Annotated in this window: 26 protein-coding genes, 1 tRNA gene and 3 pseudogenes; 10 read left to right on the top strand and 20 right to left on the bottom strand. The window is 56.8% G+C overall.

Annotation, left to right across the window (positions count from 1 at the left end):
• Positions 1 to 302: pseudogene (locus Tam1G_RS07830) on the top strand (integrase catalytic domain-containing protein); the annotation flags it as partial.
• A 145-nt stretch (positions 303 to 447) separates the two neighbouring features.
• Here Tam1G_RS07830 and hypBA2 read toward each other — a convergent pair.
• The 5 genes and pseudogenes from hypBA2 to Tam1G_RS07805 form a co-directional block, all read right to left on the bottom strand.
• Entirely contained in the window at positions 448 to 6,204 is a 5,757-nt protein-coding gene (gene hypBA2 / locus Tam1G_RS07825) for a beta-L-arabinobiosidase HypBA2 (RefSeq protein ID WP_101626102.1), read from the bottom strand.
• Between the two features lie 580 nt (positions 6,205 to 6,784).
• Positions 6,785 to 8,761, bottom strand: a complete 1,977-nt coding sequence (locus Tam1G_RS07820; protein WP_101626101.1) for a glycoside hydrolase family 127 protein — start codon at positions 8,759 to 8,761, stop codon at positions 6,785 to 6,787.
• A 2-nt stretch (positions 8,762 to 8,763) separates the two neighbouring features.
• Positions 8,764 to 9,582 carry a carbohydrate ABC transporter permease gene (locus Tam1G_RS07815; RefSeq protein WP_033890669.1) on the bottom strand — a complete coding sequence of 273 codons (819 nt, stop codon included), beginning with the start codon at positions 9,580 to 9,582 and terminating at the stop codon, positions 8,764 to 8,766.
• Positions 9,583 to 9,602: 20 nt separating this feature from the next.
• Positions 9,603 to 10,529: a carbohydrate ABC transporter permease gene (locus tag Tam1G_RS07810; RefSeq protein ID WP_101626100.1), complete on the bottom strand. Its 927-nt coding sequence runs from the start codon at positions 10,527 to 10,529 to the stop codon at positions 9,603 to 9,605.
• A gap of 354 nt (positions 10,530 to 10,883) precedes the next feature.
• Positions 10,884 to 12,203: pseudogene (locus Tam1G_RS07805) on the bottom strand (ABC transporter substrate-binding protein).
• A gap of 563 nt (positions 12,204 to 12,766) precedes the next feature.
• On the opposite strand from Tam1G_RS07805, the gene Tam1G_RS07800 reads away from it, so the two are divergent.
• Together Tam1G_RS07800 and Tam1G_RS07795 are read left to right on the top strand one after the other, a co-directional pair.
• Positions 12,767 to 13,789 (top strand): LacI family DNA-binding transcriptional regulator, encoded by a 1,023-nt coding sequence (locus tag Tam1G_RS07800; protein ID WP_101626099.1) that lies wholly within the window; start codon positions 12,767 to 12,769, stop codon positions 13,787 to 13,789.
• Between the two features lie 228 nt (positions 13,790 to 14,017).
• Positions 14,018 to 16,234 carry an alpha-galactosidase gene (locus Tam1G_RS07795; protein ID WP_242689698.1) on the top strand — a complete coding sequence of 739 codons (2,217 nt, stop codon included), beginning with the start codon at positions 14,018 to 14,020 and terminating at the stop codon, positions 16,232 to 16,234.
• 1 nt (position 16,235) lies between these two features.
• Here the strand turns inward: Tam1G_RS07795 and Tam1G_RS07790 are convergent, their stop codons facing one another.
• From Tam1G_RS07790 to dnaB, 7 genes are all read right to left on the bottom strand, one after another.
• Positions 16,236 to 17,270 carry a LacI family DNA-binding transcriptional regulator gene (locus Tam1G_RS07790; RefSeq protein WP_165781955.1) on the bottom strand — a complete coding sequence of 345 codons (1,035 nt, stop codon included), beginning with the start codon at positions 17,268 to 17,270 and terminating at the stop codon, positions 16,236 to 16,238.
• A 203-nt stretch (positions 17,271 to 17,473) separates the two neighbouring features.
• A complete protein-coding gene (locus Tam1G_RS07785; protein ID WP_101626097.1) occupies positions 17,474 to 18,691 on the bottom strand; it encodes an MFS transporter in 1,218 nt (405 codons plus the stop codon).
• A gap of 309 nt (positions 18,692 to 19,000) precedes the next feature.
• On the bottom strand, positions 19,001 to 20,818 hold the full coding sequence (locus Tam1G_RS07780) for an ABC1 kinase family protein (RefSeq protein WP_101626096.1): 1,818 nt from the start codon (positions 20,816 to 20,818) through the stop codon (positions 19,001 to 19,003).
• 59 nt (positions 20,819 to 20,877) lie between these two features.
• Complete coding sequence (locus tag Tam1G_RS07775; protein WP_101626095.1) at positions 20,878 to 21,147, bottom strand: hypothetical protein; 270 nt, start codon at positions 21,145 to 21,147, stop codon at positions 20,878 to 20,880.
• Between the two features lie 119 nt (positions 21,148 to 21,266).
• Positions 21,267 to 22,019, bottom strand: a complete 753-nt coding sequence (locus tag Tam1G_RS07770) for a type 1 glutamine amidotransferase (protein ID WP_101626094.1) — start codon at positions 22,017 to 22,019, stop codon at positions 21,267 to 21,269.
• Positions 22,016 to 23,386 carry a Mur ligase family protein gene (locus tag Tam1G_RS07765; protein WP_101626104.1) on the bottom strand — a complete coding sequence of 457 codons (1,371 nt, stop codon included), beginning with the start codon at positions 23,384 to 23,386 and terminating at the stop codon, positions 22,016 to 22,018. Before Tam1G_RS07765 ends, Tam1G_RS07770 begins: the two co-directional genes overlap by 4 nt.
• A gap of 2 nt (positions 23,387 to 23,388) precedes the next feature.
• The gene (gene dnaB, locus Tam1G_RS07760; protein WP_242689697.1) at positions 23,389 to 24,840 is read right to left on the bottom strand and encodes a replicative DNA helicase; all 1,452 of its coding nucleotides are present in this window, start codon (positions 24,838 to 24,840) and stop codon (positions 23,389 to 23,391) included.
• 622 nt (positions 24,841 to 25,462) lie between these two features.
• Here dnaB and Tam1G_RS07755 point away from each other — a divergent pair.
• Positions 25,463 to 26,812: an MATE family efflux transporter gene (locus tag Tam1G_RS07755; protein ID WP_165781956.1), complete on the top strand. Its 1,350-nt coding sequence runs from the start codon at positions 25,463 to 25,465 to the stop codon at positions 26,810 to 26,812.
• 167 nt (positions 26,813 to 26,979) lie between these two features.
• Here the strand turns inward: Tam1G_RS07755 and Tam1G_RS07750 are convergent, their stop codons facing one another.
• The 4 genes from Tam1G_RS07750 to ftsY all read right to left on the bottom strand — a co-directional run bounded on the left by Tam1G_RS07750 (position 26,980) and on the right by ftsY (position 32,361).
• Positions 26,980 to 28,806 (bottom strand): [protein-PII] uridylyltransferase family protein, encoded by a 1,827-nt coding sequence (locus tag Tam1G_RS07750; protein ID WP_101626091.1) that lies wholly within the window; start codon positions 28,804 to 28,806, stop codon positions 26,980 to 26,982.
• Between the two features lie 312 nt (positions 28,807 to 29,118).
• On the bottom strand, positions 29,119 to 29,457 hold the full coding sequence (locus Tam1G_RS07745) for a P-II family nitrogen regulator (protein WP_003828096.1): 339 nt from the start codon (positions 29,455 to 29,457) through the stop codon (positions 29,119 to 29,121).
• A 1-nt stretch (position 29,458) separates the two neighbouring features.
• Positions 29,459 to 30,754 carry an ammonium transporter gene (locus tag Tam1G_RS07740; RefSeq protein WP_101626090.1) on the bottom strand — a complete coding sequence of 432 codons (1,296 nt, stop codon included), beginning with the start codon at positions 30,752 to 30,754 and terminating at the stop codon, positions 29,459 to 29,461.
• A gap of 305 nt (positions 30,755 to 31,059) precedes the next feature.
• Positions 31,060 to 32,361: a signal recognition particle-docking protein FtsY gene (gene ftsY / locus Tam1G_RS07735; protein WP_101626089.1), complete on the bottom strand. Its 1,302-nt coding sequence runs from the start codon at positions 32,359 to 32,361 to the stop codon at positions 31,060 to 31,062.
• A 119-nt stretch (positions 32,362 to 32,480) separates the two neighbouring features.
• Here ftsY and Tam1G_RS07730 point away from each other — a divergent pair, with 119 nt between their 5' ends.
• Both Tam1G_RS07730 and Tam1G_RS07725 read left to right on the top strand, forming a co-directional pair.
• Complete coding sequence (locus Tam1G_RS07730) at positions 32,481 to 33,314, top strand: TetR/AcrR family transcriptional regulator (protein WP_207553110.1); 834 nt, start codon at positions 32,481 to 32,483, stop codon at positions 33,312 to 33,314.
• Between the two features lie 127 nt (positions 33,315 to 33,441).
• Complete coding sequence (locus Tam1G_RS07725) at positions 33,442 to 34,485, top strand: glycosyltransferase family 2 protein (protein WP_101626087.1); 1,044 nt, start codon at positions 33,442 to 33,444, stop codon at positions 34,483 to 34,485.
• Positions 34,486 to 34,489: 4 nt separating this feature from the next.
• Here Tam1G_RS07725 and Tam1G_RS07720 read toward each other — a convergent pair whose 3' ends face one another.
• On the bottom strand, positions 34,490 to 36,196 hold the full coding sequence (locus Tam1G_RS07720; RefSeq protein ID WP_101626086.1) for a C69 family dipeptidase: 1,707 nt from the start codon (positions 36,194 to 36,196) through the stop codon (positions 34,490 to 34,492).
• Between the two features lie 99 nt (positions 36,197 to 36,295).
• On the opposite strand from Tam1G_RS07720, the gene Tam1G_RS07715 reads away from it, so the two are divergent.
• A tRNA-Lys gene (locus tag Tam1G_RS07715) sits at positions 36,296 to 36,368 on the top strand.
• A gap of 47 nt (positions 36,369 to 36,415) precedes the next feature.
• On the opposite strand, the gene Tam1G_RS07710 is transcribed toward Tam1G_RS07715, so the two are convergent.
• Positions 36,416 to 38,260: a serine hydrolase gene (locus tag Tam1G_RS07710; RefSeq protein WP_101626103.1), complete on the bottom strand. Its 1,845-nt coding sequence runs from the start codon at positions 38,258 to 38,260 to the stop codon at positions 36,416 to 36,418.
• A gap of 449 nt (positions 38,261 to 38,709) precedes the next feature.
• Between Tam1G_RS07710 and zwf the strand changes: the two genes are divergently transcribed.
• The 3 genes from zwf (at position 38,710) to pgl (ending at position 42,276) form a co-directional block, all read left to right on the top strand.
• Complete coding sequence (gene zwf / locus Tam1G_RS07705; RefSeq protein ID WP_101626085.1) at positions 38,710 to 40,248, top strand: glucose-6-phosphate dehydrogenase; 1,539 nt, start codon at positions 38,710 to 38,712, stop codon at positions 40,246 to 40,248.
• Positions 40,245 to 41,273, top strand: coding sequence for a glucose-6-phosphate dehydrogenase assembly protein OpcA (locus Tam1G_RS07700; protein ID WP_101626084.1), 1,029 nt, complete (start codon positions 40,245 to 40,247; stop codon positions 41,271 to 41,273). The genes zwf and Tam1G_RS07700 overlap by 4 nt, the downstream gene beginning before the upstream one ends.
• 130 nt (positions 41,274 to 41,403) lie before the next feature.
• A complete protein-coding gene (gene pgl / locus Tam1G_RS07695) occupies positions 41,404 to 42,276 on the top strand; it encodes a 6-phosphogluconolactonase (RefSeq protein ID WP_101626083.1) in 873 nt (290 codons plus the stop codon).
• 106 nt (positions 42,277 to 42,382) lie between these two features.
• On the opposite strand, the gene Tam1G_RS07690 is transcribed toward pgl, so the two are convergent.
• Positions 42,383 to 42,802 (bottom strand): hypothetical protein, encoded by a 420-nt coding sequence (locus Tam1G_RS07690; RefSeq protein WP_165781954.1) that lies wholly within the window; start codon positions 42,800 to 42,802, stop codon positions 42,383 to 42,385.
• A 77-nt stretch (positions 42,803 to 42,879) separates the two neighbouring features.
• A pseudogene (locus tag Tam1G_RS07685) lies at positions 42,880 to 43,319 on the bottom strand (integrase catalytic domain-containing protein); the annotation flags it as partial.

Genomic DNA, 43,319 nt, shown 5'->3' with positions numbered 1-43,319 from the left:
CACGCACCCCGTGGGAGCGGCTCAAGGAGTTCGACGAGGCGGACAGGGCCGCCGGCGGCCCCGGCTTCATACCCGACGACAAGCGAGAGGAGATCGAACACACGCTCGCGACCGTGAACCCGGCCGAGCTCGTCCGCCGCATCCACGACATCCAGGACCGGCTCGAAGCACTGGCGGCACCGCGCACCGCGCGGCTGGCCAGACGCATGGGCCCGGACATGGCATACTTGAACAAGACGCTCGCCCGGATCGCGGGCGTCGAACCGGAAGACGACGAAACCCCACAAGCCGACGCGGACTAGGATTTCACGCTCACCACAGGTGAGGCACCACTCCGGATTACGCGCTCATTTTCAAATGAGGCACCTCGATTATCAAGCAAAAGACAGCCCCCGCGCTGGCGAGGGCTGTACTGATACTATGGCCGACTAAACCAAATGGATTGGATTATCGGGTACCGGATTGGCGGCGCTTCAGGATGGTCACACCTGCTGCGGCGAGCAGCACCGCTGCAGCTGCCACTGCGGATACCGCAGCACCAGTGTCGGTCAAGCCACCCTTCTTCTTGCCGTCAGTCACACCGGGCTGCTGAGAACCTGGCTTCTGCTCACCCTTGATGTTGTAGTAGGCCTTGTCAAGTGCGTCCTGAGCGGCATCGACTTCCGACTGCGTGGCATCAGCATTGTCGAAGACCGTCTGCGCAGCCTTGATGGCATCCTGCAACGCATTCCAAGCCTTCTCGGTGTACTTCGACTTGTCAGCCTTGCTAGCACGATCAATCGAAGTCTGGAGATTGTCCTTGACGACCTTCTTGACCAAGGTCTTCAGAGCAGTCTTCAGACCGGCAGTAGCACCGGAAACCTCAGTGGCCAGAGCCTGATCGCCCTTGGCAAGCGCGGCTTCACCAGCCTCGATAGCCTCATCCAGCTTGGCGGCCTTGAATGAATCATCTGTGTATTTGGAGGAATCAGCCTTGGCTTGCTTGGCCTGATCAACCAAAGTCTGCAGATCGCTCTTAGCCTGTGCGTCGGCCAGAGTGTAGCCCTTGAGCTTGTCTTGAGCGGCATTCAGCGCTTCGACAGCCTTGGCAACATCTTCGGCAGTAGCATCGGCAGCATCGTAGACAGCCTGCGCAGAGGCGATAGCCTGCTGGAACTCGGCATATGCATCGGCGGCGAACTTGGTGCCGTCGAGACTGTTGGCTGCCTCGAGAGCGGACTGGAGCGCGGTCTTATCCACCTGCTCGGGCTCAGGCTCGGTCTTATCGACAGCGTGCACGCCCCATTCGGCCACTGCCGCACCGAAAGTACCGGTGCCGGTGTGCGGGGTGAGTACGAGTCGCAGCGACTTGGTGGTGACTGGCTTGAAGGTCACGGTGCTCCAACCATCGTTCTCGGTGGCGCGAGCGGCAGGCGAGTTGCGCACGGTCTGGTACGCACCATCGTCAGTGGACTCAACATCCTTCCAGGAACCGTCCTCAGCGAGGTACTGAATCTTCCAAGCGTCTGGAATTTCCAGACCGCCCTTGGCATCATCAGTTTCGGCGAAGTTTGCCCAGAACTGGGCGCGGCTGGAATCCACGGTCACGTTCTGGCCGAAGTCATACTGAGCGTACATGCCATCAACGGCAGCACCCCAGGATCCCCAGACCTTGGCGTTCACGTCCTGATCGTCGGTATCGGGCCAAGTGTCATCAACGACTACGCCGTCGTTGAGCTTGCCTTCGGCCTTGGACCAGCTGGCTTCAGCAGAAGCCGAGGTGTTCGTAGCCTTGCCTTCAATCCAACCGGTCAGCGGTTCGGGTTCCGGCTCCGGCTCGGAGGAACCGTTCGGATCGGTAACCACATGTACAGTCAGTGTTGCGGCCGCATCAGAGGAACCGTCCTTGACGGTGCCGCTTACCGTGTAGTCACCAACCTTGGTCAGATCGATGGCCTTGACGTCGGCGGTCTTCCAAGTGACTTCGCGGTCATCGTTCACACCGTTCGGGAACTTTACCGGAACCGTGGCAGGCAGATCGATGGACTTGGAGTTCTGGTAGACGGTTTGTTCAACCGGCTGAGCGTTGCCCTTGGTCTGCGCGTTGGCATCGGAGCGAACGGAAACATGTGCCACTGAACCACTCAGAGCACCGGCAACCGTACCCTTCACATCGATGTTGGCGCCATCGACCAGCTGAGCATCGGTTACATTGCCCCAAGTGACTGCGAGGTCACGGCGGGAACCATCGGTGTAAGTGGCGCTTACCGTCTTCGGCAGGTTGAGATCGGCGGCCTTGGTGCCGGTCTGCACCATGCGGCTCACCTCGTCCACGGACTGCGGCTCGATGGCGTATGTCTCAAACTCGGAGGCACCCACAATCGCACCCTTCGGGAAGACCACACGCAACTTGTCGGTTTCGATGGTTTCGGCGAACTTCACCTCGTTGCCCTGATTCTGGTTCGTGGTGTAGGACTGACCGTCAGCCAGCTTCACATCCTGCCAGTTGCCGTCAGCGTCGGCATACTGCAACTTCCAGGAGCTGACCATCGGCACGCCGCCGCCGTCAGTCCAGAAGTACAGCTTGGCCTTCTTCAACGGCACCTTGCCGGACCACTGCAGTTGCAGCCACGGCTCAACGCCAGTGTTGTCTCCCCAGTTGTTCCAGGTCTCGTTCGGAGTGTTGGTATACACCACCTGACCATCGACGACCTTCTTGGCATTATCCTTTGGCTGGTAGCCGTTGGTGTAGCTGGCGGAGGCGGAGGACTGCGGGGCCACGTTCACGGTCCCGTCAGACGGGATGCCATGCACGGTGATCTGCTTGTCAGTGCTCAGTTCACCATCGGATGCGGTGAGCTTCAGCACATAGTCGCCTTCCTTATTGAAGGTGACGGTGGTGCTGGCAGCCGTATCGTCCACGAACTTGGCGGTGCCGCCTTCCGGACCGGAGACGAGTTCCCACTTGGTGGAGATCTCACCATCGGCCGGCAAACCGTCATCCTTCACGGTACCGACGAGGGTGGCGCCGGATGCTGTGCTGGAGGAAACATAGGCGTCAACTTCAGGTGCCTGATTCTCAGAAGCACCGGTCGGCTTGATACCAGTGTTGTAGGCCTCGATTTCCTTAATGCCTACAGCCATGCCAGCTTGCGGCGTGAAGGTGGCGCGAATGGCCTTGGCCTTCACTGGTGTGAATTGGATACGGTTGTAGTTGGCGCTGGCGTAATTCGGCGTGCGCACTTGGCCCTCAATCGGGACCCATGTGCCGTCTTCCTTCTGATACTCCAGCTTGTAGTTGGCGGGTTCTGCGTAACCGGAAATCGTCTGGCTGGACGAAGTCTGGTAGTAGTAGAGGCGGATATCATCAATATCCTGAGCGCCATTCTTGAATGTGACAGTCAAGGAATCGGTCTTATTCTTAGAGCCCTTGGTACCCCAGAACGATTCCATCACGGTCTTGCCGTCAACGGCGTTCTCCTTTTCATAGCCCTTGGCATCGTTGTAGGTGGCTTCGGTGCTGCCGCCTTCAGCAACGTTGGTGGTGGACTTGGAAGCGGAGTCGACGTTCGTGCCAGCCTTGGCGAACAAATCGGTCACGCGCTGGTCAGCAGTGAAGGCAACCTGGTTGGCAGCCTTGAGGTCGGAGCCGGTGGCGCTGGTGATGGTCACGCCTGCCTTATCAGCGTCCTCAACAGTACCTGCGGATGGATCGTAGATAAGGTGAGCGAGCTTGTCGGAAGTAAAGGCGAGCTTGCCTCCCACATACAGGCTGTAGCCTGCGGGACCACCGTAGTGGCTACCATCCTTATCCCACACGATGGAAACATCCTGACCGTGGTAGCTCAGGTTGTTGACGGTGAAGTAGTTCCAGCCGGGGATTTCAATCGGGTTGAGCTCGATCTTGTTGTCCTCGCGCGGCACCATGCCGGCCACGTCCTCAATCATCGTCCAGTTCGTAGTGCCGAGCTGGGTGTGGTGAATCCAGGAGCGATAAGTGATTTTGCCACCATTCTGTGCAGCATCCAGGTTCTTATCCTGGTTGTTGACTTTGCCATCACCGTTCAGATCGCCAACATTGTTATTGTCCTCGTTCCAGAATTCGTTCTGGTCCGGGTACTCGTTGTTGCCGCCCTGATAGTGGGCGAATGCCACCCAGTACAGCAGTTTCTTGAATTGTTCGTTGGTGATGTAGCCGTTCTTGTTGGCATCGTAGTTGCGAATGCCAGAGGAGTACACCTGCAGCAACGGCTGAGCATTGATGATGGAGAAGTTGTTGGAACCTGGGAAGTTCAGGGCCGCCTTATCCGCCTGGTTGGCGGTGAAGAACGGGAAGATCGGGAACTCGTCGGAATCGGCGAACAGGCGCAGCGCCTGGTTGTAGTCACTGTTGCCGGTTGGCATCAGCCCTTCGGAGTACGGGTAGTAATTGTTGATTTCCTTGTACTTGGCGAAGGCACCATCGCTGAGCCACTTGTGCTTGATCAGATTGTCGGAGGAATCCCACAGGTTGTCAAGAACATCCTGCTTGATGTTGTCGGCAATCTTCTGCATCTTCTCAGCGTTGGCGGTATCGCCTGCGGCCTTGTATGCCTGGGCTGCGGCGTTGGCGTTGGCCCACATGTTGGCGGAGCCGTCAGCTCGATCCATACGCTGCCCGGAGCGTCCCGGTTCGGAGAAGGAGACTGCGTCGGCATCATTACCGGTCATCGACCACCAGGACCAGTCGATCAGGCTGTTCTTGTTGTTGTTCTGGTTGTCGTTGTTGTCCGACTCGGTGTTGGAGTTGAGCAGACCTTGCACATCTTCGGCGCCCTGATCGGCGAGCTTCTCGGCCACGGTGGATGGACCGCCATGCACCTTGTAGGAATCCCAGCCGGCGCGCGTGATGTACTGCGTGTAGCTGTGGTTCCAGTTGGCTGGATCGCCCGGGTTGTCGTGGTAGTAGTAATAGCCGGACTTGCCCTTCTTGGCGGTATCGCCGGCGGAAAGCCATGTGCCGTAGGAGTACTCCGGGTTGCGGAACCACTTGGTGTCCATCATGAACATGCCGGAGGTGAGCACGATCTGGTTGTTGTAGCCGAGCACGCCTTCGATGGAGGTTGGGTACTGGAAGGTGTTGCCGGGCATGTTGGCGTCGAGCATGTTGAATCGGCTCAGCCACCAGCGGTAGACCACGGTTTTGTCGATGTTGTCTTCCGGGGTATCCACATAGGGAGCGTTGTCGACCCACCATTGGTTGTAGGTGGTGACGGAATCCTTGTAGGAAGCGGCCGGATCCTTGAGATCACCGGTGTAACGAGCTTCGTACTCGGTGGTGGAATCCGGCAGTTCGTTGGCGATCAGACCGAGCTGCAGCTTGGTGGTCTGTGCTTCGCCTGACTTAAGGCTCAGCGTGGAGGTGAGCTTGCCACTGGAAACGGTGAAATCGTTGCCGGAGAAGCGTGGGTAGATGGTGGTCAGATTGTTCTTGACGTTGAAGCGACCGGTCAGTTCGGCAGCGCCATCATCGCCGGTGGTGGCGAACGGCGAGGCTGCGGTAATGGTTACGTCACGGTCAGCGGTGCTTTCCACAGTCAGGTTGGTCACCATGACGTTGTTGTTGGTGATGTATTTGACTTCGGTGATTTTCAGCGTCTTGCCGCTGGTCTGGAATACCGTCTTGAAGTAGCTTGGGGTCTGCTTGCGCTGTGACGTGTCTTCGTTGAGCGTCTGGGTCTTGCCGTCCGCTTCCACCGTAATGGTATAGCCGTTCTGGCTGGTCTGGTCCCAGTATGCGGTATCGCCCACGAAGCCCAGACGGCCTGGGGTGTGCGTGTACATGTAGGCGGCGCGGCCACGAGTGAACAGATAGTTGTTGCCATCGGAGCCCTCATAGGTGTAATCGCCCTTGCTGTTGGAGCTCTTGCCGTTCGGCTGCGCGCCGGTGCGGGCCAGAATCGAATCAATCCAGAAATCATGGTCTGTATCAGTGCCGGCACCGTTGGCTTGATCCTTGGCGAAGGTTTCGGCCAGATAGCTGGTGGTCGGATTGTAGGAGACCGTGTTTTCGGCCGTTTTCATCGGATCGCTGGAACCGGTAAATGTTGGATAGGCCACATCCGCATTGGGATGGCTCATTGTGTCCGCCGCATTTGCGGTGAACGCGCCGCCAGTGGCCAGCGTGGCGACTGCGGCGACTGCGCCCACTGACGCGAGCCACCGCTTTCGTGCTGATTGATGCATTCCTGCTTGAACCTCTCTGCCCCGGCCTCTCGCCTATGTGCTTGAGGATTGAGCCGCAGCCGTGCGGCCGGAACTTATACCGTGGAACGTCAGACTACGCAGTCTGTATTGTTCGCCGGTTTTGCCTTCATTGGTTATAGGGGTTTGGAATGAGGATTCAGTAGGTCTGATTTCAGTATCCTGCTTTGGATGCCGAGGTTGGAGCGACCCGCTAGAACTGATTTCATATCATAATCAAGCGAATACGGTTTCGCAAATTTTCCCCATTGATTACAAGGCTCAAACGAACAAAATCCTTGTTACTTCACCATTTTCGCATTTATTTTCGCAATTGTGCACAGGATTCCCACTACAATAAGGAGATATAAAAATCTCCCGTGCAGGCATGTACCTACACGGGAGACCTCATTCCCCAGATGCGCTTCTCGGCTCCAATCGATTCGCACAACTGGCCTATGTGATTGCAGCTTTCACAAGCCTCAATCGCATAAGAATCTATTCAAGAGTTGCTCTACCGACTGATTGCCGGCAGAGCAGCTCTTTTTTATTGCATTCCGAGGCAATCCTCGGAAATGATGGACTAGCGACGCTGGAAAACGCGCATTTCGCCGATTTCGCGGTTGGCCCACGAGTAGTACGGCACCAATTTCAGCGTGGCCGGCTCACCGGCACGCACTTCATCGGCATCCACGTAGAGCGGAGCATCGTCATCGTCTTCGGTCTCACGTACCGCCGGCAGCTCGATGGCATCCACACCACCCAGCAGGTCAGGCTGGAACGCAACAGTGGCATCCTTACCGGTCACGCCATCGGCAAGGCGATAGGTCCACAGATCGCCGGGGTTATCCACCTGCTCGGAGCAGTAGACCAGCGGGCCACGGGTCACGGCCACCTGACCGGCATCGGAGCGCACATGGGAATTGGCACGCACGAACTTCACGCTCATGTCCAAATCGAGAGCAATCTCCAACGCGTCGCCGGCGTTGACCGTCAGGTAGACGAACCCGTCTTCCACATCGGCAGCAGCAGGCTTACCGTTCACCGTCAGCGCGTACTTGCCCAGCGACCAGCCAGGAATACGCAGGCCGAAACGCACGGAGCTGAGTTGTGCGGAGGCAGGCAGCGCGACCGTGTATTCCACATGACCATCCCACGGGAAGTTGGAACGCTGTTCCACGGTCAGGCCGGATGCAAACTCAGCATTGTTGGCGATGAACTGGTGGCTGAGTACGGTCTTGCCGCCATCGCGCTCGGTGTAGATGTAACGATCTACGGATGCGATGAGTCGGGCGATGTTGGCGGGGCAGCAGGCGCAACCGAACCAGTCCACGCGATGAGAGAGCACATGGTGGCGATCCGGGTTGGCCAGACCATCCGGCGTGGTTTCCAAAGCGTTGACATAGTAGTACTGCTTGCCGTCGAGGCTGATGCCAGCAATGGAACCATTGAACAGTTCCTTCTCCAACACGTCGGCGTACTCGCCCTTGGCTTCGATGTCCAACATTTGCAGGGCGAACATGCTCATAGCCACAGAGGCGCAGGTTTCGCCGTACATCGTGTCGTTCGGCAGATCGTAATCGTAAGTGAACGATTCGCCCACATGGGTGGAGCCGATGGCACCAGTGACATACATGCGCTTGGTGACGATGTTCTTCCAGAAATGCTTTGCAGTTTCAATCAGACCCTCATCGCCAAGCAAGCGGCCGACATGTGCCACGCCAGTGCACAGGTAGCCAACGCGTACGGCGTGGCCATCGGCAGTCTGCTGGTCACGCACGGGCTTGGCTGCCTGGAAATAGCTCGGCTTGTAGAAGCCCAGATCCGGGAAGATATTGTCGCCGTTCATGGCCTTGAGCTGCTTGGTGTAGAACTCAGGGTCCTGGCCACGCACGTCGATGAGGTATTGGGCGAGCGTCAGATAACGCTCCTCATGTGTCTCCTCATACAGCTTGGCGAGAGCGAGCTCGATTTCCGGGTGGCCATCGGCACCATGAATCTTGCCCTCTTCCGGACCGAAGTTCGCGTCCAGGCAGTCAGCCATCTTCTTGGCCACATCAAGCGCCTGCTCATTGCCGGTCACCTGATGGTATGCCACAGCAGCCTCGATGTAGTGGCCCATCACATACATTTCATGGCTCTGCTGAATCAAGCTGAAGCGCGGACGGTTGGCCCACACACCTGACTTAATCTGATACGGCGTATCGAGATAACCATCATCCTGCTGGGCACGGGCGATGAGATCAACCGTCTTATCGCACAGTGCCTGCAGTTCAGGATCCGGATGATAAGCCAGCGCGTAGGCGGCTTCCTCAAGCCACTTGTAGACGTCGGAATCCTGGAAGACCATACCGTGAAATTCGTCGTCAAGCTCACCGGCAGCCACCTTCAGGTTGGCTACGGCATGGCTTTTGTTATCGGATAGCTGGTTGCCAGCAGGATCGTCGGGAACGACAGTGTCGATTTCGTCGTTCATCACACCCCACTGGTACGGGATCACCGATTCGACGATCTGGTCGCGACGCTGCTTCCAGAACGGTGATGTAATCGTTACTTTCATAATCAGCCCTTGACCGCTCCGGCCATGAAACCTTTCACGTAGTACTTCTGGAGTGCGAGGAAGAGGATGGCGCATGGGATGAGCAGAACCACAACGCCGGCTTCGGTGGCACCGTAGTCGATGACGCCCATCGTCTGCTGGCGCATGTTCACCATAGCGAGCGGCAGGGTGGACTTGGCGGAAGAGCTCAAGTACAGCGGAATCATGAAGTTGTTCCATGCCTCGAGGAAGGCCAGCAGGCCAACGGTCACCATAGAAGGCTTGACCACCGGAACCAGAATCTTGAACAGTGCCTGGAAGGAGTTGCAGCCATCAACCATAGCGGCCTCTTCCATATCCTTCGGGATGGCATCGAATGCGTTACGCATGATGAAGGTGCTCATAGGCAGCTGGAACAGCGTGATCACGAGACCGACACCGAGCAGGGTGTCGTTGAGGCCGATATCCTTGAACCACACCATCAGCGGGATCAGCAGGGATGCGTACGGCACCATCAGGATGGACAGGGTCACCATGAAGCCGAGGTTACGACCCGGGTAGTCAAAGCGGGAGAAGGAGTAGCCGGCCAGAGTGCAGACCACAACGGAGAACACCACGGCGACGAGGCTAACGATGATGGAGTTGAACAGGTACTTCGGCAGACCTTCCTGGTAACCGAACAGGGTCAAGTAGTTGGCCACACCCCAGCCCTTGGACTGGGCGGAACCGGGCTGCGGGCTGAAGGAGCTGATCACAACCCAGATCAGCGGGCTGATGAAGATCAAGGCCAGTAAGGCTTCAAGAATTCGAGCGATAACGCGCTTCCACAATGGGGTAGTCATAATGAATTACCTCCCCTTTCTCACTTGGTGTTGTCGCGCATACCGCGCATCTGAATGGAGTTGATAATCACCAGGGCGATGAGCACAACCAGCGAGAGAGCTGCTGCCATGCCGAGGTCCTTCTTGGAATCGAAGGCGAAGTTGTAGATGAGCTGCACCACGGTCATCGTGGAGTTGTTCGGGCCGCCCTTGGTCAGAATGAAGAACTGGTCGAAGGCGAGGATGGAACCAGTTACGCAGTAGACCAGGCACATCACGATGGTGGGCTTCATCAGCGGCAAGGTGATGGAGCGGAAGATACGCCAGGTGCCGGCGCCATCCATGCGAGCGGCTTCGTACAGGTCACCGGGGATGGCCTGCAGGCCGATCATCATGAGCAGCATGTAGTAGCCGGAGAAGCGCCAGACGATGACGATGATTGTGGCCCACAGGGCGGACTGGCCAGTGGCGAGCACCGAGCCGCCTTCCTGCATCAGACCCAGCGTGGAGAGAATCTTGGTCACAGGGCCAACCTGCGGGGAGTACAGTGCGTAGAACAGCAGGGATGCGGAGGCCAGACCGGTTGCGGACGGCAGCAGGAAGCAGGTACGCAGCACATTGTTCCACTTGGTGGATTCCTGCACGATCAGAGCCATGCCGAGGCCGAGCACCAGCAGGAAAATCGTCACAATCACGGTGTATTCAAGCGTGAAGCCGATGGACGGCCAGAATAGCTTGTGTTCGAATACCTTGGCGAAATTGTCCGGGAAGTTGGTGCCACGGTTGCCGCCGAGCAGGCTCCAGCGGGAGCATGCCATGATGACGAGCAGCACGATCGGTACAAAGAACAGGACGATAATCATTACCCAGTCCGGAAGCGCGTACAGGATACCGCGCTTGAACGCCTGGGCCTTTGCCGTGGACTTGTGCTCAGGCACGGCCGCGGCGGACTTGGAAACATTCGACATGTTTCACTCCTTTGTGGGGAAATGGATGTGATCAGACGATCGAACTTTGATCGAATTTCGGATCGAAATGCAATCCGTTATCAAGGTCGATTCCTGTACGAAGGAGAAAAGGAAGGAGAGTACAACAGGAAGCTGGAATCGGCCTTGGCAACAGAACACAGTCGAATGATGTGTTTTGTGAGTATGTTTTGGACATAGAAATGCTCCCCTCAGTCACCTGTGGTGACAGCTCCCCTCGAGGAGGGGAGCCAGATGGTTATGCTCAGTTCCTTTGAAAGGAACTATCGCGTAAGCGATTGAGGGGAGCGATATTCAGTTATTGGTAGCTAGTTCAGCTGATTGCTGATCTCAAGCTCACTGAGCAGACAGGACGTCGGTCACAGCCTGGTTGTCGGACTTGAGGTTGCCGTCGCCCCAGACAGCGTTCTGGACGAGTAGCTGCCACGGAGAACCAGCGGCGTTGAAGGCTTCGTTGAAGGCTGCGGACTTCGGGGTCTGACCGTTGCCATCGATGATGGTGGAGTTGATGGTCTGGATACGAGGATCAGCATCCTTGTAAGCGGTCTTCAGGGTCTGGATGTTGGAAGCGGTGTAGCCGTTGTCAGCGAAGACTTCCTTCTGAGTGTCGGACTGCATCAGCCAGTAGAGGAAGTTCCAGGCCTGAGCAACATGCTTGGAGTCCTTGGAGATGCCCATTGCATCGCCACCGAGGAAGGTGGAGGTCTTGCCAGAAGTGCCAGCGATTGGGGTCACGCCGACCTGGAAGCCGCCGTCCTTCTCAGCATCGAAGATGTCGTTGAGGGAGGTGTTCGGGTAAGGCATCACACCAATCTTGCCGTTGGCGAACGGAGCGGTCCAGGTGGCACCGGTCTCTTCCTTGGAGCCTGCGCCGAGGCCGTTGGTGGTGTTGGCGAGTTCCTTGTAGGAGTCGAGCACGGCCTTCATGGAGTCGTTGTTCAGGGTGGCTTCGGTGCCGTCGTCGTTCATGACGGATTCGCCATCAGCCTACACGGACGGGAAGAGGTCGAAGACCAGTGCGCCACCGGACTGACCAGCGAGGTAGGAGCCGGCAACGCCGTCCTTGTTCAGAGCGGCGACCTTCTTGGCCTGCTCGGTGAAGGTCTTGATGTCGGTCGGGCCCTGCTCAGGATCCAGGCCGGCTTCCTTGTAGAGGTCCTTGTTCCAGACCCACACGGAAACATCGGTGATGAATGGCAGGGTGTACTCGGCACCATCCACGGTGCCAGCCTTGATGTGGCCCTGCTGAATGTCCTTCAGGTTGTCGAGACCGTTGATCTGATCGGTGATTTCGGTGAAGATGCCTTCAGAGGCCCAGTACGGAATACGAACAACGTCGCCGGCGAGAATATCCGGCAGGGAGTCGGTCTGGGAAGCGCCGCCGACCTTGCCTTCCATATCATCGTTCGGGATGATCTCCAGCTTGACCTGGTTCTTGTGGCTCTTGTTGTAAGCCTCAACAGCAGCCTTGGCCTGACGCTCCAGCGGGGAACGGGTCCACAGGGTGATTTCGGTGCCATCATCGGTACCCTTGGCCGGGATGCCTTCGGCGGTAGCAGAACCACCATTGCCGGAACCGCCGCAGGCGGCCAGCGGGATCAGCATTGCAGCGGCAGCGATGCCTGCGAGTGCACGAGTGACCTTGTTGAAGGACATATTCGCTTCTTTCTCTAAAATGTTCCGCTCATCTCTGAGAGGCGGTGGCGGAGTTTCCGCCTCCGGTCCTTCGAGGTTCCATCCTTCTTCTTCGGTAGAACGAAACTCTGCGAAAGCCTTTTCTCAATATAAACGAACGGGACTTATTTTGCAAAACCGCTTTCGCACTTTCGCTTTCTTTCGCATATCAAACCGGTTCAAGCCACCATCCTCAGCACATCACCCACTAAATTATTGGCTTATTTTCAGCGTTTTCACGGCGTGTCGTATTAATCGAACAAAAACAAACACAAACCAAACGCTTTCATGCACTTTCTGCAAAAATGAACATTTCTGTTATCGCTTTGTTATAAAACATACCCAGTGAAACACACCTTGCGAAAATTTTTCGCACTTTCGCGCTACAATACGATGCAGCACAGCGACGTACTCTACTGGCAACTTCGCCGCGCATTGGTTTCTCGGTGATACGCCCTCCAGGCACCCGACGAAAACAGAGCGTGGCGGCAAGCGCAAACGCGCATACTAGAACTACAACATATATGAATAAAAGGAATCGAGGCATGATGTCCCAGACCCCGACCGGACGTTCGGCACGACTCGAAGATGTAGCCGCGCTGGCCGGAGTGTCTCTGGCCACCGCATCCAAGGCGCTGCACAACAAGCCACGCATCAGCGACGACACCAAACAGCGCGTACTCGATGCCGCCCGTCAATTGAACTACTCCCCCAACAAATTGGCGCAATCTCTCGCCCGCGGCACTTCCGGATTAATCGGCTTGGTCACCTCCGACCTCCAAGGCCGTTTCTCCACCCCTATTCTTATCGGCGCAGAAAATGAGCTGCGCGCACAATCCACTTCCGTACTGCTGGCCAACGCACGCGGCGATGTTGCACTCGAACGCCAACATGTGGAAAAGCTGCTGTCGCTGAAAGTCGATGGTCTGCTGATTGTGCAGCGTGAAACCAACCCTCGCCCCTCACTTGGCCAGGACTGGGGTGTGCCGTTGGTGTATGTATACGGCCCTTCTACCAATACTGATGACTGCTCAGTCACCTGCGACAATGTGGACGCCGGCCGCATGGCAGTCAATCATCTGATTTCCTGCGGGCGTCGGCATATCGCCATTATTGGCGGCGATGAAACCTATACGGCAGCCACCGATCGCACCAAAGGTGCGCTCGAAGCGCTGGCCGAGCTCGGCATTCAGCCGGCTGGCCCGGTTCGTTATGGCAAGTGGGAAGAAGGCTGGGGCCGCGCGGCCACTCGCCTTCTGCTTGATCAAGGCGTGAAATTCGATGCCGTGGTATGTCAGAGCGATCAGCTCGCTCGCGGCTGCATTGATGTGCTCAAGCAGCAGGGTTTGGCCATTCCGGATGATGTTGCCGTTATCGGTCACGATAATTGGTCGGTGTTGACTTCCGGTTCTCGCCCGTCGCTGACTTCGATTGATAATGAAACTGAGGCCATCGGTCGCCGAGCAGCACGGTATTTGATGGATGCCATCGACGGCAATCCGCATCATGGTGTGGATTATGTGCCCTGCCGCCTGATTCAGCGCGAATCCACGCTGCCGTTGGACTGAAGTACAGTACAGCATATCTCCCAAGAGCCCGGACCAGAATCGAATTTGATCCGGGCTTTCGCATATTCCGCTGCAGACTCCCGCGGCGGAGCGTCATATGCTCACAAAATTATATCGGTATCATTATTTATCTATTTATAGGCAGATTTACTGCGTTTTTAAATTGTTATACCGGTATAAATCTTATATGATATTCTTCGTTATCACCCATAACAACGAGGTATGCACATGCAGATGACCACCATCGCCATCAACCAGCCGACGCAGGCTCCTGATGGCACCACCACTATCCCACCAACCAGCAAGCTGACCCATGTGACCATCGGGCTTAGCGAAAGCAGATTCCCGCGTATCGTTGCCATCACGCGCGGCGCGGCCACATCAACGCTTGCCCATGCACCAGCTCCGGCAGCGGCAAACGAGCCCACTGCCATACAACCGGACCCACAGTTCCCACAGACGCTTGACGCAGGTCTTCAAATCGGTGAAATGCCTTCCTTGCTACCCACGCAGGCTGAAGGCTGGACCGGAACACCTGCCATCCAAGTGGCACGCAATGGCGTGGAACTGTTCCCTGAGTTGAACGTGTCCCACGTCACCACCACTGAAAGTTCCATTACCATCGAGGCGGCAGACAATACCGCTAAGCTCGCTCTGCATATGACTGTTGCCATCGGCGCAGAAGGACTTATTCGCGTAGACACCGATCTGACCAACACCGGCGAATCACCATTGACCGTTCAACGCCTGGCACCGGTTGTACCGCTGCCGCCTCAGGTATCGGAAGTCGAATCCTGCACCGGTCACCATCTTCGCGAACGTGCGCTGCAACGTCAGCCCCTTACTGAAGGCGTGTTCGCTAAGGAATCGCGCATGGGTCGCCCGAATTTCAACGCCACTACCCTGCTCACCGCTGGCGAGCGCGGCTTCGGCTTCGAACATGGGCTGGTTATCTCCGCTCACGTGGCATTCAGCGGCAATTCCACCACGTTCATTGAGCGCACACCCTATACGCATGGTGTTATCGGCGGCGGCGAACTGCCGTACATGGGCGAAATCGAATTGACACCAAGCGCCACGTATCATGCGCCACGTCTACTTGTTGGCGTCGGTGATGGCCTGAACGAGGTTTCGTCGAAATTCCACGCGTACTTGCGCGCGCTGCATCCAGAACTTGCAAAGCCTCGCCCGGTGATGCTCAACACGTGGGAAGCCATGTACTTTGCGCAAAGTGAAGGCAAGGTCATTGCCTTGGCTGATCGCGCCGCTGAGATTGGCGTGGAGCGATTCGTTATTGATGATGGTTGGTTCAAAGGCCGCCGCGACGATACCAAGGCACTTGGTGATTGGCAGGTCGATTCCACGCTGTGGCCGGAAGGTCTTGGAACCGTAGCCCATCATGTGCACGATTTGGGCATGGAATTCGGCTTGTGGTTTGAGCCGGAGATGATCAGCCCTGATTCTGATGTGGCGCGCGCTCACCCTGATTGGATGCTCGCTCCGAACAATGAGCGTCTGCCGATGGCATCGCGCGCACAGCAGGTTATTGATCTGACGAATCCTGCAGCCGCTGCCTATGTGGAGCATGCCATCGACACTTTGGTGGGTGAATACCATATCGATTACATCAAATGGGATCACAACCGCTTCCTCACCGAGCCCATCTCTCCTGCATCCGGTCATCCTGCCGTGCATAAGCAGACCGAAGCGTTTTATGCGATTGTCGATCATCTGCGCGAACGCCATCCTGGATTGGAAATCGAATCCTGCTCGTCTGGCGGCGGCCGTATTGACGCCGGCGTTTTGGCACGTTGCAGCCGCGTCTGGGCTTCTGATTGCACCGATCCCGTGGAGCGCGCCGACATTCAGCGTGGCACATCATTGTTGGTTCCGCCGGAGATGATCGGCGAGCATATTTCCGAGTCTCCGAATCATGCGACCCGCCGCGCTACGTCGCTTACTATGCGTGCGTCGATGGCGTTCTTCGGCCATCTCGGCATCGAATGGAACATTATGAAGCTCAATGATGCTGATTTGCAGCAGCTCAAGAGTTGGGTGGATTTGTATAAGCAGCGTCGGCAGGATATTCCTCAAGGCGTTATGGTGCATGCCGATGTTCCCGATCCGGCCATTCGCGTCGATGGACTTATTGCGCCGGATCGTTCGCGCGCGGTTTTCCGATTCGCCGCAGTCTCATCATCCCAGGATTACCCGTATGGTTTGGTTCGGCTGCCCGGCTTGGACGATACGGCACGTTACCGTATTCGCCCACTTGGCGGCATCACCCGCTACGAGCAGGAGTTCAGCCCGAATTGCCGCACACCATTGAGCTGGTGGACGGACGAGGGTACGACGGTAGATGGTGCGACGCTCACTCAGTGGGGTATTCGCCCGCCGCAGCTCGCGCCTGAACATGCCGTGCTCATTGAAGTGACGCGTCAGTAGCTCAGCCGCGCACGAGTTCGCCGGTGGACTCGCGTTCCACTAATTCGCCGGCAATCGTATCGAACATCGTCCACGCCTCGCCGCGTGGACGATTGTTGACCACATCATCAATTTGCTGTTTGAGCATAGTGACCGCGTGCTCGCCAGCCTCATCAAAGTGCTGCCGAATCGTAGTCAGCGGCGGATTCCACACCCGGGAAAGCGTGTGATCATCGAATCCGGCCACAATCACATCCTCAGGCACCCGCTTGCCAGCGATTGCCAAACCTCGCATCACACCCATTGCAATCTCATCATTGCCGGCGAAAATAGCAGTGACACTGTCGTCATTGCCAAGTTGCTGCCCGATAGCAATGGCCTTTTCCGCATCCCACGTGGTAGCAATCGGCGCAGGAGCTGGCACATGCGCATCGCTGAGCGCCATGCGCCAGCCATCCTCGCGCGCATCAACATCAGACGGCACTGCCACATAATGCACAGTTGCATGCCCTAAAGCCAGCAAATGCTTGGTCATCGTGTAAGCGCTGTCATACTCGCCCAAATGAATCTGGGCCCGATCCTCATGCCGAGGGCCACCGATAATCACCAACGGAGTTGTGGTTGGAATATGGGAAACCACACTATCGGTTAAGCGATCATAATCAATAAGAATCACACCGGCCGGGCTGCGATCCAGGCAGGATCGCACGCTGCCTAACATCCAATCACCACCGCGCGAATCAAGCACATAGATAGTAGTCGGATAGCCGATTTCCTGAGCTTTACGCTCAATGCCATAGAAGGTTTGCGTGCGGCCATACAGCCTGGTATCGGCAGACATCACCGCAATTGATTCGCTCATATCGAGGGCGAGAGCGCGGGCGATAGGATTCGGCCGGTAGTTCAGCTTTTCGATGGCGGCCGCGATAGCTACACGCTTTTTCTCGCTAACCCGACTAGGATCCTTCAAATACCGCGACATCGTGGGCACTGAGACATTGGCCACCGCAGCCACGTCACGAATGGAAGGCGCGGTACCGCGCTTCGTTCTAGGCATGCACATACCTCCCTGACTTGGGGTTCCAAAGTCATACACCGGCATACCGCACGGGTTAACCGCCTGGCTTATATTCTGTGCGCTTCATTGTACGCAAACCGTTCGATGTATACCGGTACAAAAAAGCGCCCCATAACGAGGCGCTTGGAATCAGGCTAGAGATTCTTGAATTACACGGTTGCGTTCAGAACAGTTCAGAACTATCAGGCCAAAGCTGGCTGAGCGTTCTTCTTATGAGTAAGCTGCCAAGCCAAAACCACAGCAATCATGATGGCAAAGCCTGCAGTGAACCACGGGAATGGAGCGGCAGGATCAGTGGAACCGGTAATCATGGTGACTGCCCTCATAGCCAGCGGGGAAACAAACACACCCACGTGGAAGGACAGGATGATCATGGTGGACCAGAATGCCTGAGAGCTCTTCTTTGCGTACTTCGGGATGCGGTTGCACAGGAACGGTCCCAGAATCGGGCCAGGGAAGTTGAACAGGAAGAAGCCGATGACCAGCACAACGTAGCTGCTGCCGGCAAGAGAGACGAGCAAGCTGCCGAGGAAGTAGACACCCATGCCGATGTAATAGGTGTTATCGCCGAACTTCTTTTCCAGGAAGCCATACACAAAGCCGGCAACCACGGCAAACAGGATGCCTACGGAGATGATTACGGATGAATCATGGTGAGGATCGTTCAGAATCTTCTGAGCGATTTCAGCGAAACGCACATTGATAGCGTTGAAGAACACCATATACAGCGCGGCGCACACGCAGAATGCGCCAAGGATGGGGCTGGTCTGCTCAGGGTAGATGTTGACGTTCTCTTCGGCTTCCATGTCGGAGGAGCCGGACTTATCGAGGTGGACGTCCGGAACCTGGAACCAGAACCAGATGAGCACCGGGAATGCGAACAGGTAGACGATGAAGGCACCCTGCCAGCCGGCGATGAGCACGAACACAGATACCAGTGCGGTCATGATGGCTTGGCCAAGGTTTTCGGTGGCGCCACGGATACCCAGCAGAGTAGCGCGGCGATTGCCGGAATACAGCATCTGAATAAGGGTGATGGCCAGCGAATTGTACAAGCCGAGACCCATACCGAAGAGCACACGTGCAGCCATCACAACGGCGAAGTTCGTGGCGAACATCGGCACGAATGCAGTGATGCCCACAAGGAACAGACCGGCACCGATAACCTTCTTCAGGCCGAAGAATCGCGCTAGCGCCGGGCTGATGAGCAGCGTGGCCAGTGCAGTCAATGATGGTGTGGTGGAGAGCAACTCCGCGGCGGTGTTATCGACGTTAAGCGCACGCCCCAACTGTGGGATAACGCCGTTGACGACGCTGTAGCTGGTGAGGAACAGCGATATGGACAGCATCGGCAGGATCACCGAAAGGCTGTTGACATCCTTCTTCGTTGTGGATGACATAGGTTTCCTTTTTCTCTGTGGTTTATGCACCGGTGGTTGGTGCTGACGTCGGTGTGAACGAATTGTGTTGACCGGCTTGGACTGTTCGCCGTCCTTGCCGACCTCGTTCTCCGTTGTCAGAAGAAACTATATTTTGATACCGGTATAAAGTCAAATTAAAACATCGAAATGGCTTATATTCCGGCGTTTCTTGAACTTTGCTTAATTCTTTCTTTTATCGGTTTCAAATAAACAGAAAAAGCATATGGCAACTTTGGCAATATGAAGATGCCAGCGCCATGAGATATGGAGGATAGAAAGATTTGCCGACTAGCGCTTCTTGGCTTTGCGGCCCTTCAAATAGATGTCGATGACAATCCAGCAGCCGAGCACAAAGGCCACCACATAGCCCATAAAGCCCACAATCGGAATACCGAAAATAATCGGTTTCATGCCGGCGTAATACACAATCGACGAACCAATAAACAAGCCCACCACAATCAGAGCCATCGTCAATCGGTTCACCATGTCAGACAGCAACTGGAATGGTTCCTGCGAACCAACCAGCTCCATGTTCATGCGCAGCTGACCGCGCGTGAGCATACGGGCGGCCACGTTGAGCTCGCTCATCGCGTCCAGTGCACTGTGAATCGCCACATGGCTTTCCACGCCAAGATCCTTCAGTTCATCTTTGATGGCTTGGCTTGTGCTCTTGGATGTTGCGATGTGCTGCGAAATGATTTCAATCATGTTCACGTCTGGAATGAACTCGTCCAGCAAGCCTTCCAACGTGACCAACGCGCGGCCCACGGTAGTGATACTGCTCGGCACTTCGATGCCATGACGCTGCGCCAACGAGGTCAACGCGGTGATGAATGCCGCCAAATCCAAGTCTTTGAGATCAACAGTGCCATATTCCTTGACGATAACGTCAAGATCGGCAAGCAAGGACGGATAATCAGCCGGGTCTGCTTCAGCGCCAGCGAATCGCAGTAATCCGTCGGCCAAATCCGGCGAATTCTGCTTGGCCACGGCGAAAATCATCTCTTTCATCACCGCGCGGGTTTTGGCATCAAGCCGGCCGGTCATGCCGAGATCGATGAGAACAATCTGCCCACCGCGAATGATGATATTGCCCGGGTGAGGATCCGCGTGGAAGAAACCATCGTCCAGAATCTGCGTGGCGTAATTATCCACCAGCTTGGTGCCGATGTCTTTGAGATCGTATCCGGCGTCCACCAACTCGTCAGCATGCGAAACGGAAATACCATCCACATAATCCATAACCACCACATGCTCAGTGCAGAGGTCCGGGTATGGAGTCGGGCAATCCATGTATTTGAAGCGTGACGCGAATCGCTTGAATTCAGCCAGATTACGCGCCTCTACAAGGAAGTCTGTTTCGGATTCGAAGGTATCCCACAGCTCCTCAACCACGCCTTGCAAGTCGACGATCTGCGAGCTGCGAATCACTTTGGTGGCGGCTTTGGCAATAGAGCGCATGATAGCAACGTCTTGCGCCATGGTTTCGCGCACGCCTGGGCGCTGCACTTTAATAGCCACATCTTCGCCGGTTTTCAGCGTCGCGCGATGCACTTGAGCCAGCGACGCCGAGCCCAACGGTTTCAAATCGATATGCGCAAAGACTTCGCTTGCTGGGCGGCCATATTCAGCAGACAGCACATCCAGCACAGTGGCGTATGGCATTGGATCCGCATCCGCGCGCAGTTTGGCGAGTTCGTCGCAGAAGCTTTGCGGCAGAATCTCGGAACGCATAGAAAGAATCTGGCCCACTTTAACGAATGTGGGGCCGAGCGCCTCGAACATCAGGCGCATTTTCACTGGCGTCAAACCTTTCAGCGCATCGAATTGGTTGACGATGCGCACGATTTGCGCCAAACGCTTCATCTTGCTGCGGCGAGTCAGATGATAGCGCTGGGAGAAATCATCTCGCCTTGGTCCAAACAGACCAATAGTTTCCGTATTTACTGCAGCCCATTGTGCGTAGGCGGCAGTCATCGGATAATCAGTGGAACTGGAGGTTCCAGTAGTGCGAGCATTGCCCGCAGTGCTAGTGGCCGCAGACTGCGGAGCAGACGACGATGAGCCGGACGCTTCAGATGAGGCGTCCGGCTGAGTATGCGGCATCGTGCCGCGCGCATTGTGCTGCGTCGTCTGTTCCGTTGTCTTTGCAGTCACGAAAGCAATCAGTCCTTATCGGCGGAATCGGACGAATCAGCCTCAGTGGTGTCGATAGGCTCTTCCTTGGCTTCGTCCTTATTGGCATCGTTGACCAGAGCCTCGCCCACCTTGCGCTTCAGCTCAGTGTTCAGCGACTTACCCTGCTCAACGGTCAGCTCGCCCTTCTTTACCAGGTCATCAACAATGGCGCTGCTCTTCTCGTAACCGGTGGCCAGAGCACCGATGCCGGCCAGCAGAACCTTGCGGACGCCTTCGCCCAGATCAAAATCAGCCATAATAACCCCTCCTTCGAGGTTCGACGCAGCCTGATGCCTTGTCTCGTATTCACAAGATTAGCGCACATGCACGTCCTTGACGCTAGGCCTTACAGCTGATTTCGTCTAGTGGAATACACTTACCGGGGGCGTGCGGCTGCGGCTTTGCGCGCGTTGGCGGCCACTTGGTCGAGTCGCGCAAGCTCAGCGGCTTGTTCCGAAGTCTGATCAGTCGTGCTGAACGAACCATAGCGGCGGGTTGCCGCAGTTTCAATCAGAAAATCGGAGATTGCAGGGTTCTTAGGCAGCAGCGAACCATGCATGTACGTGCCGATCACATTGTTTACGCGAGCGCCCTCGGTATGGTCCTTACCGTTGTTGCCTTGGCCCTCGGCGTCGACTGTGCCGAGCGGCTGCACGCCATCTCTCAGGAACGTCTGCCCGGAATGATTCTCATAGCCGATCACATCACCGAACTGTGCGGAATGTTCTACAAGGTTGCCGATCATGCGCACATCCTGGCCTACCGTATACGCGCCGATGACACCAATGCCGTCGAGCCTTGTGCCGTCTACGGTTTCGAAATACTCGCCGAACAGCTGGTACAGGCCGCAAATCATCAGCATTGGCACACCATCTGCCGCAAGCTTGCGCAGCAGATCAGCTCGCATATAGAAATCATCAATGATTTTCTTCTGGCCGGTGTCTTGGCCGCCGCCGCCCAGAATCAGATCTACTTGCTCAGGCCACTCGTCGCCCTGATTGTACTGATGCACTACCGGATGGTAGCCGTACAATTCCAGTCGGCGGCGAATGGTGAGCACGTTGCCGGAGTCACCGTAAATGTTCATGTCTTTCGGATACAGAGACACGATATCGATTGTTTTGCTCATCGGCCCACTCCTGCGTCGCTGACCTCAGTGATTCCGCCTAATACCGCGCGCGCTTTCAGCATGGCGGTATACGTGCAATACATATGTTTACGAGTGCCGGGATTGCTGGTGACGAACGTGGTTACCGCCCGCTCCAGATCGGGTTCCACCTGCTCGACCGGCACCTGATCGTAGCCGAGGCGCAAAGCCATATCCCAGGCGCGCACGCCGGACACCATGTTTACGCCGCTTGCTCGCAGCGAAGTGAAGTCCACATCCCATAGCCAGCTCATGTCTCGCCCATCGGCGTACTGGTCGTTGATGGCGATCATCGTGTCTGCACCGGCTGGGCTGAAGCTGGCAAGCGAAAGGCGGAAGCCCATCGGATTCTTGACCAGCAGCAGTTCCACAGGCGAACCGTTCACATTGATAACCTCGCCGCGGCCGAATGCCGGGGTGACGCGAGAGACCGCAGCAATCAGTTCATCGGCGCTGACCGCGCAGGCGTTGGCGTTCGTGATGGCCTTGGATTGTGCGGCGGCATTGGTCATGACCGCGCGCACTACGGCGAGCGCGGCCGCAGCGTTGTACAGGTTGTAGACGCCTTCGAGTTTGACTGCGGTGGAGTAATCCTGCCCGTCCATATTGAATGTGGCTTCGTGATCGCCGACTGCGGTCAGCGTCACGTCCGCAGGCAGCTCGGGGGCTGCCCCCCTCAGTCCGCTTCGCGTCTGCGCCGTCTTCTCCGCGCCGGATTCCACGGACACTGTCGTGGCCATGTCGTCATCAGACGGGAAATAATGACGCAAATCATCGGCCAAACCAAAGTATTTGACCTGCGTGCCGGCCGGAACCTTGGCTGCAAGCGCGGCGATGCGTGGATCTTCGCGGTTCAACACCACAGTGCCGGTGGTTGCCTCGGCCACATGGCTGAGCAGTTTGGCAGTGGTGTCGATTTCACCGAAGCGATCAAGCTGATCGCGCATCACGTTGAGCAGCAATGCATAGCGCGGCTTGACCTGCTTGACGAAATGCACCGCATACGCTTCATCGAGCTCGAGCACGGCGATATCCGCGTCCAGCTTGCCGGCCAAATTGACCTCGTTCAGCAGAGCAGACACCACACCTCGCACGAAGTTCGAACCAGTGGGGTTGGTGAACACCTTGAGCCCCAAGTCCGAAAGCATGGAAGACACCATACGGGTGGTGGTGGTTTTTCCGTTCGTGCCGGAGACCAGCACCACGCCAAGCGGCAATTGCGCAAGCGTGCGGGTCAGGAACCCAGGGTCGACGGATTCCACGATTTTGCCCGGGAACGCCGAGCCGCCATGTTTGGTAACGCGCGCGGCCGCACGAACCAGTTTTCCGATGGCTGGAGTAACAAACATCATCACACCCCCTGATTGGCGTTGTAGTCCTGCGGCATGTCCTTGAACTTGGACGTGGCACCGAGGAAGGCAAGATGGAAGGTTTCAGTCGGACCGTTACGATGCTTGGCCATGATGATATCGGCCTCACCTGGGCGGTCTTCCTTATCATAGAAGTCCGGACGATGCACCAGGAACACCACATCGGCGTCCTGTTCGATTGAACCGGATTCACGAAGATCTGAAAGCTGCGGTTTCTTGTCGTTACGCATTTCCGGGCCACGGTTCAGCTGCGACAAGGCCACCACCGGCACTTCGAGCTCCTTGGCCAGGAGCTTCAGCGCACGGGAGAATTCGGACACCTCTTGCTGGCGGGATTCCACGGCCTTGCCGGACGTCATCAGCTGCAAGTAATCGATGACTACAAGCTTCAGATCATTGGTCTGCTTGAGTCGGCGGCATTTTGCACGGATTTCCATCAGGGACATGTTCGGACTGTCGTCAATGAACAGCGGCGCGTTCTGCATTTTGGTCCAGAACTGGTTCAACGTGTTCCAACGTTCAGGCGTGATATCGTCCGCACGGCGAAGAGCCGCCATCGGAATATTGGTTTCGGCGGAGATAATACGCTGGGCGAGCTCCACCTTGCTCATCTCGAGGCTGAACACCACGGACGTCATATTATGATGCAGGGCGGCAGCTCGCGCGAAATCAATACCAAGCGTGGACTTACCCATAGCCGGGCGGCCTGCCACCACCACCATCTGGCCAGGCTGCAAGCCCTGAGTCACATCATCAATATCGCGGAAGCCGGTCGGCACACCCTTTTGCACCAAACCGTTCTGCAGTTTGTCCAACTGGTCGAGTGCGTCGTGCACCACCGGTCCGATGGCGGCATAGTCCTGACGAACTTTGCCCATCGACATCTCGTATATCTCGGACTGGGCGAGATTGACCACATCCTCAGCCTGCGAGCCCTCAGCGGAATAGCCAAGCTGAGCAATTTTGGTACCGGCTGCAATCACATTGCGCAAAATCGCACGCTGATGCACGATTTCGGCGTAATACATAGCGTTTGCCGCAGTCGGCACCGAAGCCACCAAGCTGTGCAGATAATCAGCGCCGCCGACTTTTTCAAGATTGCCGTCAGCGAGCAGCTGATTGGCCACCAACACCACGTCCACCGGCTGACTTGCAGAGAACAAGTCAATGATCGCCGTATAAATCGTCTGATGCTTGGGCTGATAGAAATCAGTGACGTCAATGGTTTGCGACACTTCACCAATGGCGTCCTTGCTCATCAGCATGCCGCCAAGTACTGCCATTTCCGCGTCATCATCATGCGGAGGCACACGGTCGAAAATCGGGTCGCCTGATGCTGCCGAGCCTTGCGCACCGCCACGGCCAGCGCGATTGCCGCCGTTGTCTGAGCCACCTGCGTAGTTCTGATACGAGTTGTCGCTTCCTTCTGCCATAGCTCCCCAGTATAGAAGGCGCATCTTGCAACCATCAGACTCTGCGCGTAACCGTTAGTTCGGGCGGTAGTGCGGCCACAACCACCGGAATCCATCACTATGTACGCGGCTGAACCGGGGTGCCGCAAACATAATGACGTTTTTGGCCCCGAAATCGTCATTATGTATGCGGGTACTTCGTTGGCCCGCGTACATAATGACGATTCTGACTTCATAATCATCACTATGTTTGCGGACGCTTCGTCGAGACGCGTACATAATGACGATTGCCGAGTCACCACCAAGCTGCAACGGGACTGCCACGTCCAATCCAGGCCATCTACACCCCGATTCGCGCCATCACTCCACCCGCCTCGCGCTACCCACACCATTCAGTCCGCGTAATCTGCCCCAGCTGCTCCCTCTCAGACCCCACATTGTTCACGCTGCATTCACCGGAATGTGACGCGAACGACACGCAGAAGCCGCCAATGTGGATAGAAAAATAAGTTATCCACATTTTGGGGATAACTTGGTGGATAATCCACTTGGTTATCCACATACGGGGGATAACTTGGTGGATAGTCTGGGGATAACATTGCACAGCGAAAGAGGCGAGTTGCACAACGTAGTTAAGCATGATATGCAGGCGAACGTGCACCAACAGTCTCCGACCTTCCGCTCATCAAGTCGCCAGATTCTGGCGCTGGCACTGCCCACCTTCGGCCAGCTCATCGCCGAACCCACCTTTATTCTGATCGACACCGCAATCGTGGGGCATATTGGCGATGCCGCACTGGCCGGCCTCTCCATCGGATCCACCATTATTCTGACCGCCGTGGGCCTGTGCATTTTCCTCGCTTACTCCACCACCGCGCAAGTAGCGCATCTGCTGGGTGCCGGCAAACGCCGTGAAGGATTGCAGGCCGGAATCGACGGATTATGGCTGGCTTTGGGCATCGGCATCGTCTTAGGCCTCGCGCTGTTTGCCGCCGCCGAACCATTGTGCCGCGCGCTCGGCGGTCAAGGCGAGGTACTGCGTCAGGCCACGCTTTACACCCGTGCAATCGTGCTGGGCGCGCCCGGCATGCTGCTGGTGTATGCGGCAAACGGTATTTTCCGCGGATTGCAGAAGGTGCGCATTACCCTGATCGCAGCGGTCAGCGGCGCAATCCTCAACACAGTGCTTGAGGTGCTGTTCGTGCTGGTATTCCGCTGGGGCATCGCTGGCTCCGGTGCAGCAACGCTGATTGCGCAATGGTATATGGGCATATTCCTTGTTGTTCCCGCAATTCTGTGGGCTCGTGCGGATGGCGCAAGTTTGCGACCGCGACTCGCCGGCATTGCCGCGGCGGGCGGCGACGGCATTCCTTTGTTCATTCGTACGTTGGCGATTCGCGCGGCAATGGTAGTGACGGTGGCGAGCGCGGCCCGCATGGGGACCTCGGTATTGGCCGGTTTTCAGGCAGTGAACTCCAGTTGGAACTTTGCGATGAACATGCTCGATTCGGTTGGTATTGCAGGGCAGGCATTGGTGGCTACTGCACTTGGCGCTGGCGATAGGCCGCGAGCACGCATGCTGACCAAGGCGACCGGGCGCATGGGCGCGCTCACTGGCACCGCAATCGGCTTGGGCTTTGCCATTATTGGCTTATTCGCGGGGCATTTCTTCTCCCCCACGCCGCATATTCAGCTGCTGATTGCCGTGGGTATGGTGACGATGGGCGTCTTCTTCCCACTGCAGGGTTGGATGATGGCCATTGACGGCATTCTGATTGGCGCGCGCGATTACCGGTATCTGGCGATAACCTGCACGTTGACTGCCGTAGTGTATATTGCGCTCATTGTGCCATTGGCGGGTATGGTGGCGCCGGGTTTGGGCAGCGATGCTGCGCGGACCGTACTGATTTGGACTGTTTTTAATGTGATTCTGATGGGCGGGCGTGGACTGTGCAATGGCTTGCGCGTGCGCGGGGATGTGTGGATGAGGTAGGGGGGACGGCATCGGCCGTTGGCCGATACTGTTGTTTTTGCGGCATAGCCGCGCTTCTCTCCCTCCGTCCGCCTGCGGCGGCCACCTCCCTCGTCAGAGGGAGGCTATTGACTGGGTTTTCTCGCGCAAATCCCCACCAGCCTCTCTTGCCAGAGGGAGGCTTTTGTTTACATTGCGGCGCGAACGGCGGAGTACATGGTGAGGACGATTTGTTCGCGCCATTTGGACCAGCCGTATTTCTTGATGATTGATTCGCCTGCGGTGGCACCAAGCGAGGAACCGTCAGCGCGAGTCAGGTCGAACAGCATATCCAATAGCGTCTTGTCATGATTGAGTCGATCGGCAAGATCAGCTACTACAGCCGGATCATTGGGATCCTTACCTGTCGCATACTCGGAGAGTGTCAGATGCTCGCGCACCAGCACAGTCGCCCAGTCGATAATTTGCTGCGGGTATCCCATACGTTTCAAAATCACCGGCACATGACGCGCACCTTCGGCGGCATGATCGCGCACGAACGCGCGCTTACCGATGTCATGCGTAATCGCAGCAAGCAGTAGCGCCTGATAATGCTCATCGTCATACCGACCACCCGACGGAGTATCCCGCGTAATACGCGACGTAACCTCCACCATATGACGGTCGATGGTGTATCGATGAGCTGCCGACGCGGACGGACGATTACGAATACCAAGCCATTCCGGCATCCATCGGCCCGGAATATCCACAAAGTCGATGCTTTCCCACACGTTCATCAATTGCGGGCCGCAAGCCAGCAATCGCACGAACAGTTCGCGAGATTCATCATCCCACTGATTATCGCGAATCGGACAGTTCTTGAGATTAGTCAGCGTGGACGGATTAATCGGCAAGCCAAACTCGCCGGACGCCACAGCCATGCGCAATGCGAGCTTGGCATCCTTGGCGGGTTCCACACCGGGGGCGAGCACCAGCTCACCTTCATGCTTGGCGATGCCGGGAGCCACGATGTCGAACTGCGGGGCTTCGCGCTTGCCGCCAGCGCGCTGCGAGAACATTTGGAAGAACGCGAAACGCGGCTTTTCATGCGTCAGCGAATGCTCCGCACGGGAGGCCGTGGAATCAAGCGCGAAGGAAATGCGGCGGCCGAGGCGAGCGAGCATCGTCTGCAGATCATCAATCGAATACGCGGCGCGTTCGCTTTCCGGCCAAGTCGGATCAGCGAGACCAAGCATGGCCGCCACTTTGGCTTGGTAGGGAGTCAGCAGCAGATTCGTATCTTTGCCGGCCACCAAATGAATGCAGTCGCGCACATCGAGCAGACGTTCCACAGCCTCGTCATAGCTGCCGTGCGGGCGATCGGCCAGCCAAGATGTGGCGAGCGCGGAAATCAGCACTGAATCGCGCAATCCACCGCGCGCTTCCTTAATATCCGGCTGATTGACGTATTGCAGTCTTGCGAATTCATCAAGCCTGGATTTTGCGGAATCAAGCAATTCCGGCAAACGTTTGCGAGCAGCTTTGCGCCAGCGTTCCAGAATAGACGCGGCAGTAGTGCGAATGAGTTCGGTATCTCCGGCGATGGGCTTGACATCGAGCCAACCCATTGCGGCAGGCAAATCATGGTCGGTGACCTCTTCGCACTGGGCACGGGTGCGAATGGAATGGTCAAGGTCGAGGCCGCTATCCCACAAGGGGTACCAAAGTTTATTGGCCAGTTCGTTGAGCTGCTGATCGTTCAGTGCACGAGGCTCATAAATAATGACCAGGTCGAGGTCGGAGCTCGGGCCAATCTGACCGCGGGCGAGCGAGCCGACCGCCGCGAAACCGATGCCGGAAGCAGGAACATCGAAGGAAACGGCTTGCGTGGCCTCATCCCACAGCGTTGTGAGACATTGCATGGCCAGGTCAGTGCGGGCCTTACGTTTAGCAGTGCCGTTGCGGTACACACCATCCGCATCCGGCTGGCTCATATCCATGAATCGTTGCTTCAAACCATCTACTGCCGATGCCATGTGCATCCTTTCGTACTAGTTCCGTATTAGCCATAATTTCGAGCTCGGGGGCGACGCATTCCTGGAAATGCTGCGCAAACGGAACCCTTACATGCCGCATTCCCGGAAATGCGTCGTGAAACATACCGTGGAACACATCTTCTGCGACGCAATCAGGGGAATGCGTCACAGATGGAACCTCTACGTGACGCATTCGCCGGAATGCGTCACATGGTGTCGCATATAAAAAGTCCCCGCACGGCGACGAACGCAACGTGCGGGGACCTGTCTTACTTTGATAGCCCGAACCTCTCTGGAGGAATCGGACGCCTATCAGATGGCGGCGGAACCGGTCTCGCCGGTACGCACGCGAGTCACGGAGTCAAGCGGGGCAACCCACACCTTGCCGTCACCGATGGTGCCGGAGCCGGCGGACTTGACGATCACACCGACCAGCGTCTCGGCATCGGCGTCATCGGCCAGAACCTCGATGCGGATCTTCGGAATCAGGTCCACGGTGTATTCAGCGCCACGGTAAACCTCGGTGTGGCCACGCTGACGGCCATAGCCGTTAGCCTCGGACACGGTCAGACCGTGCACGCCGGCGGCTGCGAGAGCCTCCTTGACGTCGTCAAGCTTATGGGGCTGGATGATAGCGGTAATCAGCTTCATCTCACTTCACCTCCTTGAGAACAGAGCTGGCAGTACCAGCAAAATCGTAAGCACGTTCGCCCTGATCGGCAAGATCGATGCCGCCGACTTCCTGAGCTTCGGTGACGCGCCAGCCGATGGTCTTCTCAAGAGCGAAGGCGATGATGGCGGTGATCACTGCGGAGTAGAGGATAGCAACGAGAGCGATGATGAGCTGGACAACGAGCTGCCTCCAGTCGCCACCAGCCAGCAGGCCAGTGCCTTCGCCGAAGAAGCCGATGAGCAGGGTGCCGGTGAAACCACCAACGCCGTGGACGCCGACCACATCGAGGGAGTCATCGTAGCCGAACTTGAACTTCAGACCGCAGGCGAGGCAGGTCAGGATGCCGACGATAGCGCCGAGCACGATGGCCCACAGCGGGGAGACCACATCAGCAGCCGGGGTGATGCCGACCAGGCCAGCGACCATACCGGAAGCAGCACCCATAGCGGTGTAGTGGCCGGAACGAATCTTTTCAGTGAAGCCCCAAGAAAGCATTGCAGCAGCGGTTGCAGCGGAGGTGGAGACCCAGGCGTAGCCAGCAGTGCCGTTGGCGGCGAAGGCGGAACCTGCGTTGAAGCCGAACCAGCCGAACCACAGCAGGAAGGCGCCGAGCATCACGAACGGAACGTTGTGCGGACGGAACGGCTGGGTGCCGAAGCCCTTGCGCTTGCCGATGATCAGCACGATGATCAGAGCAGCGACTGCAGCGTTGATGTGGACGACCGTACCACCTGCGAAATCGTGAGCGGTTGCGCCGATGGCCTTGGAGATGGCGCCCTCACCGGAGAGCAGGCCGCCGTTCCAGACCATGTGGGCCATAGGAGCGTAGTCGAAGGTGATCCACAGGGCGACGAAGATCATCCAGGTGCTGTACTTCACACGCTCAGCGATAGCGCCGCAAATCAGGCCGACGGTGATCATGGCGAAGGCCACCTGGAAGGCAACGTCAACGGAAACCGGGTAGTTGTTGCTGTTCAGGCCGGTGGTGGTGAACACACCATCCTGGGCGACCATGGAGTCCTTCAGCAGGAAGCCGCTGGCCGGATCGCCGAAGATGCCGCCGATGTCAGAACCGGCGTAGGCGATGGACCAACCCCACAGGGTCCAAATAATCATGGTGACTGACAGTGCAGCCGCCTCAAGCATCAGCATGTTCAGAACGGCCTTGGCACGAACCATACCGCCGTAGAAGAACGCCACACCAGGCGTCATGAGGAAAACCAAGGACGCAGATGTAAGAATCCATGCGGTATTTCCGGAATCGAGCGCTCCCATGTCTACCTCCCTCTCTTTGTTCATGGCGCCGGGCTTGAAATCTGTAGTAGCCGGCGTCTTGTTCCAATAAATGCCGTCCCCCTTGTGGGGGCTAACAGTTCGTCAGTAAAAGCCGGTTGCGTTTTCAATTCGTTACGCCAAGTTACGCGATTGTTAAGCGCTACCGCATGAAATCGGCACATTTAAGGGGAGGATTTTGGCTTGATTTCAACGGATATGGCAAGGCCCTGAATTATGTTTCGAACATAATTCAGGGCCTTGTTTGCGTGACTTGCGGCGTTTTACGCGTTCACAACGTGGACGCGTCAGGCAAGGATGCCGTCTACGAATCCTTCCGGATCGAATGGGGCCAGGTCGTCCGGGCCTTCGCCGAGGCCGACGAGCTTGACCGGCACGCCGAGTTCCTTCTGCACGGAGATCACGATGCCACCCTTAGCGGAGCCGTCCAACTTGGAGAGCACCACGCCGGTGATGCCGATGGCTTCGGCGAATACCTTGGCCTGAGCCATACCGTTCTGCCCGGTGGTGGCATCCAGCACCAGCAGTACTTCGCTTACTGGCAGCTGCTTCTCGGTAACGCGGCGAATCTTGCCGAGCTCATCCATCAGGTTCGACTTGTTCTGCAGTCGGCCAGCGGTATCGATAATCAACACGTCCGCATTCAATTCCTTGGCCTTGCCAGCAGCCTCGAATGCCACGGAAGCCGGATCTGCGCCATCCTTATCCGAACGCACCACCGGCACGTTCACGCGAGCGCCCCAGGTTTCCAACTGATCAGCGGCGGCTGCACGGAAGGTGTCGGCCGCACCCATCACCACCTGCTTGCCTTCAGCCACGAAGAGTCGAGCAAGCTTACCTGCAGTGGTGGTCTTGCCGGTACCGTTCACACCCACCATGATGATGACGGAAGGCTTATCCGCGCCAGGCTTCTCAGCATTCAGGCGGCGGTCGGTATCACGGCCCACCAAGTCGAGGAGCTTCTCCTTCAACGTGGCACGCACTTCAGTCGGGTCGGCTTTGCCGGTAATACGAGCATCAGTACGAAGATCATCGACCAGCTGGGCAGAGGCTTCCGCGCCAACATCGGCAAGCAGCAGCGTATCTTCAACGTCTTCCCAATCAGCCTCAGAAAGATTGTCTTTGGCCAGAATGTTGAACAACGCCTTGCCGAATGGATTGCCGGACTTGGCGAGCTTGGCCTTCAGACGAGTCAGTCGAGAACCAACTGACTCCGGGGATTCAGGCTCAGGTTCGCCTGCCGGAGCAGATTCAGGAGCGACTGCGGCTGCAGCCGGTGCAGCTTCGGTAGTCGGCTCGGCAGTCGGCTCAGTATCCGATGATTCAGCTGACTGTGCAGTACCCTCAACCTCGACAGTACCCTCAACCTCGACAGTACCCTCAGCCTCAGCAGCAGCCTTAGCCTCAGCAGCCAAGCGCGCATCTGCCGCAGCCTTAGCATCGCGCGTACGCTGATTATCCGGAGCACCCTTGCCCATTGCACGGTCAAGATCACGTTTACGAGACTTAGACAGCCAGATGCTTACAGCAATCAATATGACTGCTACAACTATCACGCCAACAATGGCCAGAACAGTATTCATTTCCATAGTTGCCAGTCTAAATGTGGGCCTTCCCGTAAGCGCCAAGCAAACGGCCACTCTGCCGCCAACTTGCCCCACCGACTTACCCACCGACTATGGTGGTCACCATGGCACATTCCTCACGTATGACTTCACTGCAGCGACGAGAACAGCTGATTTCGGTCGGCCGGGCCCTGTTCGCATCCAAAGGATTCGAAGCAGTAAGCATGGAGGAAATCGCCGCGCATGCCAAGGTTTCCAAGCCGATCGTGTATGAGCATTTCGGCGGTAAAGAAGGCCTGTATGCGGTGATTGTGGACCGCGAGATGCGCGCGCTAATCAGCACGCTAGCGGCCGCACTCGATGCGCCGACCATGCATCCGCGTCAGATTGTGGAGCGCACGGCTTTGGCGCTGCTCACCTATATTGAGGAGAACGCGGAAGGATTCCAGGTGTTGGTGCGCGATTCGCCGAGCACCGACCCGTCCGGCTCGTTCAGCTCGCTGCTGGGCGATATTTCCATGCGCGTGGAGGATATTCTCTCCGAAGCGTTCAAACGTCAGAAGCTCTCCACGAAGGGCGTGCCGTATTATGCACAAATGTTGGTGGGCATGACCGTGTTCACCGGACAGTACTGGGCGGATCGTCCGAAGGTTAGCAAAGAGCAGCTTGCCGCCTATATTGTGGATTTGGCATGGCATGGCTTGAGCAGGCTTGATTCCAAGCCTCGCTTGCTGTTCGAGGGCGCGAAAGCTCAACGTGAAGCGCAGAAGGCTTTGCAGCGAGAGGCGAATCAGCCGTATCTAAGTGCCGGATTAGATAGTGTCAGCGAAAATGGACAGCGGAGCTTGCCGGAAAACACGGATTCCGGATACGCTGACCCGGAACAACCGGAACACACTGAACAGGCCGCACACCCTGGACACACAACACTGCAAGCGCCACTACAGAATGTGAATTCAGACCAACAGCTTGCGTAATACTCTGCCGTCATCGTCGGTAAGGTGCTACGGTTTGAACAGCATAACGAACATATCGCTTGATGCATTTATTGTGATGCAATGATGCCCAACGATACGACATTGAACATTTGAGGACGTAACTGGTATGGCCAACGCGGTACAGACGGCAAAAACGCTCACCTTCGTGATTCCCGCATACAACATGGAGTCCTATCTTGACCGTTGCGTCAATTCGGTGCTTTCCGCCTCGAACCCTGAGGATATCGAGGTACTGATTGTGGACGATGGCTCGAAAGACGGCACGCTGGAATATGCGCAGAAGCTGGAGCGCAATAATCCGGGGATCGTGCGAGCCATTCATCAGGAGAACAAGGGCCACGGCGGTGCAGTGAACACCGGTATTGCAGCGGCCTCTGGCATGTATGTCAAGGTTGTGGATGCGGATGATTGGGTGGATCCGCAGGCCATCAACACTGTTATGGATACGCTGCGAGCGCAGCGCGATACCACCGAGCCCATCGACATGCTGGTTACCAACTATGTGTATGACAAAGTGGCTAAGCGTCATAAGCATACGGTGAATTTCCGCCGCGTGATTCCTGCCGGCCGCGTGCTCGGCTGGGATGATTTGGGCCATTTCGGCTTGGCGCAGTACATCATTATGCATGCGCTCACCTTCCGCACGCAGGTGGTGCGCGATTCTGGTTTGAAGCTGCCTGAGCATACGTTCTATGTGGACTTCTACTACTCGTATCAGCCATTCCCGTGGGTGAAGCGCATTCAGTATTTGGATGTGCCGTTCTACCACTATTTCATCGGCCGTGAAGGCCAGAGCGTGCAGACTGATGTGATGATTCGCCGTGTCGATCAGCTGCGCTTGGTGAATCGTTTGATGACTGAGGCTACGCCGGAACGCGGCACTGTGCCTGAGGGACTGTATCGCTATATGATTCACTTCCTGGCGATTGAGTCTTCGGTGACTTCTGTATTCCTGATTCTTTCGCGAGATAAGGCGAACTATGTCAAGAAGCGCGAGCTGTGGGATGCGATTGACGCGTATTCGCCGGCTATTGGGCATGATGTGCGCAGCAAGCTGATGTCGCGCGCCATCAACCTTCCCGGTTCGGCTGGTCGTTGGATTGTGCGCAACGGCTACACCATCGCCGAGAAGGTCGTCGGATTTAACTGATTATTCAGTCCGTCCAGCGATCGGACATGGCGAAACTGTTGTGCATCAGGTTGCTGGCCGTGTAGACCACAGTATTGAGCAGTTTGGTGGTGTGTTCTCGCAGATAGTCGGCCATCTGCTGATTCGACTGCTCCAGTGCGCGCTGTGCAGGCTGCGCCGCCTCAGCAACATCCACGGCATCCACAGCCTCAGCAGCCATCTCCTCAATCTGAATATCAGTTTGATCAACTAACCGGTGGCCGAATGCACGCACGCCTTCCGCGTACCCTTCGATAGCACTATGCGTTTCAAACCAATGTGCATCCGCCACTACGGCAATCAGTCGATTCGTCCAATACAGGTTATCCGTAGAAACTTCCGGTGTAGTGTCCCTCAGGTAGGCCGGCGTATCGTTCACGTTCGCATAGAACGGCGCAATAGTAGTAAAGGGACCGGAGCCGAAGGAAACCCACAGCACCGCGCGATTGACAGCCGCCGCATACGGGCGCAGCTGAATCGCCACCATATGCCCGGTACGGTTCACGCCAATCGGACGGTACCGGTGGCGCGATTCCGGAGTGCCCTTAGTGCCATACGGATCATATGGCGTGCCCTCAAAGTGGCTGGAAAGCAGGAAATCCACATCCTCCAAGCTCACCTTGTTTTCCGGCACACGGCACCATGGAATATCGTCTGATTCTGGCGTATAACGGGCAGCCGGAGAATCCCAATCCTCACTGGGGTTCAAATACCGCTGCATATACCAAGCGCGAGGCGTGTTATAGATGTGATCCTTAGGCGTGGTGTTGCCGAACACCTTGCGAGGATTGAAACGGTTCGGCAAAGCGGCTGCACGTGCAGCAATGACTGCAGCGCGATTCGAAGCCGCAGCATCGGAACCCGCAGCAACAGTAGCGGCGGCAGCACGGCGTGCATGGGAGCCGGTACGAGCGCTGGAACTGGATGAGCCATGAGCATGACGCCCACCAGCAGCAACCGGCGCACCCATGGTGCGGTCAAGATGATATTCGGCGATGAATTCACGCAAATCAGCGCTGCACAGATATTCGCGCTGACGGCCGAACGCATCAGCAAGATTGAAATCATCGATGCCAAGCTGGTTGGGAATCGTGGCATAGCAATCATCTGGCACGCGGCGCGCAATCCAATGGTGGCCACCAATGGTTTCCACATACCAGATTTCGTCCACATCGGAAATAATCACACCGTTTGACTCGTAAGTGCCATAGGTTTCGAGCAGCTTGCCGAGCCGCGCGACGCCTTCGCGCGCGGTAGTGACATACGGCAGCACGAGTGTGATGATGTCTTCCTCGCCGATGCCGCCCGGCTGTTCAGGCTGATAGCCTTCCTCGTCCGGCTCACCCACAGCTGGCCTGAATTCGACCATCGGGTCGGCGGCGAGCACGCGCTCGTTAACGGAGATGGTTTCGGTGGCGCTCATCGCCACATTGTGCTCATTAGCGCCGGCCTCAGCGAGCACGCCGCGGTTATGCAGCACATTAGGAGCGATGGTGTAGCGGCAAGGATTGTCTGGAAGTTCGATTTCCACGTGGCTCAACACACTGCGGTAATGCCTTAGCTGATCTTCGGGCATTACCACCACGAGATGCTTGGGATCATAACGACCGGAACCTGAGTCATCATCTCGGGCGATGATGGTCGAGCCGTCGTAACTTGCGTTCTTTCCGATGAGAATCGTGGTGCATGACATGGTGCCCCACTCTAGGAGCCGGACTGGTCGGTTTCAAAATCGATTGTGCGCAACGCCGATTATGCATTGTCCGACATTCGCGTGTATCTTAGAAACGTTGCCCCTCTAGCTCAACGGTTAGAGCAGCGTCCTTTTAAGTCGTGGGTTGTGGGTTCGAATCCCACGGGGGGCACAAATAAACCCTTGGAATCTCAATGATTCCAAGGGTTTTTTCTTACCTTACAAATCTTCGTAAATCAGCAGGCTGGCTTGCGCAATCTTGTACCAACTTGATCCGTCGGTCATAATCACCATCGCATAGTCGCCTTTATCACATCGCACAATAGCCGCGTCATGCAATAGCCCATCCAAGAAGCCAACCTTATCTTGCACAACACCATCGGAGCCGATGCCAGTAGGAATACCGTCGCGATACACCTGCGTTTCCATAAGCTGGAACAAACGATCCGTGGAGTCGGTGTTAGCAATCGTATTGTTATAGAAGCCCTTAAGCACAGTAGCCAAATCATTTGCAGTGGTACGCATATCGCCGACTGCAAAGTTGGTGTTGTTCGCGCCGATTTCATGAGCCTGCTGCGTCACCGCGTCGAATCCATAACGGCTCAGCCACGCTTCAGGGCAATCATTGTCAGAGTTCACGATCATGGTAGCCATGCAGGAACTCAACGTCATGCCGTTAAGCGAACTATCCCACGTCAGCTGACCGGTTTCCACAGCATGAATCATCGAATACGCCACGAACAGCTTGTATGTACTCGCCGAAGTGGTTACCGTATCCGCATTGATCTGCAGCTTGGATTCACCGGTTTTCAAATCATAAACAGCAACAGAATATGTGGCGTCGCCGAACAGCTGCTTGAGCTTATCTTCCGTGCTTCCAGTGGTGGGCAGCCCGTCATATAGCTCGAGGTTATCCACCTGATTCATCGTGATAGCAACCGGAGAATTCTGCCCGCTGGCGAGCATGGCAGCTACCGCATTCGCAGTCGTAGTCGCGTCAATCGCACGAGACGCACGGCCCTTGACCGCGAACAATGCGGGCACCACATTGGCGTCGGCGACTTTTTGCGCAGCCTGCAATGCAATACCCTGCGATTTCAGTCGATTCATCAGCTTGACGCTGCCGATAGTGACGTCCAGTTTGGTGTTGTCGTCCGCATTGACGGTTGTGCTAATCGTCGGAATAATATCGCTGGCGGAAATCGTCCAACTGCCGTCGCCATACGTGAACGTAACCCCATCGCCCAAAGCCTGATTAATGGTGTTCAGCATCTGCTGTGCGGTATCGTTCACCGCTGTTGGCTGGGTGACGTTCATCTCAAGCGTGGCGGTAACCAAATCGCCCTTTGCGCTGGAAGAACGAGTGTAATCAGCGGCCTTAAAAATATCAGTGGCGTTGAAGGCGTAACCGACTCGAGCATCCACGGTTTGCAGCGTACCGTCTACTGCGCGCACGGCAGCATTGCGCGCATCGGATTGCGTTTGCTGCTTGGACGAGCCCAATGCGTTCGGCAACGAATCAGAAGAAGTGTTGTGTACGAACAGCCAGGAGAACGGAATAATGCGCTCGGCAAAGGAGTGGCTGGCAGCTTCTTTTGCGCGCGCGGTGTAGTCAACCGTGATGCCGGCTTGCTTGGCCGTAAGCGTCACTTTGGTTGAGGTTGTGGTATCGGTAAGCGTAACGTCGCGCTGTGCTACTGCGGCATTCAGCTTGCTTGCCGCCTGTTGAGCGCTTTGCCCGCCCACTGCATAACCGTCAAGCGTGGCCAATGGATAGAACCGATCGGACGGCCAGAACAGTTGGAACAGTTCAACCAGCAGGACCGCGCCAAAGCACACCACTACAATGCGGCGACGGGTATACACACCACCGGAGAGCACGGTAACTTTGCCAAAACGACGTTTGGTGGGAGTGTGCTTGCCGTAATCTTTGGCGCTGAGATTGTGAAGCACTTTAGGTACAGCACGCAGAGCTTTCCATACCGGCCGCAAGGTTGACGCCACGGTTCTTTGCGCTTGCTGTTTGCGCTGCTTTCCACTTGCTTGCACAGATGGCTCAGCCATGCGGTGTTTGCGCTCAGTCTCCATTGATGCATTTTCTGCATTGTGCTGAGAGGCATGGTGAGACGGCGGAAAAGAAGGTGGTGTTTTAGGCATGCGGGTACTTCATAAATCGCTAGCTGGTATTTTTCAATCAAATGATGGACATTATTTTTCTCCAACACTATGACATGACTATTTCATAGTCTTTATGTTGAAAAACAAGGGAATAGTTAGCTGAATATCACCTGAGCGTTGCCAGTACGCCGGCGGCAATATTGACGGATTACTGCGCGTTTCACAATGATAATCCACACGTTTGCGGTTTTTATCCATAAACATATTGCAATTGCTATCAATCGCATATCACTATTGCCTTTGGGCACTATTGCGGATCAAAGGTGCTGCACATCACAGCATTTTTAGTATCGCTTCTAGCGATACATGCCCGGCGAGGTCTACGCTTAGGGAGTATGAGTGAACTTTCCAACTGGAGCAATCCGTTGCGCGATTCGCGCGACTTGCGCCTGCCTCGCATCGCCGGCCCCTGCAGCCTGGTGATTTTCGGCGTTACCGGCGACTTGGCGCAGAAGAAGCTGCTGCCAGCCGTCTACGATCTGGCCAACCGTGGCCTGTTGCCGCCAAGCTTTGGCCTGACCGGCTTCGCCCGCCGCGACTGGACGCAAGAGCATTTCATCGAATTCGTCAAGGCTGCCGTGCAGGCCCACTGCCGTACACCGTTCAAGGAGTCGACGTGGAAGAATCTGGCCGCCGGCATCCGCTTTGTGCGCGGCACCTTCGACGACCCGGAGGCATTCGAACGCCTGAGCGCCACCGTGCAGGAGCTTGACCGCGACCGTGGCACCCGCGGCAATCATGCGTTCTACATGTCCGTGCCGCCGCGCGCATTCCCGATCGTGGCCAAGCAGCTGGCCGCATCCGGCCTGTCTCGATCTTCTGAAGGCGCATGGCGTCGCGTGATCATCGAGAAGCCGTTCGGCCATGATCTGGCCAGCGCCAAGGAACTGGACCATGTGGTGTCCGAGGTGTTCGACCCGAGCTCCGTGTTCCGTATCGACCACTATCTCGGCAAGGAAACCGTGCAGAACCTGCTGGCCCTGCGCTTCGCCAACGCCATGTACGAGCCGATTTGGAATGCAAACTACGTGGATCACGTGCAGATCACGATGGCTGAGGATATCGGCATCGGCGGCCGTGCTGGTTACTATGGCGGCATCGGCGCTGCACGCGATGTGATTCAGAACCATCTGCTGCAGCTCATGGCATTGACCGCCATGGAGGAGCCAGTGAGCTTCACCGCCAAGGATCTGACTGCCGAAAAAACCAAGGTGCTCTCCGCAGTGCGTCTGCCGAAGGACCTCAGCCTTACCACCGCTCGCGGCCAGTATGCTCGCGGCTGGCAGGGCTCGCACGAAGTTGTCGGCTACTTGGAGGAGAAGGGCATCGACCCGGCTTCCACCACGGAAACCTATGCTGCAATCCAGCTTGATATCGATACCCGCCGTTGGGCTGGCGTACCGTTCTATCTGCGCTGCGGCAAACGCCTGGGCAAGCGCGTGACCGAAATTGCCGTGGTGTTCAAGCGCGCACCGCATCTGCCGTTCGAGCAGACCGCCGTACGCGAACTCGGCAAGAACGCCATTGTGATTCGTGTGCAGCCAGATGAAGGCGTGACTATGCGCTTCGGCGCCAAGGTGCCGGGCGGCACCACGATGGAGGTCCGTGACGTGAACATGGACTTCAGCTATGGCCGCTCCTTCACCGAGAACTCTCCGGAAGCCTACGAGAGGCTGATTCTGGATGTGCTGCTCGGTGATCCGCCACTGTTCCCGACCACCGAAGAGGTGAACCTGAGCTGGGAAATCCTCGATCCGATTGAAGAATTCTGGTCCACGCTCGGCCAGCCGCAGCCTTATCGTGCAGGCACGTGGGGTCCGGCTGAGGCCGACGAAATGCTGGCGCGCGAAGGCCGCCACTGGAGGATGCCATGATCATCGATTTGCCGAATACGCGCACGCGCGAAATCGCTCATAAGATTGAGCAGCTGCATGAGGAGCGCGGCGAATCCGCTACCGGCCGCGTGCTGACGCTGCTGATTTCCACTGATGATAATGAGCTCGAGCATGCGCTGGAAGTCGCTAATGCGGCAAGCCGTGAGCATCCTTGCCGTGTGATTGCGATTGTGCCGGATACGCATTATGCCGATGATGCTGGTGCCGCTGGTACTGCTGCCGCAGATGCTGATGGCACTGATGGCGTGAAGGCTATGGAGAAAACCGACAACCCGGCCATTGATCTAACCGATGGCCCGGCTGAGTCAAATCTCAATGCTCAAGTGCGCTTTGGTGCTGATGCTGGTGCTGGCGAAATCATCATTCTGCGCCCGCGCGGTGGCCTGATCAATCATCCGGATACGCTGGTGATTCCGCTGCTGGTTCCGGATGTGCCGGTGGTGGCTTGGTGGCCGACGAATCCGCCGTCCAATCCGTCTAAGGATTTGATGGGTGCGATGGCCCGCAGCCGCATTACCGATGCGCTGCGTTCTAATAATCCTGAGGCCACGATTGAGCGCCTGCGCCGTAATTGGACTCCGGAAGACATTGATTTGTCGTGGACCCGCCTGACCGTGTGGCGCGCAATGCTGGCCTCCATGCTGGACCAGCCGCCGCATCTGCCGATTACCGCGGTGAAGGTTACCGGCCCGCAGGAATTCCTACCGATGGATTTGCTGTGTGCATGGCTGCGCTTGAAGCTCGGCGTGCAGGTGGACGTGGAGTACACGGCCAACGCTGAAGCCGTGACCGGCGTGTATCTGACTCGCGCGGATGGCGTGGTGTCTTTGGAGCGTCCGCATGAAGATCAGGCCTTGATTTCCATGCCTGGTCAGGCTCCGCAAACGATTTCCGTGCCGGTACGCACGATTGAGGACTGCCTGACCGAGGAATTGCGCCGCATCGACCCCGATGAGGTGTATGCCGAAGTCATCAACGAAGGCTGGGATTTGATTCGTCACTAAAGCGGCTCCATCACGGCTCCCCTCAACGAAAAACGCATCTTTCGCGGCAACGATTTCTCTGGCTCCCCTCTCTGAGGGGAGCTGTCACCGCAGGTGACTGAGGGGAGCCCTGTCATACCAAGGAATACTTATGGCCAATCGCACACTCATTGTTTATCCCAATAAAGATCTGATGCTGCAAGCCGGCGCACAGCGACTGGTACTCACGTTGCTGGATTTGCTTGCCGAACGTCTGCCTTCCGGAGCTCATCGCTCGCGCGTGGATGTGGCGTTATCTGGCGGTTCAGCTGCCCAACCTCTCGGATTAGTGTTGTCCAATCCGCTGGCTAAGGCAATTGACTGGAATCGCGTGCATTTCTGGTTCAGCGACGAGCGTTTCGTACCAGCCTACGACACCGATCGCAACGCACTTGAAGCTCGCCGTCTCTTGCTTGACCAACTCGTCGCTGAGGGCAAGCTGCCGGAAACGAATATCCATGAGATGCCTGCCGACACCCGTCCTGCAGATGAGATTGCCACCACCATGGCTAACGCAGACAGCGATGATGATTCCGTACGCGACGCAGCCGACACCGATAACGCAACCCTGCTGGATGCTGCTGCACGTGAATACGAAAATGAGCTCACCCGCGAAATGGGCCCGGAGCCGGTGTTTGATCTGATGATTCTGGGCATGGGACCGGATGGCCATTATGCGTCACTGTTCCCGGCTTCCTCCGGTCATCATGAAGTGGAAGTCACCGACCGACTCACTGTTGGCGTGAGTCACTCCCCCAAGATGCCTCCATTGCGCATCTCGCTGACCGCACCGCTTATCGCCCGTTCACACCATACCTGGTTCTTCGCAGCCGGCGCCGGCAAGGCCGACGTTTTGGCACACGTGTTCGCTGCTCAAACCAACGGCGACGGATTCACCGGCGACCCCGAATACCCGTCCTCCTTCGCTGGCGGAGTAGACGAATTCACCTGGTTCTCCACCGAAGAAACCGTAACCAAGCTGTAGTCCGACTACTCGCAACCACCTCCATGGCTTCCCTAGAATAATGTCCGGAGAAGCCACGTCGATGTCAGGCATGCTACCGTCGCTGATAGCATTGCAGCATTAATTATCAGCGGCGGAACAAATCACCGAGTTTCTTCGACATATCACCCTGTTGCGTTGACACCTCAGGTTGCGTTAATCCCGGTTCTGTTGATGTCTGCTCACCTTGAGCGCTCTCCCCCTCAGCATGAACCATAGTGTTGCGCAGCAGCTTTGCTTCCTGACCAATCTGCTTAGCCCCTGATGCTATTGCCTTGCCGGCCTTATTGCTTACCGCGACCACATCGGTGCCAAGTTGTTTGGCATTCGCCGCCACGCTACCGGCACCGTCAGCAATAAGCTTGCCGGCGGCCTCATGCCATCGTGGAGCCATCACAATAGCCACACGGTCCGCCTCCACACCAACGGCAAGCGCGAATTGCGATAATTGGGCATGAGCGGCATCGAGATGGCGCAAAGCATCATCCACAGCAAATGGATGGAGCAATTTCTGCTGCGAGGTGCCTCATTTGAAAATGAGCGCGTAATCCGGAGTGGTGCCTCACCTGTGGTGAGCGTGAAATCCTAGTCCGCGTCGGCTTGTGGGGTTTCGTCGTCTTCCGGTTCGACGCCCGCGATCCGGGCGAGCGTCTTGTTCAAGTATGCCATGTCCGGGCCCATGCGTCTGGCCAGCCGCGCGGTGCGCGGTGCCGCCAGTGCTTCGAGCCGGTCCTGGATGTCGTGGATGCGGCGGACGAGCTCGGCCGGGTTCACGGTCGCGAGCGTGTGTTCGATCTCCTCTCGCTTGTCGTCGGGTATGAAGCCGGGGCCGCCGGCGGCCCTGTCCGCCTCGTCGAACTCCTTGAGCCGCTCCCACGGGGTGCGTGGTGCGTCGTAGACGCGGCGGGGACGGCCGTCCCGGGTGCTTTCGCGCGCGACCGGCTTCTTGGACGGGGTGAACAGGTTGGCCTTGACGCGCACCAGCTCCCATAGCTCGTTGAGCAGGCCGAGCTCATCGACGGTGT

Source organism: Bifidobacterium imperatoris (assembly GCF_002860405.1).
Classification (GTDB): Bacteria; Actinomycetota; Actinomycetes; order Actinomycetales; family Bifidobacteriaceae; genus Bifidobacterium; species Bifidobacterium imperatoris.
This window is presented reverse-complemented; position numbering and strand designations above follow the sequence as displayed.

Coding starts and splice junctions, on each gene's coding strand:
- Tam1G_RS07740 (WP_101626090.1), bottom strand. CDS start 30,754: ATGGGAGCGCTCGATTCCGGAAATACCGCATGGATTCTTACATCTGCG.
- Tam1G_RS07765 (WP_101626104.1), bottom strand. CDS start 23,386: ATGTTTGTTACTCCAGCCATCGGAAAACTGGTTCGTGCGGCCGCGCGC.
- Tam1G_RS07810 (WP_101626100.1), bottom strand. CDS start 10,529: ATGTCGAATGTTTCCAAGTCCGCCGCGGCCGTGCCTGAGCACAAGTCC.
- Tam1G_RS07770 (WP_101626094.1), bottom strand. CDS start 22,019: ATGAGCAAAACAATCGATATCGTGTCTCTGTATCCGAAAGACATGAAC.
- dnaB (WP_242689697.1), bottom strand. CDS start 24,840: ATGGCAGAAGGAAGCGACAACTCGTATCAGAACTACGCAGGTGGCTCA.
- Tam1G_RS07795 (WP_242689698.1), top strand. CDS start 14,018: ATGCAGATGACCACCATCGCCATCAACCAGCCGACGCAGGCTCCTGAT.
- Tam1G_RS07780 (WP_101626096.1), bottom strand. CDS start 20,818: ATGCCGCATACTCAGCCGGACGCCTCATCTGAAGCGTCCGGCTCATCG.
- Tam1G_RS07700 (WP_101626084.1), top strand. CDS start 40,245: ATGATCATCGATTTGCCGAATACGCGCACGCGCGAAATCGCTCATAAG.
- Tam1G_RS07750 (WP_101626091.1), bottom strand. CDS start 28,806: ATGGCATCGGCAGTAGATGGTTTGAAGCAACGATTCATGGATATGAGC.
- Tam1G_RS07820 (WP_101626101.1), bottom strand. CDS start 8,761: ATGAAAGTAACGATTACATCACCGTTCTGGAAGCAGCGTCGCGACCAG.
- Tam1G_RS07730 (WP_207553110.1), top strand. CDS start 32,481: ATGACTTCACTGCAGCGACGAGAACAGCTGATTTCGGTCGGCCGGGCC.
- hypBA2 (WP_101626102.1), bottom strand. CDS start 6,204: ATGCATCAATCAGCACGAAAGCGGTGGCTCGCGTCAGTGGGCGCAGTC.
- ftsY (WP_101626089.1), bottom strand. CDS start 32,361: ATGGAAATGAATACTGTTCTGGCCATTGTTGGCGTGATAGTTGTAGCA.
- Tam1G_RS07720 (WP_101626086.1), bottom strand. CDS start 36,196: ATGTCATGCACCACGATTCTCATCGGAAAGAACGCAAGTTACGACGGC.
- Tam1G_RS07785 (WP_101626097.1), bottom strand. CDS start 18,691: ATGTCATCCACAACGAAGAAGGATGTCAACAGCCTTTCGGTGATCCTG.
- zwf (WP_101626085.1), top strand. CDS start 38,710: ATGAGTGAACTTTCCAACTGGAGCAATCCGTTGCGCGATTCGCGCGAC.
- Tam1G_RS07745 (WP_003828096.1), bottom strand. CDS start 29,457: ATGAAGCTGATTACCGCTATCATCCAGCCCCATAAGCTTGACGACGTC.
- pgl (WP_101626083.1), top strand. CDS start 41,404: ATGGCCAATCGCACACTCATTGTTTATCCCAATAAAGATCTGATGCTG.
- Tam1G_RS07800 (WP_101626099.1), top strand. CDS start 12,767: ATGATGTCCCAGACCCCGACCGGACGTTCGGCACGACTCGAAGATGTA.
- Tam1G_RS07790 (WP_165781955.1), bottom strand. CDS start 17,270: ATGCCTAGAACGAAGCGCGGTACCGCGCCTTCCATTCGTGACGTGGCT.
- Tam1G_RS07710 (WP_101626103.1), bottom strand. CDS start 38,260: ATGGCTGAGCCATCTGTGCAAGCAAGTGGAAAGCAGCGCAAACAGCAA.
- Tam1G_RS07725 (WP_101626087.1), top strand. CDS start 33,442: ATGGCCAACGCGGTACAGACGGCAAAAACGCTCACCTTCGTGATTCCC.
- Tam1G_RS07755 (WP_165781956.1), top strand. CDS start 25,463: ATGCAGGCGAACGTGCACCAACAGTCTCCGACCTTCCGCTCATCAAGT.
- Tam1G_RS07815 (WP_033890669.1), bottom strand. CDS start 9,582: ATGACTACCCCATTGTGGAAGCGCGTTATCGCTCGAATTCTTGAAGCC.
- Tam1G_RS07775 (WP_101626095.1), bottom strand. CDS start 21,147: ATGGCTGATTTTGATCTGGGCGAAGGCGTCCGCAAGGTTCTGCTGGCC.